The 56,977-nt window shown below is 68.7% G+C and carries 55 protein-coding genes (2 of these 55 running past the window's edge); 31 read left to right on the top strand and 24 right to left on the bottom strand.

The genetic code is table 11. The annotated features are described in order from the left end of the window. The 4 genes from HDA45_RS41780 to HDA45_RS41765 all read left to right on the top strand — a co-directional run. Positions 1–822: the 3' portion of a histidine kinase gene (locus HDA45_RS41780; RefSeq protein ID WP_184905054.1), read on the top strand. 318 nt of this gene lie to the left of the window's left edge; 822 of the gene's 1,140 nt are visible here — the last part of the coding sequence; its start codon lies off the left edge, out of view; its stop codon occupies positions 820–822. Further along, positions 819–1,475 carry a response regulator gene (locus tag HDA45_RS41775; protein ID WP_184905052.1) on the top strand — a complete coding sequence of 219 codons (657 nt, stop codon included), beginning with the start codon at positions 819–821 and terminating at the stop codon, positions 1,473–1,475. Before HDA45_RS41780 ends, HDA45_RS41775 begins: the two co-directional genes overlap by 4 nt. A gap of 171 nt (positions 1,476–1,646) precedes the next feature. Next, on the top strand, positions 1,647–2,231 hold the full coding sequence (locus HDA45_RS41770) for a DUF2716 domain-containing protein (RefSeq protein ID WP_184905050.1): 585 nt from the start codon (positions 1,647–1,649) through the stop codon (positions 2,229–2,231). Between the two features lie 244 nt (positions 2,232–2,475). Then, positions 2,476–4,116, top strand: a complete 1,641-nt coding sequence (locus HDA45_RS41765; protein ID WP_343072281.1) for an ArnT family glycosyltransferase — start codon at positions 2,476–2,478, stop codon at positions 4,114–4,116. Positions 4,117–4,174: 58 nt separating this feature from the next. Here the strand turns inward: HDA45_RS41765 and HDA45_RS41760 are convergent, their stop codons facing one another. Then, positions 4,175–5,398, bottom strand: a complete 1,224-nt coding sequence (locus HDA45_RS41760; protein ID WP_184905048.1) for a hypothetical protein — start codon at positions 5,396–5,398, stop codon at positions 4,175–4,177. Between the two features lie 208 nt (positions 5,399–5,606). On the opposite strand from HDA45_RS41760, the gene HDA45_RS41755 reads away from it, so the two are divergent. The 4 genes from HDA45_RS41755 (at position 5,607) to HDA45_RS41740 (ending at position 8,865) form a co-directional block, all read left to right on the top strand. Then, entirely contained in the window at positions 5,607–5,903 is a 297-nt protein-coding gene (locus HDA45_RS41755) for a YkvA family protein (protein WP_184905046.1), read from the top strand. 117 nt (positions 5,904–6,020) lie between these two features. Then, a complete protein-coding gene (locus HDA45_RS41750; RefSeq protein ID WP_184905044.1) occupies positions 6,021–6,911 on the top strand; it encodes a hypothetical protein in 891 nt (296 codons plus the stop codon). A 94-nt stretch (positions 6,912–7,005) separates the two neighbouring features. After that, positions 7,006–7,221 carry a hypothetical protein gene (locus tag HDA45_RS41745; protein ID WP_184905042.1) on the top strand — a complete coding sequence of 72 codons (216 nt, stop codon included), beginning with the start codon at positions 7,006–7,008 and terminating at the stop codon, positions 7,219–7,221. A 507-nt stretch (positions 7,222–7,728) separates the two neighbouring features. Further along, entirely contained in the window at positions 7,729–8,865 is a 1,137-nt protein-coding gene (locus HDA45_RS41740) for a hypothetical protein (RefSeq protein WP_184905040.1), read from the top strand. Positions 8,866–9,127: 262 nt separating this feature from the next. Here HDA45_RS41740 and HDA45_RS41735 read toward each other — a convergent pair whose 3' ends face one another. Continuing rightward, a complete protein-coding gene (locus tag HDA45_RS41735; protein WP_184905038.1) occupies positions 9,128–9,295 on the bottom strand; it encodes a DUF664 domain-containing protein in 168 nt (55 codons plus the stop codon). Between HDA45_RS41735 and HDA45_RS41730 the strand changes: the two genes are divergently transcribed. The 3 genes from HDA45_RS41730 to HDA45_RS41720 all read left to right on the top strand — a co-directional run bounded on the left by HDA45_RS41730 (position 9,273) and on the right by HDA45_RS41720 (position 15,791). Continuing rightward, the gene (locus HDA45_RS41730) at positions 9,273–9,665 is read left to right on the top strand and encodes an ATP-dependent DNA ligase (protein ID WP_343072280.1); all 393 of its coding nucleotides are present in this window, start codon (positions 9,273–9,275) and stop codon (positions 9,663–9,665) included. The two genes, HDA45_RS41735 and HDA45_RS41730, sit on opposite strands and share 23 nt — an antisense overlap. Positions 9,666–9,964: 299 nt before the next feature. Further along, positions 9,965–10,924 (top strand): aldo/keto reductase, encoded by a 960-nt coding sequence (locus HDA45_RS41725; protein WP_184905036.1) that lies wholly within the window; start codon positions 9,965–9,967, stop codon positions 10,922–10,924. 271 nt (positions 10,925–11,195) lie between these two features. Beyond that, a complete protein-coding gene (locus tag HDA45_RS41720; RefSeq protein WP_343072279.1) occupies positions 11,196–15,791 on the top strand; it encodes an RHS repeat-associated core domain-containing protein in 4,596 nt (1,531 codons plus the stop codon). 249 nt (positions 15,792–16,040) lie between these two features. Here HDA45_RS41720 and HDA45_RS41715 read toward each other — a convergent pair whose 3' ends face one another. Then, positions 16,041–17,003 carry a NucA/NucB deoxyribonuclease domain-containing protein gene (locus HDA45_RS41715; RefSeq protein WP_221471395.1) on the bottom strand — a complete coding sequence of 321 codons (963 nt, stop codon included), beginning with the start codon at positions 17,001–17,003 and terminating at the stop codon, positions 16,041–16,043. Between the two features lie 29 nt (positions 17,004–17,032). On the opposite strand from HDA45_RS41715, the gene HDA45_RS41710 reads away from it, so the two are divergent. Further along, positions 17,033–17,368, top strand: coding sequence for an ArsR/SmtB family transcription factor (locus tag HDA45_RS41710; RefSeq protein ID WP_184905034.1), 336 nt, complete (start codon positions 17,033–17,035; stop codon positions 17,366–17,368). Continuing rightward, the gene (locus HDA45_RS41705) at positions 17,347–18,228 is read left to right on the top strand and encodes an SRPBCC domain-containing protein (protein WP_343072278.1); all 882 of its coding nucleotides are present in this window, start codon (positions 17,347–17,349) and stop codon (positions 18,226–18,228) included. Before HDA45_RS41710 ends, HDA45_RS41705 begins: the two co-directional genes overlap by 22 nt. 570 nt (positions 18,229–18,798) lie before the next feature. Here HDA45_RS41705 and HDA45_RS41700 read toward each other — a convergent pair. Then, the gene (locus tag HDA45_RS41700) at positions 18,799–20,205 is read right to left on the bottom strand and encodes a lysine 2,3-aminomutase (protein WP_184905032.1); all 1,407 of its coding nucleotides are present in this window, start codon (positions 20,203–20,205) and stop codon (positions 18,799–18,801) included. Positions 20,206–20,289: 84 nt separating this feature from the next. Further along, positions 20,290–21,591, bottom strand: coding sequence for a hypothetical protein (locus HDA45_RS41695; protein WP_246480957.1), 1,302 nt, complete (start codon positions 21,589–21,591; stop codon positions 20,290–20,292). 119 nt (positions 21,592–21,710) lie between these two features. Between HDA45_RS41695 and HDA45_RS41690 the strand changes: the two genes are divergently transcribed. Genes HDA45_RS41690 through HDA45_RS41680 form a run of 3 tightly spaced genes read left to right on the top strand, consistent with a single transcriptional unit; the run spans position 21,711 to position 25,717 of the window. Next, a complete protein-coding gene (locus HDA45_RS41690; protein WP_184905030.1) occupies positions 21,711–23,321 on the top strand; it encodes an amidohydrolase family protein in 1,611 nt (536 codons plus the stop codon). 9 nt (positions 23,322–23,330) lie between these two features. After that, positions 23,331–24,923: an apolipoprotein N-acyltransferase gene (gene lnt / locus HDA45_RS41685; protein WP_184905028.1), complete on the top strand. Its 1,593-nt coding sequence runs from the start codon at positions 23,331–23,333 to the stop codon at positions 24,921–24,923. A 26-nt stretch (positions 24,924–24,949) separates the two neighbouring features. Beyond that, positions 24,950–25,717 (top strand): polyprenol monophosphomannose synthase, encoded by a 768-nt coding sequence (locus tag HDA45_RS41680; protein ID WP_184905026.1) that lies wholly within the window; start codon positions 24,950–24,952, stop codon positions 25,715–25,717. On the opposite strand, the gene HDA45_RS41675 is transcribed toward HDA45_RS41680, so the two are convergent. After that, positions 25,704–26,468 (bottom strand): DeoR/GlpR family DNA-binding transcription regulator, encoded by a 765-nt coding sequence (locus HDA45_RS41675; protein ID WP_184906562.1) that lies wholly within the window; start codon positions 26,466–26,468, stop codon positions 25,704–25,706. The genes HDA45_RS41680 and HDA45_RS41675 overlap by 14 nt on opposite strands. A gap of 51 nt (positions 26,469–26,519) precedes the next feature. Here HDA45_RS41675 and HDA45_RS41670 point away from each other — a divergent pair, with 51 nt between their 5' ends. Beyond that, positions 26,520–26,894: a DUF4406 domain-containing protein gene (locus tag HDA45_RS41670; RefSeq protein WP_246480956.1), complete on the top strand. Its 375-nt coding sequence runs from the start codon at positions 26,520–26,522 to the stop codon at positions 26,892–26,894. A gap of 157 nt (positions 26,895–27,051) precedes the next feature. Here the strand turns inward: HDA45_RS41670 and HDA45_RS41665 are convergent, their stop codons facing one another. After that, positions 27,052–27,936, bottom strand: a complete 885-nt coding sequence (locus tag HDA45_RS41665) for a LysR family transcriptional regulator (protein WP_184905023.1) — start codon at positions 27,934–27,936, stop codon at positions 27,052–27,054. Between the two features lie 73 nt (positions 27,937–28,009). On the opposite strand from HDA45_RS41665, the gene dapA reads away from it, so the two are divergent. Next, entirely contained in the window at positions 28,010–28,960 is a 951-nt protein-coding gene (gene dapA / locus HDA45_RS41660) for a 4-hydroxy-tetrahydrodipicolinate synthase (RefSeq protein WP_246480955.1), read from the top strand. A gap of 151 nt (positions 28,961–29,111) precedes the next feature. Continuing rightward, positions 29,112–30,617, top strand: coding sequence for an FAD-dependent oxidoreductase (locus HDA45_RS41655; protein ID WP_343072277.1), 1,506 nt, complete (start codon positions 29,112–29,114; stop codon positions 30,615–30,617). Positions 30,618–30,708: 91 nt separating this feature from the next. On the opposite strand, the gene HDA45_RS41650 is transcribed toward HDA45_RS41655, so the two are convergent. From HDA45_RS41650 to HDA45_RS41640, 3 genes are all read right to left on the bottom strand, one after another. Beyond that, the gene (locus HDA45_RS41650) at positions 30,709–31,056 is read right to left on the bottom strand and encodes an RNA polymerase-binding protein RbpA (protein WP_005151365.1); all 348 of its coding nucleotides are present in this window, start codon (positions 31,054–31,056) and stop codon (positions 30,709–30,711) included. A gap of 226 nt (positions 31,057–31,282) precedes the next feature. Then, positions 31,283–32,041: a thymidine kinase gene (locus tag HDA45_RS41645; protein WP_184905021.1), complete on the bottom strand. Its 759-nt coding sequence runs from the start codon at positions 32,039–32,041 to the stop codon at positions 31,283–31,285. A 30-nt stretch (positions 32,042–32,071) separates the two neighbouring features. Further along, positions 32,072–33,472: an MFS transporter gene (locus HDA45_RS41640; RefSeq protein ID WP_184905019.1), complete on the bottom strand. Its 1,401-nt coding sequence runs from the start codon at positions 33,470–33,472 to the stop codon at positions 32,072–32,074. Positions 33,473–33,742: 270 nt separating this feature from the next. Between HDA45_RS41640 and HDA45_RS41635 the strand changes: the two genes are divergently transcribed. Continuing rightward, positions 33,743–34,417, top strand: a complete 675-nt coding sequence (locus HDA45_RS41635) for a transglycosylase family protein (protein ID WP_184905017.1) — start codon at positions 33,743–33,745, stop codon at positions 34,415–34,417. Between the two features lie 57 nt (positions 34,418–34,474). Here HDA45_RS41635 and HDA45_RS41630 read toward each other — a convergent pair whose 3' ends face one another. Further along, a complete protein-coding gene (locus HDA45_RS41630) occupies positions 34,475–35,254 on the bottom strand; it encodes a glycerophosphodiester phosphodiesterase family protein (protein ID WP_184905015.1) in 780 nt (259 codons plus the stop codon). A 66-nt stretch (positions 35,255–35,320) separates the two neighbouring features. Between HDA45_RS41630 and HDA45_RS41625 the strand changes: the two genes are divergently transcribed. Next, entirely contained in the window at positions 35,321–35,704 is a 384-nt protein-coding gene (locus HDA45_RS41625) for a hypothetical protein (protein WP_184905013.1), read from the top strand. A gap of 1 nt (position 35,705) precedes the next feature. Here HDA45_RS41625 and HDA45_RS41620 read toward each other — a convergent pair whose 3' ends face one another. Beyond that, positions 35,706–36,686 carry a tyrosine-type recombinase/integrase gene (locus HDA45_RS41620; RefSeq protein ID WP_184905011.1) on the bottom strand — a complete coding sequence of 327 codons (981 nt, stop codon included), beginning with the start codon at positions 36,684–36,686 and terminating at the stop codon, positions 35,706–35,708. Positions 36,687–37,291: 605 nt separating this feature from the next. Between HDA45_RS41620 and HDA45_RS41615 the strand changes: the two genes are divergently transcribed. Beyond that, positions 37,292–38,131, top strand: a complete 840-nt coding sequence (locus HDA45_RS41615) for a class I SAM-dependent methyltransferase (RefSeq protein WP_184905009.1) — start codon at positions 37,292–37,294, stop codon at positions 38,129–38,131. A 1-nt stretch (position 38,132) separates the two neighbouring features. Here HDA45_RS41615 and HDA45_RS41610 read toward each other — a convergent pair whose 3' ends face one another. The 4 genes from HDA45_RS41610 to HDA45_RS41595 are packed head-to-tail and all read right to left on the bottom strand — an operon-like array spanning position 38,133 to position 40,846. Next, entirely contained in the window at positions 38,133–38,774 is a 642-nt protein-coding gene (locus tag HDA45_RS41610; RefSeq protein WP_184905007.1) for a methyltransferase domain-containing protein, read from the bottom strand. A 10-nt stretch (positions 38,775–38,784) separates the two neighbouring features. Beyond that, positions 38,785–39,543 carry a putative protein N(5)-glutamine methyltransferase gene (locus HDA45_RS41605; protein ID WP_184905005.1) on the bottom strand — a complete coding sequence of 253 codons (759 nt, stop codon included), beginning with the start codon at positions 39,541–39,543 and terminating at the stop codon, positions 38,785–38,787. Then, on the bottom strand, positions 39,540–40,307 hold the full coding sequence (locus tag HDA45_RS41600; protein WP_184905003.1) for an NAD(P)-binding domain-containing protein: 768 nt from the start codon (positions 40,305–40,307) through the stop codon (positions 39,540–39,542). Before HDA45_RS41600 ends, HDA45_RS41605 begins: the two co-directional genes overlap by 4 nt. A gap of 11 nt (positions 40,308–40,318) precedes the next feature. Next, positions 40,319–40,846, bottom strand: coding sequence for a DinB family protein (locus HDA45_RS41595; RefSeq protein WP_221471392.1), 528 nt, complete (start codon positions 40,844–40,846; stop codon positions 40,319–40,321). A 140-nt stretch (positions 40,847–40,986) separates the two neighbouring features. Between HDA45_RS41595 and HDA45_RS41590 the strand changes: the two genes are divergently transcribed. The 5 genes from HDA45_RS41590 (at position 40,987) to HDA45_RS41570 (ending at position 44,823) form a co-directional block, all read left to right on the top strand. Then, complete coding sequence (locus HDA45_RS41590; RefSeq protein ID WP_184904998.1) at positions 40,987–41,514, top strand: sigma-70 family RNA polymerase sigma factor; 528 nt, start codon at positions 40,987–40,989, stop codon at positions 41,512–41,514. A 41-nt stretch (positions 41,515–41,555) separates the two neighbouring features. Continuing rightward, positions 41,556–42,005: a peroxiredoxin family protein gene (locus HDA45_RS41585; protein ID WP_184904995.1), complete on the top strand. Its 450-nt coding sequence runs from the start codon at positions 41,556–41,558 to the stop codon at positions 42,003–42,005. Between the two features lie 32 nt (positions 42,006–42,037). Then, positions 42,038–42,643, top strand: coding sequence for a TetR family transcriptional regulator (locus HDA45_RS41580; protein WP_184904993.1), 606 nt, complete (start codon positions 42,038–42,040; stop codon positions 42,641–42,643). Then, positions 42,627–44,249 carry an acyl-CoA dehydrogenase family protein gene (locus HDA45_RS41575; RefSeq protein ID WP_184904991.1) on the top strand — a complete coding sequence of 541 codons (1,623 nt, stop codon included), beginning with the start codon at positions 42,627–42,629 and terminating at the stop codon, positions 44,247–44,249. The genes HDA45_RS41580 and HDA45_RS41575 overlap by 17 nt, the downstream gene beginning before the upstream one ends. A gap of 142 nt (positions 44,250–44,391) precedes the next feature. Beyond that, positions 44,392–44,823, top strand: coding sequence for a hypothetical protein (locus tag HDA45_RS41570; RefSeq protein WP_184904989.1), 432 nt, complete (start codon positions 44,392–44,394; stop codon positions 44,821–44,823). Between the two features lie 4 nt (positions 44,824–44,827). Here HDA45_RS41570 and HDA45_RS41565 read toward each other — a convergent pair whose 3' ends face one another. Further along, positions 44,828–45,988, bottom strand: a complete 1,161-nt coding sequence (locus HDA45_RS41565) for a 4-hydroxybenzoate 3-monooxygenase (protein WP_184904987.1) — start codon at positions 45,986–45,988, stop codon at positions 44,828–44,830. A 53-nt stretch (positions 45,989–46,041) separates the two neighbouring features. On the opposite strand from HDA45_RS41565, the gene HDA45_RS41560 reads away from it, so the two are divergent. Together HDA45_RS41560 and HDA45_RS41555 are read left to right on the top strand one after the other, a co-directional pair. Further along, positions 46,042–46,800 carry an AraC family transcriptional regulator gene (locus HDA45_RS41560; RefSeq protein WP_184904985.1) on the top strand — a complete coding sequence of 253 codons (759 nt, stop codon included), beginning with the start codon at positions 46,042–46,044 and terminating at the stop codon, positions 46,798–46,800. A gap of 25 nt (positions 46,801–46,825) precedes the next feature. Continuing rightward, positions 46,826–47,473, top strand: a complete 648-nt coding sequence (locus HDA45_RS41555; RefSeq protein ID WP_184904983.1) for a DUF4865 family protein — start codon at positions 46,826–46,828, stop codon at positions 47,471–47,473. Here HDA45_RS41555 and HDA45_RS41550 read toward each other — a convergent pair. Together HDA45_RS41550 and HDA45_RS41545 are read right to left on the bottom strand one after the other, a co-directional pair. Continuing rightward, complete coding sequence (locus HDA45_RS41550; RefSeq protein WP_184904981.1) at positions 47,410–48,570, bottom strand: SWIM zinc finger family protein; 1,161 nt, start codon at positions 48,568–48,570, stop codon at positions 47,410–47,412. The two genes, HDA45_RS41555 and HDA45_RS41550, sit on opposite strands and share 64 nt — an antisense overlap. Next, entirely contained in the window at positions 48,567–51,284 is a 2,718-nt protein-coding gene (locus tag HDA45_RS41545; RefSeq protein WP_184904979.1) for an SNF2-related protein, read from the bottom strand. Before HDA45_RS41545 ends, HDA45_RS41550 begins: the two co-directional genes overlap by 4 nt. A gap of 68 nt (positions 51,285–51,352) precedes the next feature. Between HDA45_RS41545 and HDA45_RS41540 the strand changes: the two genes are divergently transcribed. Beyond that, positions 51,353–52,147 carry a TetR/AcrR family transcriptional regulator gene (locus HDA45_RS41540; protein ID WP_184904977.1) on the top strand — a complete coding sequence of 265 codons (795 nt, stop codon included), beginning with the start codon at positions 51,353–51,355 and terminating at the stop codon, positions 52,145–52,147. A 199-nt stretch (positions 52,148–52,346) separates the two neighbouring features. Here HDA45_RS41540 and HDA45_RS41535 read toward each other — a convergent pair whose 3' ends face one another. From HDA45_RS41535 to HDA45_RS41515, 5 genes are read right to left on the bottom strand one after another with little or no spacing between them, the layout of a single operon-like run. Continuing rightward, a complete protein-coding gene (locus tag HDA45_RS41535) occupies positions 52,347–52,592 on the bottom strand; it encodes a hypothetical protein (protein WP_184904975.1) in 246 nt (81 codons plus the stop codon). Positions 52,593–52,615: 23 nt separating this feature from the next. After that, positions 52,616–53,173, bottom strand: coding sequence for a hypothetical protein (locus HDA45_RS41530; protein ID WP_184904973.1), 558 nt, complete (start codon positions 53,171–53,173; stop codon positions 52,616–52,618). Beyond that, positions 53,157–54,557: a hypothetical protein gene (locus tag HDA45_RS41525; protein WP_184904972.1), complete on the bottom strand. Its 1,401-nt coding sequence runs from the start codon at positions 54,555–54,557 to the stop codon at positions 53,157–53,159. Before HDA45_RS41525 ends, HDA45_RS41530 begins: the two co-directional genes overlap by 17 nt. Then, the gene (locus HDA45_RS41520; protein WP_184904971.1) at positions 54,554–54,841 is read right to left on the bottom strand and encodes a hypothetical protein; all 288 of its coding nucleotides are present in this window, start codon (positions 54,839–54,841) and stop codon (positions 54,554–54,556) included. The genes HDA45_RS41525 and HDA45_RS41520 overlap by 4 nt, the downstream gene beginning before the upstream one ends. A 38-nt stretch (positions 54,842–54,879) precedes the next feature. Then, positions 54,880–55,917, bottom strand: a complete 1,038-nt coding sequence (locus tag HDA45_RS41515) for a coiled-coil domain-containing protein (protein ID WP_184904970.1) — start codon at positions 55,915–55,917, stop codon at positions 54,880–54,882. An 84-nt stretch (positions 55,918–56,001) separates the two neighbouring features. Here HDA45_RS41515 and HDA45_RS41510 point away from each other — a divergent pair, with 84 nt between their 5' ends. After that, positions 56,002–56,977 carry the 5' portion of a glycosyltransferase gene (locus HDA45_RS41510; protein WP_184904969.1) on the top strand. The gene runs 158 nt beyond the window's last position, so only the first 976 of its 1,134 coding nucleotides appear in the window; the start codon lies at positions 56,002–56,004; its stop codon lies off the right edge, out of view.

The raw sequence follows: 56,977 nt of genomic DNA, 5'->3' as shown, positions 1-56,977 counted from the left end.
CTCGTCTACGCGCTGGCCCGTTGGGGCTCAGGGCGCGAGATCGTGATCGGGCTGGTGGTGGCGGCGGTCGCTGTGGGAATCGGTACGGTCGCCGACTACACCGGACCGGCCGACGTCGTCGGTGTGCTCGCTGTACTGGCGGCTGCGGCGGGCGGAGCGGCGTTCCGCTACCGTGCCGAGAGCTGGCGCCGGGCGTTGGATCAGAGCCGCAGCCAGGAGCGGGTCGGCCTCGCACGCGAGCTGCACGACATCGTCGCCCACCACGTCTCGGCGATAGCTGTGCAGGCGCAGGCGGGCCGGGCGATGGCCGGGCAGCGACCTGAAGCGGCGCTCGAGGCGCTGGTGGTCATCGAAGGGGAAGCCTCGCGGACGCTCGCGGAGATGCGGGCGATGGTCCGGGTGCTGCGCGATGGAGCGCCGGCGGAGTACGCCCCTCAGCCCGGCGTCGCCGACCTGGTGTCCCTCGCCCGACGTGCCCCGGTCCCGGTCGTCGACGTAGAGCTGCCAGATGGCCTGGTCGACCTTCCGCCCCAGGTCGACGCCGCGGTCTACCGGCTGGCGCAGGAGGCGCTGACCAACGCCCTGCGGCACGCCCGCAACGCTTCGCGTGTGGAGATCCGGGTGGTGGAGGGCGCGGGAAGGCTGCGGCTACGTGTGACCGACGACGGACAGATCGACCGGGCACGGTCGGTGAACCATGGCTTCGGGCTGCTGGGGATGACCGAGCGCGTGCAGCTGCTCGGCGGCACGCTGGGTGCCGGTCCGGCGCCCGAGGGCGGGTGGACGGTCGACGCCGAACTGCCGACGAAGGTACGCCGATGACGGTGCGCGTACTGGTGGCTGACGACCAAGATCTGGTGCGCACCGGTCTGTCGATGATCCTTGAGGCGCAGCCCGACATCGAGGTCGTCGGCCAGGCCGCCGACGGCCACGTCGCCGTCGAGCTGGCGCATCGGCTCCGCCCCGACGTGTGCCTGGTCGACATCCAGATGCCCGGACTCGACGGCATCGAGGTGACCAAGCTCCTCGCGGGGCGGGGCGTCCCGGACCCGATCGCGGTAGTGGTGATCACGACATTCGACCTCGACGAGTACATCCAGGGCGCGCTCCGGGCCGGCGCCCGAGGCTTTCTGCTCAAGGACGCCGGGACGGAGCTGCTCGTTCAGGCCGTCCATGCCGCCGCCGTCGGCGATGCCCTGATCGCGCCGAACGTCACCCGGCGACTGCTGGCCACCCTCGCGGCCAGAGAACCGTCGAGCCGGCGAACCCAACCGATCGAGCCGCTCACCGAACGCGAGGAGGAGGTGCTGATGCTGGTCGCCCGGGGCCGCACGAACGCCGAGATCGCCGCCGAGCTGTTCATCGGCTTGACGACCGCCAAGACCCACGTCGCCAGCCTGCTGGCCAAAATCGGCGCCCGAAACAGGGTCGAGATCGCGATGTGGGCGTACGACACCGGCCGGGTGGGGGACTGAACCGAACCTGGCGTGCATGCACGACGACTGGTTCCCGGCCGCACAAGGTTCCGGCGACTTGAAGGTCACCCGACACGGTCCTCGTCGCACCTCGGAAAACCAGCGCTCAAGCGGTCCGCCGCGCTAGCACCCGGACCCGGAAAACTGGCGAGCACGGTATCGTTTACGGCCGTGGAGGAGTTCGCGTTCGTTGAATTGTCGCGTGAAACCGGTGACTGCTTGTGGGAGGAGTTCGTGTCAGGATATTCCTTCACGCGTTCCCGGCGGCCGGCCATTCGCGAGCCTGCCCCGTCGGTGACCTGGGCGTTGCCGCCTTGCGGCGGTCCGGGCCGCCCTTTCCTCGACGCCGCCCTCCCGGTCGCTCAACTGGTTTGCGACGTGCTGCGAGAATGTGTCGAATACTGGGATTCGGTATTCCACCACGACGGTGTGCACTTCTCGACCCAGTATCGCCCTCATCGGGTCGTCGACGTACGTGACGTGGAAAAGTGGGAGTACCTTTTCTACCCCAACGGCGATTTCTCGATCTTCGTCGCAAAAGACCTGTCTTTCGGCGTGGTCGGGAATCCGTTCGAGGAATCCTTTTGCGTCTTCGGGGAATCTGCTGTCGCCGCGGCCGAACGTCACAACGCGGGCTTGCTGACCGAAGTCCTCCGCCGTGACGGCATCGCGGTCTCCCAGAACGCGGCCACAGCTACACCCATGACTCAAGAGGAATCAGGGTTCCCAAGGTCCGGAAGCTGCTGGAAGCGCTGACGGTTTCCGGCTACGCCGATCCTGTCGCCGAAAGCTGAGCGCCTGGCGTGCCCCGCCCGAATGGGCTCTGCGTATCCGCATGTCCGGCGGCGTGCGAATCCAATCGGCGGTATGGGTGGCGACCATTCGTGGATAACGTCGGGGTCTATGATAGCTCCGGCCGTAGCGCGCTGGGGCGAATTCGCGCACTGGGGAATGCACCGAAACGACTCGTCCGGTTTGCCTGCGCCTGGAGGTTCTCGGAGTGTCCGGAACACTTACCCGTCTTCCGTTGTCGCAGGACGTCGTGTCCGAAAGCACGTCTCCTCGCTGGGCGGTATGGCGTTCTCCGGCCGGTCAGCCGCGCTGGGCCCGGCCGCTGTTGCTGGGCATCGCGGCGGTGGCAGCGGTGCTGTACGCGTGGAATCTGCCGGCGGTGGACTTCGCGCCGCTGTATTCGGACGCCGTGAAGAGCATGTCCGGGAGCTGGAAGGCGTTCCTGTTCGGGGCCGTGGACGCGACGTCCACTTTGGACAAGCTGGCCGGTTCGTTCGTGCCGCAGGTGGTCTCGGCGAAGATCTTCGGCTTCCATGCCTGGTCACTGGCGTTGCCGCAGGTGATCGAGGGCGTGATCTCGGTGCTGGTGATGTACCGGGTGGTGCGGCGCTGGGCCGGTGTGGTGCCCGGTCTGCTGGCGGCCGGGATCTTCGCGTTGACTCCGGTTGCCGCGTCGATGTTCGGGCACAGCATGGAGGACGGCGCGCTGGTGATGTGCCTGGTGCTGGCTGTCGACGCCTATCAGCGGGCGGTGCTGGAGGGGCGGTTGCGGTCGCTGGTGTGGGCCGGGGTCTGGGTGGGGCTGGGCTTCCAGGCGAAGATGCTGCAGGCGTGGATGGTCTTGCCTGCGCTGGCGATCGGTTATCTGCTGAGTGCGCCGACCGGGTTGCGTCGCCGGGTGAAGCATGTGGTGGTCGCCGGTGTGGTGACGTTGGCGGTGTCGCTGTCGTGGATCGCGCTGTACACCGTCACCCCGGCCAGTGCCCGGCCCTACGTCGACGGCAGCACGAACAACAGCGCCTTCGCCATGGTGTTCGGCTACAACGGCCTCGGGCACCTGGGCATCCAGCTGCCCGGCGCCAGGAAGTTCGACAACGACGGCGGCGTGATCGACCCGCAGCAGGCGGCCGGGCAGCGTGACATCCTCCCCGCCAAGCGGGGAAATCCCGACGAGGACCCGACGAAGGCGACGAGCAGGCCGGTCCAGAAGGGCTGGGCCAAGCTGTTCGACGGCCACCTCGCCGTCGCGGTCGGCTGGCTGTACCCGCTCGCGCTGCTGGCCCTGCTGTGTGGACTGTGGCGGCGGCGCGGGGCCGAGCGCGCCGATCCGGTGCGCGGCGGGCTGGTGATGTGGGGGGTGTGGCTGCTGACCTTCGGTCTGGTCTTCAGCGTCGCCGATGTCCCGCACACCGCGTACGTGGCTTCGCTCGCGCCGGCGGTCACTGCGCTCTCCGCCCTGGGCATCGTGCTGTTCTGGCGGGCGTACCGGGACGGCGGCAAGCAGGCTTGGCTGTTGCCGCTCGCGGTGGCGGCCGAGGTGGTTTGGGCCGCGTGGCTGTGGTCGCACTACCCGAATTTCCTGCCGTGGGCGAAGTGGGGTGCGCTCGCGCTGGGCGTGGCCGCCGTCGTCGCGCTGGTCCTGGTGCGCGTGGTCAAGACCGCCTCGCCCCGTCTGGTCACCGCCGGGCTCGTCGTCGGGGTCGCGGCCGTGGTGGCCGCGCCCGCCACATACGCGATCTCCGTGCTGGACCCCGATTACTCCGGCATGTCCTTCGACGCCAATGCCGGCCCGGAGTCGGGCCGGATTCCCGCCGCGCCGCCCACCCCGGCCAACGGGTCGGGCGGGTGAGGCCGTTGTGCGGAGACGGGTGCGTCCCCGTCGCGCTGGCGTGAGTTCGACCGTTTGCTCAGGTCGCTGAGTACCGGACGAAAGTGATCGGGCCGACGCGGATCGAGCCGGGATCCAGCAGGCGGCCGCGGTTGTCGGACGCGACGGCGACGATGTCCGAGACTTCAGCCGAACGAGAGCCCGCCGGGATCTCATACCCTGCCTCGGATGAGGCGAAAGGTCGCTTTCCCGCGACCTGTAACGCCCGGGACCTTCCGGGTTGCGTGATCGGCATGGTGCGGGGGATCGGCGGGTCGGCTCGCACCGTGATCTTTTCCTTGACATTGATCGTCAGGCCGTCGTGGTCTGGCAGCGGCTGCAGATGCGGGGCATCAGTCACGGTCTGTGCCTGGGTTTTGAACCGCGTCCAATTCACCTCGAGCGAGCCGAACCGCACGGGTCCCGGAACGGTGGGTTCGACGAGCCAGCGGGTTTCGTACCAGCCCTCGTCGATCCAGCGGTACGCCGGAACAGCGCCTCCGGGCGAGAACACGAGCAGCGACCGGCCGCGCCCGATCCGGCACGTGATCCTCGGTGACCGAGGTTCGCCGAGGATCATGCCCAGCGCGGCCGCTTCGTCGAGCAGCCGTCCGACTATTGCGACCACGTCGGCGGCGTCCGCGCGCACGCGCTGATCCTCGGCGGCGGCGCGCTTTTCGTAGCGACGGCCCCGGAAGTCACCCTGTCCGGCGTATTTGACTCCCCGGTCTTCACCGCGCTCGGCCAGCCGTCGCCTGGCGGTCTTGTAGGACCTGCGGACCGCCTCGCCGAGGTCGATCGCGGCGACGGTCAGCGAGGCGTTGAGCTGACCCCAGGCTGTCCGCGCCGCGTCATGGTGGCCGAGCCCGAGTGCGCAGAGCATGACGTACCGCTCCGCGACGGCGGTCTGGAGCGGGGAACGCGCGGCGGCGGCGGCTTCTTCGAAGCGTTCGCGCGCGCCGTCGAGCTCGGCGGCCCGCAGGTACGGATCCTTGGTGACGCCCACCGTAAGCAGCTTCCGCAAGCCTGCGTCGAGGCCACGTTGATAGGGCTGCTCGAGTACCTCGTCCAGGCGTTGCTCCACGCCGGCGAGCCTGCTTTCCACATCGGTGAGCCGGTCACTGAGCCTGCGTTCGCTCGCAGCCAGAGCACCGAACAGCTCGCCGGCCAGCGCACCGGACTCCTGATGTCCCGTCAAGGCGCCGACCAGCTCTTGCACCCCATATCGGGCGACGAGCAGGGCGATGGCCGTCAACGCGTCCATCGGTTCATTCAAAAGTCGCGGCGAAGGCTCCACAAGCACCGGACGACTGAAACACCGCGCCGCCGCGCAACCTCCAGACCCAGTGCGCGACGTGTACCGCCGACTGTGACCCAGCTGAGGTCCTGAAGCTGGTGGCGGTGGCACGGCAAGATTCGTATCGTGGTCGTGCCGCGACGGTGACGGCGTTGTGGTGATGAGAGAGGGTCAAATGGAATCTCTGTGGACGACACTCGGCGTCGTGGCCGTGGTTGTGGTTGTCGTCCTCGTTCTGGTCGCGCTGTTCCTTGTGGTCAAACTGGTGCGGAAGCACCGCCAGGTCCATCAGCCGGGCACGCCGGTACCGACCAAGGCCGCCTACTGGGTTTCCTTGGCCTACACGGTGTTTCCGTTCGACCTGTTGCCTGACCCGGTGTACTTCGATGACATCGTGGTCCTGACCAGTGGGCTGGTCTATGTCAGCAGGTCGCTTTCCAAGAAGGCGCGCGAGGACCGCCAGTTGGATTGAAGCGATCGACACTCCTGCGGGCCGGTGTTTCGTACCGGACGAGTCGGGAGGCAACCCGAACGACCTCGGGAGCGTGCTCCAGGTGAGGCCGCCGGCTGGTGCTGCCCGCAGCGGGCGGTGTCGTCTGATGCAGATCTGCCCCTGCCCGCCGGGGAGACCAGAGGACACGTCTCCACCGCCGCGAACGGCGGCTGGGTCGCGGGCAGCGGTTCCTCCGGCGGCGTGATCCGCTGGCACAACGGGGCAGCCGAAAACCTTGGCCGGGCGAACGGCCAGCAAACCGAACTGACCGACATCAACTCCTCGGGCACCGCGGTCGGAATGACCTACGCCAACAGCCGCGAAGACGACGCGGTCGTCTACCGGAACGGCCAGTTCACCACTCTTCCGATACCACCCGGCCGCCGGACGGCCCGAGCCCTCGCCGTCAACGATGCCGGTGACGTCGTCGGGACCGCGCTCGGCATCGGTGACTCCTTCGATCTGACGATCTGGCCGGCCGCCTCGCCCGGCACAGTGCTGACGATCAACCCCGATCCCGCTGTCTACGGCTACGTCAGCCCGGTCGAGATCGACGAGCAGGGCCGCATCCTGGTCCGCGCGAGCAGCTCGGAGACCGACTTCTTCGTGCGCTACCTGGACGGGACGATGACCAAGCTCGCCTTGGGCACCGATTACGTCACCGCATTCCGCAACGGCCGTATTGCGGGCGAGAAGTACGAGAACGACAGATTCGTGACCCCCGAATGGGACCTCACCGGCACGATCGTCCGTCAGCTGGATGTCTGGGCGACCGAACCCGTCGTAGATTCCGGCACCCGCACCGCCGGAATCTACCGGACCGCCGACGACGGTTACGCGCTCGGAGTCTGGGAGAGCGGAGTGCTCACACACACCCTCATCACCAGTCCGGACGGCGGCTTCGGCAGGCCGGTGATCACCGACGACGGCGTCATCGCGACCATCGGCGATACGCGGGCGACCTTCCACCACCGCTGTCCCGCATAGCGCGGACTCCCCACGCCGCTCGAAAGCCCGCTCCGGACAGACGAATGTGGCACGAAGCTCGAGCCGGGCGAGGTTGAGGGGCAGGTTCGAGCATGTGGCGGACTTGCAGAGCGGTGAGCGGCGGGTCCGCGACGCAGTAGAGGTCGATGTGTCGCCAGCACAGGTCGCGGGCAAGGTCGACAAGGCCGGAGTCGCTCGCGATCAGTGCCGCCTTGTTCAGGACGTTCGCGCCGGCGGCCAAGCCGCTGCCGTCGGTGTGTCCGGCGGTGCGGGCGATGTCGGCGATCTCCTGAATCCGCTCGGGCAGTGACGGGCAGGAAGGGCCGGGGACGGCCCAGCAACGGAAAGCGGCGGACGACAGCGGCCAGCGTGGCAGGGTTCATCATTAGGTCCGGGGCAGCAGGGCCGCGGTCGCCGCGCGAGCCAGGATGCCCTGGCTGGTGGCTGAGAGACCGAGCCGATTCCAATGGAAGATCACCACGTGCGTGAGGATCGCCCGGAGTCCTCGTACGACCGCGCGGTCCGCAACCGGCGGCACTGCGATCGGCGACAATGGCGCAATCCGAGCCCTTGGCTCGTCTGAAACGACCTATGGTGGTCGGTGGCTCTTCCTCGCGAACTGATCAACGGACTCGAAGATCAAACTATTCCAAGATCAATATTGTGGGAAGGGTAATACCCTGCCCGGTGTCGGAAGTGTGTGCTACACACAATAGGTAGCGATCCCCTTTGGACTTACGGCGGAGGAATTCTCTCGGACCCGCGTCCCGGATTCTCGAAACGGGTTCCGGCCGCGCCGACTGGAAGGAAAAGCCTGGTGACCGGTGCCCAATCGTCCTGGAAGAGCTTCGTCGAGGCGAAGAGCGAGGAAGCCCGCCCCACACCCAAGCAACTGGCGGAACTGCGCGTCGCGGCCCTGCAGCGGCTTGGCGGCACGGGCGAGACCTGGCAGGACCGCCTGGCGCAGATCGACCAGTGGTGGACGCAGATGAAGAAGGACGAGCAGAACGTCACCTGGGAGAGCGCCTTTCAGGCCAACCGGATGACGATCCGCGGGATCAACATCACCAGAACGGCCCGTTACGGCCGCTTCGAGATCGGCGAACAGGCCAACGCCGAGACGAACAAGAAGTACGCTTTCCTGTCCCGGGACCCGGAGTCGATCGCTGAACGGCTGAACCCGGACAACTTCCAGCACCAGCCCGGCAAGAAGAGCAAGAAGGACATCCTGGGCCTGCACGCGCTGAGCGCCAGCCTGCTGCACGGCGACTACTCGATCAACGAACAGACCAAGGGCTACAGCGACTCGATCGTGCTGTTCTTCCCGGCGCCCTCCCCGGAGGACATGCAGATCTTCGACGCGATCTCCCACCTTCCCGGCGCGCCCCCGGACCGCCTCATCGACATGCGGGCGAAGATGACCCGCCTCGAGGGTGCCTGGCACGGGGACATGCACACCACGATGACCTACACCAACGGCCAGCCCCGCGCGGACAAGAAAGTCGTCAGCAAGGTCTCCCACCTCTACCAGGAGATCACGGACGAGAAGCTCGACCGCGCCATCTCCGTCCGCTACGGCCTCGCGGGCACGTGGAAAGACGAGACGGGCGCCCTGTACAAAGCCACGGAAAAGGAGCTGGCCGAGCGCTACCTGTATGCGCTGCAGCACCCCATGATCCTGAACAACCCCTCGGAAACGGTCAACGAGGTCGTCATGTCCTACCGGCAGCACGACAGCCCGGTCTTCCCTCTGTACGCACGATTCGACAACGAGAAGTTCCTGATATGCAAGGTCACGCCGACGGCGCAGTACCGAAAAGTGATCTCTGAGCTCCGACGCGCGTGGCAAAGCGAAGGCAAAGGGGCGACCGATCAAAAGCCCAACCCCAGCCACACCTGGGAGGCGACCGGCGATCACATCACTGCCCACGGTGAGTACGTGAAGGCCAAGTAGGCGCCGCGGCCGGATCTCCCTCGGTGCGGCACTGGCGGCAAGGACGTCCAGTGGTGCGTCGCCGTCCGCACCGATCCGGCAGGTGGGAGCCCCCGCCGGTGTCGTCCTTGGCGCCAGTGGGGGCTCCCGGCACCGACCTTCAGCGCGTCACCGCGCGGAGGCGGGCCTCTCCGCGGTCGGCCGCCGGCGTGGACGTGCGGATCGAGCTGGTTGAGGGTCGGTACATCAGGCTCCCGGTCCCAGCCGGCAGCTCGCGAAGGTCCTACCCGGCCAGGAGCACGTCTCGGGTGATCTCCAGTTGGCCGTGGTGCTGCGCGACCTCTTCGAGCACGTGCAGCATCACTCCTTGTTGCGTCAGGGGGGTGTAGTGCCCGAGGTCGCGGCGGAACCGCTCGATCGTCTGGTGCGTGCGCCGGTCCAGATCGGTCACGGTGCCCGAGGCGGTGAACTCCCGGTCGCGGTCCCGCTCGATCTGGCGGCCCGCGATGCAGGTCGCACAGGACGGAACCACCTGGCTGACCAGCCGTAACGGCAACGACTTCACCGCCCGCTTCCCGGTGCTGGACGGCGAGATCGTCGCCCTCGACGCCTACGGGCGCCCGGATTTCGGGCTTCTGCAGAACCACGCCGGCGGCGAGGTGGCCGTGGCGTACTTCGTGTTCGACGTCGTCCTGCTCGGCGACGACGACCTCTCCGGCGAGCCGTACGAGCAGCGGCGGGCGGTCTTGGAGGAGATCGAACCACCGGATCGCGTCCCTGCGCCGACGAGACCACTTCTCCTGGCGTGCCGCATGACCTGACCGGAACGATGGACGCCGTTCACGTCAGCGTCCCACTCCGTGGATCTCCTCGGGTGACCACAGATGGTCCGAGACATCCACCGTCCCCGAGGTAAGCCAGGTCTGGTCGTCGGTTGGCTCGACGGGCGTCCACAACGGAAGGGATATGGGTATTACCGGAGGCCTGGTGGGGAAGGTCGGGTCGATTCAGGAGAGTCCGTGCCGGCGGCACGCTGCCCTCAGCGCCACTGTGCGTTGCCCGTCCGGTCAGAGATCGCCCGCGCTGAAACCATCCCGGGCGGGACGTTCGTTGAGCCGACGTGACTGACCTTCGCCGGCTCGGCTCGTCCGACCTTCTCGTCTCGTCTCTCTGCCTGGGCGGAAATGTCTTCGGCTGGACCGCCGACCAGACCCAGTCCTTCGCGGTGCTGGACGCCTATCTCGCCGGGGGCGGCAACTTCGTCGACACCTCCGACTCGTACATGAACTACTTCCCGGAACAGGGCAACGAACCCGGCCAGTCCGAGACCATCATCGGCGACTGGCTCGCCGGCCGCGGCAACCGCGACGACGTGGTCGTGGCGACCAAGGTGGGCGATCACCCGAGCCACCTCGGTCTCGCGCCCGCCACCATCAAGGCCGCCGCCGAGGAGTCGCTGCGGCGGCTGCGCACCGACCACATCGATCTCTACTACACCCACTTCGACCGGGATGAGTCCATTCCGGTCGAGGACATCATCGGCGCACTGGACGAACTCGTGCAGGCGGGCAAGGTGCGCGCCATCGGCGCCTCCAACATCAGCCCTGAGCGGCTCGCCGCGTCACTGGCCTTCGCCGACCGCGCAGGCACGGCCCGCTACGTGGCGCTCCAGCCGCAGTACAACCTCGTTTCGCGTGACACCTATGAAGGCGCGCGACGCGAGATCGTGCAGCGCGAGGGGCTGGCGTGCGTGCCGTACTTCGCGCTCGCCTCGGGTTTCCTCACTGGCAAGTACCGTCCGGGCCAGACCGTCGAGAACGTGCGCAACGTGCCCGGATTGGCAGGCGGCTACGCGGATACCGAACGCGGCGCGCGGGTGCTCGACGCCGTGACCCAGGTCGCCACCGCTCGTGGGGTGGAGATGGCCACCGTGGCGCTGGCCTGGCTCGGGCAGCAGCCGACGGTGACCGCGCCGATCGCCTCCGCGCGCACTGTCGAGCAGTTGCCCGCGCTGCTCGCAGCCAAGGACCTTTGCCTCTCGGACGACGAGTTGCACACGCTCACCTCCGCCTCCTCCTGACCGGTGCCTGCGGCCAGGAGGAGGCGGAGGTTTCGGCCGTACAGAGACGGCGGTTCCAATCTGTTGCCCTTTCGGGTCGAGTTCCCCCGGCGACCGAGGTCGGCGGATGTCGCCTTATGCCGGGAATGGCCCGGTCAGGAGCGACTGTGCGGTGGGTGGTGTGCCGGTGTGCTGAGCTGGGAGCGTGAAGCGGGAGGGATTCACGGTGACGTTGTCGCGCCGCCGCTGATCGGGCTGTAGACGATATCGACTGGGAAGTGAGCAGGATCTCGTGAGTAATCCGTTGGTCGCGCCGGTGCAGGACTCGACGACGGCGGTGTCCGGTATTCCGTTGCTGGAGGGCGCGACGGAGCTGAAGACGGCGATCGAAAGCAAGGACTGGGCCGGTGTGGCGATGGGCGCGGTGGGGACCGCCCTGGACGCCCTGACAATGGCGATGGACCCGGTCGGCGCTGTATTCGCCGCCGGGGTCGGCTGGTTGATCGAGCATGTCGGCCCGCTGAAGGAGGCGCTGAACGCGCTGACGGGCAACGCGGACGAGATCGCAGCACAGTCGGAAACCTGGACCAACATCGCCAAGGAGCTGGGGAGCGTCTCCGCGGAGCTGGTGGATCTGGTCGAGAAGGACCTGCAGAGCTGGCATGGTGACGCGGCGGACGCGTACCGCAAGCAGGCCGAGAACACCGCGACCCTGATCGCCAGCGCGCAGAAGGGTTCCGAGGGCGCGGCCAGCGGGGTGAAGACCGCGGGCGAGGTGGTGGCCGCGGTCCGCACGCTGGTCCGCGACATCATCGCCGAACTGGTCGGACATCTGATCTCGTGGGCGTTGCAGGTGGTGTTCACGCTCGGGATCGGAATGACGTGGGTGGTCCCGCAGGTAGTGGCCGCGGTGGCGAAGACGGCGTCGAAGATCGCGAGCGTCACCACGAAACTGGTGAAGGCGCTCAAGGCGTTGGCGCCGTTGCTGAAAAAGGCCGGGACGCTCTTCGACGACGCCGGGAAGGCGTTGAAGGGCATCAGGGGCGGCAAGCCCAAGGCTCCACCCAAACCGAAGGACATCGACTCCTCGAAGGGATCGCCGGGCAAGGACGGCAACTCGTCCGGGGACTCGACCACGACCTCCAGTGCCGATCCGGGATCGACGAACACTGCCGGGACCGGTGGGAACAGCGGCGGTTCGCGGCCGCACGGCGAGACGGACCAGGGCGGCAAAGAAGGGCCGGGCGGGGCGCCGCCACCGGGTCGTGACCCTTCCGGCGGGAACAACTCGACCTCCGCTTCGGGCGCGGGGCCGGGTGTCCGGGGGAACAGCCGCGGTCCGCGGCAGGACGGGGTACCGGACAAGAACAAGAACACCTGCGGTGACCCGATCGATGTGGCCGGCGGTGACGTGGTGCTCGCGCAGACCGACGTCGAACTGGCCGCGGCGCTGTCGCTGGTGCTGCGCCGCGTGCACCTGTCCTCCTACCGGGCGGGCTGGTCGTTCGGCCCGAACTGGGCGTCCACTGTGGACCAACGGCTGGAGATCGACGGGGAAGGGGTGTCGTTCGCCTGCGATGACGGCACGCTCCTGTTCTACCCGCACCCGATGCCGCAATCCCTGCCACAGGCAGGGCCGCGGCGGCCGCTCGCGTTGACCGGCGAGGGCTACACGGTCACCCTGCCGGAAGAGGGCCGGACGCTGCATTTCGGCGGCGGCACCGGGGTGCTGCCCTTGCACGCCATCACCGACCGCAACGGGCACCGCATCGACTTCGTCCGCGACGATGCCGGGGTGCCGACCGAGATCCGGCACAGCGGGGGCTACCGCATCCGGGTCGAGTCGGCGGGCGGGATGATCCGCGCCCTGCACCTGTGTGGCGCCGACGACGGTGCAGACCTGTTGTTACTGCGGTACGGCTACGAGCACGGCAGGCTCACCGAGGTCACCAACGCCTCCGGGACGCCGCTGCGGTTCAGCTACGACGGCGCCGGCCGGATGACCGGCTGGACCGACCGCAACGGTGCCTGGTACCGCTACGGCTACGACTCCGAGGGGCGGGTGGTGCGGGCCGAAGGTTCCGGCGGGTTCCTCAGCGGCACCATGGCGTACGAGGGCACAGTGCGGCGATGGACCAACTCGCTGGGACAGCAGACCGTCTACCACCTCAACGAACTGGGCCAGACCGTGCGTGAGATCGACCCGGCCGGGCATGAGGTCCGTTCGGAATGGGACGCCTTCGACAGGCTGCTCTCCCGTACCGATCCGCTGGGCCGGACAGTGCGGTACGAGCACGACGAGTTCGGGAACGTGGTGGCGGTGACCCGGCCGGATGGCTCGCAGACCCGGTTGGAGCACAACGGTCTCGGGCTGCCGGTGACGATGATCGCGGCGGACGGGACGGTTTCACGGCGGGAATACGACGAGCGCGGCAACCTCACCCGCGTGATCGACGCGGCGGGCCGCGCGAGCGGCTATGGCTACGACGAGCAGGGAAACCTCTCCACGATCACGGATCCTCTCGGCGGAGTGCGCACCATCCTGAGCAACGACGCCGGACTGCCGGTGTCGGTCACCGATCCCTCGGGCGCGGTCACCCGGTACGAGCGGGACGGATTCGGGCGGGTCTGCGCCGTAGTGGATCCGGCCGGGGCCACCACGCGGTTCGGCTGGACCGTGGACGGCCTGCCTGCCTGGGAGACTTCGCCGGAAGGGACCACACAACGGTGGATCTACGACGGCGAAGGGAATCTGCGTACCTATGTCGACGCCCTCGGCCAGATCCATCACACCGAGGTCACCCATGCCGACCTGCCCTCCGCCGAGACTCGTCCCGACGGCACCCGCATGGAGTACGGCTACGACACCGAACTCCGGTTGACCAGCGTCACCAACCAGCAAGGCCTCGTGTGGCGCTACGAGTACGACGCGGCGGGCGATCTGGTGCGGGAGACCGACTTCAACGGTCGGGTGCTGACCTACCGGCACGACGCGGCCGGGCAGCTGGTCGAACGCGTCAACGGCGTGGGGGAGACCGCGCAGTTCCGCTACGACGTCCTCGGGCGCGTCGTCGAACGCCGCAACGGCGCGGCGGTCACCACGTTCGCCTACGACGCGGCGGGCCGCGTGATCGAAGCGACGAACCCGGACGCGCGCGTCACCTTCACCCGGGACCTGGACGGACGGGTGCTCACCGAGACCGTCAACGGCCGCACCGTCGCCTCGGCCTACGATCCGCTCGGCAGGCTGGTCCGCCGCCGCACGCCGTCCGGAGCGGAGAGCGTGTGGGACTACGACGCGGGTCCCCGGCCGGTGTCGCTGCACACCGCCGGGCGCACGCTGCGCTTCGCCTACGACAGCGCCGGCAACGAAACCCGGCGGGAATGGGGCAGCCAGGCGGTACTCGCCCAGTCGTGGGACGCCGCCCACCGGCTGCGCTCACAGTCACTCACCGATGCCGCGGGAACCGAGACACAGCGACGTTCCTACCGGTACCGCGAGGACGGTTTCCTGACCGCGATGGACGATCGACTCACCGGTCCGCGCCGGTTCGACCTCGATCGCGTGGGCAGGGTCGTGGCCGTCAGCGGCTCGGGCTGGAGCGAGCGGTATGCCTACGACGCCGCGGGAAACGTCGCGCACGCGTCGTGGCCCACCTCTCCCGAGCCGACCGCCGAGGAACTCGGCGCGCGGGAATACCGTGGCACGCTGATCCGCCGGGCCGGCAACGTCCGCTATGAGCACGACGCGCAGGGCCGGGTGGTGCTGCGGCAACGGAAGCGGTTGTCCCGTCGCCCCGACACCTGGCGGTACTTCTGGAACTCCGACGACTGCCTTTCCGAGGTGCTCACCCCGGATGGCACCCGCTGGCGTTACCGCTACGACGCGCTCGGCCGCCGGATCGCCAAGCAGCGGCTCACCCTCGACGGTTCCGGGGTGCTCGAGCAGATCGAATTCGCCTGGGATGGGCTCGTGCTGGCCGAACAGGCGCACACGGTCGGCGTGCCGAACGGCACCGGTCCGGGGGACGCCCGTGTCACGGTGTGGAACTGCGAACCGGGCACCGGCCGCCCACTGACCCAGACCGAGCGATCGCCGCTGCGCCACGCACCGCAGCAATGGATCGACGAACGGTTCTATTCGATCATCACCGATCTGGTGGGCACTCCGACCGAGCTGGTGGACGATCGAGGGGACGTGGCCTGGTTCCACCGCACGACCCTCTGGGGTGCCACGGCGTTGAGCCGGGGCGGCGCGGGAACCGGCACCCCGCTGCGGTTCCCCGGCCAGTACCACGACCCGGAAACCGGCTTCAACTACAACGTCCTGCGCCACTACGATCCCGATTCCGCCCGATACGGCAGCGCCGACCCGATCGGCCTGCGAGGGGGAGCCAACCCTCATCAGTACGTGCCCAACCCGCACACCTGGCTGGACCCGCTCGGGCTCACCCCGTGCCAGGAACAGCTCGCCGCTGATCTCGGCGACCGGGCCTCCTATTACCACCGCATGCTCAACCCGCGGACCGGGGAATACAACACGGTGTCCGTGATCAGGGTGCGCGACAGTCACGGCAACGAATTCAATGTCGTCACGCAGAATGGCGGAGACGACTTCACCAGAGCGCAGCGAGGAGCCGCCCAGCCCGGCGATCTGCTGGTTCGCGTACCCGGTGGAGTCGATCGGCATGCCGAGATGAACGGGATGGCCGTCATCCGGAACCAGGGATGGACGCCGATAGCCGGCGGCGCGAGCAGGCCCGTGTGTACGCCCTGTGGCACGACATTGTGGAACCAGCATGGTGCTCAGGTGGTCGGGCCCGAATTCCTGGGCGAGGGGACCGGGCAGACCGGATTCATCTTCCCCCTTCCCGCAAATCCGACATGACGAACGAGAGGCCGATCGGGAGCTCGGATGCCGACGGGACTCAGTCGCCGGCGAGCACGCTCGGCCCGGTCGTCCGTACCGGGCGGCGATGGTGCGGACGGCCTCGTCAACCACCTGGACGACGCGTTCGGCGCTCACTTCTCAGTACGGCACCAGGAGCGCCGGTCAGAAGACGTAGTTGGAGATCATCCCCAGGAACTGAGTGCTGCGAGGTCCGCGTCCTCGATCCGCACCGTTCCTGCCTCGTGCTCAGGCAGGGGGTAGCCGCGTACGAAGGCCTACGTGGCGCGGGCCGCTGACCCGCGTGGGTTGTCCAGCCTTCACCCGGAACTGGTCCAGCGGCGGCTTCGTGGCGTTGTCCCAGTAGAGAATCCTGTCCCAGCTGTAGTAACCGGGCAGCTTTCCACCTGCCCTGCGGTTGTGGCCTTCGTCCAGATACTCGACGGAGAAATTGCCGTCTCCGAACCCGGCTCCCTGTTTGGTCGACGCGATGGGGTATTCATCGCAGTCCTGCCCCTTCTGCGGGGGCGGCAGGGTGGCGCAGGCGGTGTTCTTGGCACCGCGATTCTTCCGCCAGGTGGAGCCCTCGTATTCCACGCGGTACAGGCCGGAATCCAGATCGGTGGGCGGATATTTGCCGGGAATCACCTTGCCGGGCTTCGGCGGATGGGTGACATCGGGGTTGTTCTGCGCCCTGCGGATGTGATCCACCACCTCGTCGTAGTTGTCGCCGTACACGTAGTTCAGGCGAGGGATGACATCGGTGAACACGCAGGCGGGTGTGGCGAAGTAACCGGCGGAGTCGCAGCGGAAGTTGGGTTGGCTCTTGCCATCGAGTTCGACGTAAATTCCGGCATCGTCGTAGGCGTAGCCGACGAGTCCGAAGTTGTTCCGCAGAACCTTCTCGGGAGCCTGTGGCGAGGCCGCCTCGTCGGAGTGCATGTTCCAGTCGACCCAGCCCTGATCCGGCCAGTCCCCGAGTTCGTGGGTGATCTCGCCGATGTCGGTCGTGCAGCCGACATCCAGGTCGCGGCACCGGACCTGGATGGTCAGCGGGCTGGATGAGGTGAACTTCCCGGCCCGCTCATAGGAGTCGATTCGGATGCCGCTTTTCGCCGTATCCGTGCCGGCCGCCGACGCGTGTCGCGAACCCGGGGAAGTGTCGGCGGCAGAATCGCCGCGTCGAGCCCGCGTGACGGGCGCACCGGGCACTCATATACCCTTTCAGCTATATTGCTGTCATGGCATCTACCTTCGCCGTGCTGGCGGATCCGAGTCGCCGGGAGATCCTCGACCTGCTGCGTGAACGCGAGCAGCCGGTCGGCTACCTCGTCGACCGGCTGACGCTGACCCAGCCGACCGTGTCGAAGCACCTCAAGGTGCTGCGCGAGGCCGGCCTGGTCGAGGTGCGCACGGACGCCCAACGCCGCTGGTACCGCGTCAACCCGCGCCCGCTGGCGGAGGTCGAGGCCTGGCTCGCGCCCTACCGCGCGATGTGGGAGAAGAGCCTGGACGCGCTCGAACGCCGACTCGACGAGATCGAAGGGACTGACCCGTGGACGCGGAACTGCAGATGATCGAGGGCAAGCACGTACTGCGCTTCGAGCGCCGGCTGCGGCACTCGCCGGAGAAGGTCTGGCAGGTGGTCACCGAACCGGCCGAGATGAAGCACTGGTTCCCGGCCGAGGTCACGATCGACGGCCGCACCCTGCGCTTCACCTTCCCGGACGCCGCCCCGGTCGACGCCGACGGCGGCGAGGGCGAACTGCTCGAGTCCGACCCGCCGAAGGTCTTCGCCTTCCGCTGGGCGAACGACGTGCTGCGCTTCGAGATCCTCCCGCAGGCCGACGGCTGCCTGCTGGTGTTCACCGCCGCGGTCTCGTCGAAGCTCTCCGCCGGCCGCGACGCCCCCGGCTGGATCACCTGCCTGGATGCCCTGGTCGCCCACGCCGACGGCACCGAGTTCGAGCCACCCGCCGAATGGCTCTCGCGCATCGAGCACTACATCGCGAGGTTCGGCCTCGATGAGGGCGCCGACAACCCCGACGGCATTCACTTCGCCCGCGACCTCGTCTGGACCCCGCTCGATGACGCCTGGGCCCTCCTCACCGAAGGCACCACCGACACCGTTCCCACCCGCGCCGCCCACCCCGGCATTACTCCGGGCAGGCTCACCCGCTCCAAAGCACCCCACCTGCTGGAGTACGAGTGGCTCCAGGACGGCATCCCACAGGGCGTCGTGCGCTGGGAGTTCCAACACGAACGCCTGCAAGGCACCACCGTGACCCTCTTTCAAGAGAACGCACACGGCCCCGAAGCCCTCGCCGCCTGGCACGTGCACATGGAACTCTTCTTCGCCGCCACCCAAGGCGACATCCGTTGCCCCTGGCCCACCGCCCGAGAGGAGGAGCTCGCCAAGCGCTACGCCGACCAGTGATCACCCGGCCCGCCGAACCATCGCAAGCAGATCCACGCCGACACCGCTGATCAGCGATCAGTCGCCACCGGAAGGGCCAGTGGTTCCCGCGTGGTGTCGGGCCGGTACCCGGGGTAGGCCTCGGTGTCTCGGAACGCGAGGACCTGGACACGTCTCCAGAATGCCATCACCGCAGCCGGAACGAGCCCAGCAATCCCTATTTCACAAGTGGCGGGCGCGCCGCTGCGGACGCCTACGTCTGGGGCAGCGGCGCCGTCCGGGCTCGAACTTTCTCGTAGAGAAAGTAATTCGTAGCGCCGAATCGAAGGGACTTTAGAGTGCCTCCTTCTGGTCTCGCGTGAAGAATGCGACAAGAAAGGCCCGGGACGCGGCTCAATGATTTGCGTTAGAGGGTCTCACTCCGGTTAGCTTCCGAGTGGCCTGACTGTCCATTGTGGATTTTCTGGGCCGTTTCTGGGCCGGTCGCAACCGGTAGCAACCGGTCCTGACCAGAACAAACAGCCTGTACGGCGGAGGGGGCGTTCAAAGCTCCCACATGAGCCTGAACGCCCCCTCGGGGGAGCCGTCCGGTCAGGCCATCGGGGGCTGGTCGCGCCACCAGCGCTGGCCGGCCTCAGGCAGGGTGGAGATCGGGTCGTAGTAGGGGTAGCGCTGCTGCAGGGCCTCGTCGGCGTTGGCGACGTTTTCCCTGTCTACGCTGGTCAGGTAGTTCTTCGTCCAGTAGGAGATGCCGAGCTCGCGGTCGTAGTCGGCGAGCTGGTGCACCCAACGCTTCCCGACGTAGGGCACGTCGCACACGATCCGCGGTGTGGCGTAGCCCGGCAGATACCCCATGATCGCGTGCTGCAGTTCCTGCGCCTCGTGCACGGAAACGCGCCAGTGCTCGGCGTTCGGGATCATGTCACACATATAGAAGTAGTACGGCAGGATGCTCGCTTCGCCCTGCAGCGCGAAGCACAGGTCCAGCAGCTCGGCCGGGGTCGCGTTGACGCCCTTCATCAGCACGCCCTGGTTGCGGACGTCGCGGACGCCGACGTCGAGCGCGGTCCGGGCGGCTTCCGCGACGAGCGGCGTGACCGACTGCGCGTGGTTGACGTGGGTGTGGATCGCCAGGTTGACGCCGCGGCGCTGGGCGGTGCCGGCGACACGCTCGAGGCCTTCGACGACCTTCGGCTGAATCCAGTGCTGCGGCAGGGCGGCGAGCGCCTTGGTGGCGAGCCGGATGTCTCGGACGGTGTCGATGTCCATCAGCCGCATGAGGAACGACTCGAGCTGCGGCCACGGCACGTTGGCGACGTCGCCGCCGGAGACCACCACGTCACGTACACCGGGGGTCTTCTTCAGGTACTCGATCATCGCGTCCTGGCGGTCGACCGGCTTGAGCGAGAGCTTGTGCTTCTCGACCTGCTCGGTCGAGTTGCCGACCAGGTCCATCCGCGTGCAGTGCCCGCAGTACTGGGGGCAGGTGGAGATCATCTCGGCGAGGACCTTGGTGGGGTAGCGGTGCGTCAGCCCCTCCACGACCCACATCTCCGCCTCGTGCAGCGAGTCCCGTTCGGAGTGCGGGTGACTCGGCCATTCGGTGTCGCGGTCGCTGCGCACCGGGAGCATGTAGCGGCGAATGGGGTCGGCGTACCAGGCCTCGGTCACCTTCACCGGGTCCGTGCCCGCGTTGGGCGCCATCGTGTTGATCATCTGCGGCGGCAGCAGCATCGACATCGTGGCCATCTCGCGCTGGTCGGCGAGCATGTCCTCGTAGAAGCGCTCCTCGAGCTGGTCGCCCATCAGGGCGCGCAGTTGCTTGGCGTTGCGGATGCAGTGCACTCGCTGCCACTGCGCGTCGCGCCACTGTGCCTCGGTCACGTCGTGCCAGCCGGGGAAGCGGCGCCAGTCGGGTTCGGTCAGCTCGACTCGGGTGTAGTCGTAGGGCTGATCGTAGGCGGCCACCGGCGAGGTCGGTTCCTGGATTGCAGTCACTTGTACTCCTCGTCGTCGGAAACGCGTGAAAATATCCTGTCACATCGTTCGGACGACGTAAATATTCCTGTCGTGCTCGGTGTGTCAGGCGGACACTGCCTCCGGCTTCGAGCGGGTGCGAAGGTGTTCGAAGGCACCGGTTCCGGCGATCAGCGCGGCGGCGAGGAGCAGCAGACCGGCCGAGTAGCCGAGGTGATGAACCGGTTCAAGTCGGGTCGGTGACGCGTTCTGGACGCCGACCGCGGTCATCGCCCCGGCGCCGCCGAACACCAGCACCGAGGCCAGCGGACCGAGCACGGGTACGACGACACCGTCCTCGGCGAGACGAGGCCCGGTCGTGACGATCACCGCGACGACGGCCGCGCACAGCAGCGCCAGCAGCAGAGCTCCCGGGATGACCGCGTCGTGGTCGATCAGCTTCTCCGGCACCCCGCCGGTCCCAAGATCCACGATGAACAGCACGAGCGCGGACACCACGGCCCCGCCGACGGCGAACTGCACCCTCCAGCGCGATGCCCCCACCAGGCATCCGGCGGCGACACCCACCGCGGCCGCCAGCCAGCTCAGCACCGGCTGGAACGCCACGGAGTACACCGCGAGCAGCAGCGGTGCCATCGCGCCCACCTGCACACTCGCCGACGTCGCCGCGGCGAAGAACGCTCGCGATCCGGCGATCGCGCAGGCGATGACCCCGCCGACGAGCACGATCAGCCCGCCGATGGCCACGACGACCTCCGCGTGCCTGCTGATCGACTCGACCGGCAACTCGAGGATCTCGCTGACCTTCATCACATCCACCGCGCCCGCGGCCATCGGAAGCAGCGCGGCCAGGATCGCGGCGACGGCGAACCGGGCCGGTAGCGGACGCGGTGCGGGCCATTCCGGATCCCGGGCGCGGGCACCGCGCGTGGAGACGGCCAGCGCGGCTCCGGCGATGCTCAACACGGTCAGGATCAGGTGCCAGACCAGGCCTCCGGTCGCGAGCATGAGCCACGACGCGCCCGCCAGGCTCGCGGCGAACAACTGTGTGCCCACGGTGAGCCCGAGGAGCACGAGCCCGGCGGTCCGGGCGCCTCGGCGCAGGAGTTTCTGCGCGGCGGCGAGCACCGCCAGCAGCACCACCGGCGGTCCGGCCAGCGCGATGATCGTCAGCGACGGATGCCCGCCCAGATCCGGGTTCAGGTGCACGAGAGCGGTCGGCAGGGACAGGACGACCCCCGCCACCAGCAGCCACGGCCACCATCGCGTCAGGAACACGGCGGCGAGCACCGCGACCAGCGGCAACAGAGAGACCGCCACCAGATCGGACGGCCACCCCGACGGCGCCGCCAGCGCGATCAAGGGCCGCAGGATCGAGGTGTCGCGGACCGCGGTGAAAACGACCACCGCCCCGAGCCCCAAACGCCGCCGACAAAGTGGTCCCGGCGACCGTTCGATCAGCTCCCCGGCTCATTTCACCGACCCTAACCACGTCGTGATCATCCGCACGCTGCAAACTCGGAAGCGTGACGAACGCGCGAACCACGCTCCTGCTCGGCGGGCGCATCTACAGCCCCTCCGCCCCCGACGCCACCGCCATGGCGATCACGGACGGCACCGTCGTCTGGGTGGGGCAGGACGGTCCGGCCAAGGCACTGCATCCCGACGCCGAGCTCGTCGACCTCGACGGCGCCTTCGTCGCCCCCGCTTTCGTCGACGCGCACGTTCACGCCACCGCGACCGGCCTGCACCTGACCGGGCTCGACCTCGCGAACATCCGCGGCGCCGGCGAACTGCTGGCCGCGGTCCGCGACGCCGTCCGGCCGGGCCAGGTGCTGGTCGCGCACGGCTGGGACGAGTCCCGCTGGACGGACGGCAGGCTGCCCAGCCGCGCGGAGATCGACGAAGCCTCCAGCGGAACCCCGGTGTACCTGAGCCGCGTCGATGTCCACTCCGCGCTCGTTTCCAGCGCACTCGTCGCCTTGGCGCACGGTGTGCACGACGCGGCGGGCTGGTCGGCCGACGGGCCGCTGACCCGCGACGCACACCACCGCGTCCGTGCCGCGATGCGCGAGGCGATCACCCCGCAGCAGCGCCGCGAGGCTCAGCGCGCGTTCCTCGCCGAGGCCGCCGCACGAGGGGTCGTCAGCGTCCACGAGTGCGCCGGCCCGGACATCTCCGGCGCCGACGACCTCACTGATCTGCTCGCGCTCGCCGCGGAACCGGGACTGCCGGAGGTCATCGGCTACTGGGGGGAACGCGGCGGAGTGGACACCGCTCGTGCGCTGGGTGCCAGAGGAGTGGCGGGCGACCTGTTCGTCGACGGCGCGCTCGGCTCCCGCACCGCCGCGCTGCACAAGCCGTACGCCGACGCCCACGGCACCTCCGGGACGCTCTACCTCGACGCCCCCGCCATCGCCGAGCACGTCAGCGCCTGCACCGAGGCCGGACTACAGGCCGGTTTCCACGTCATCGGCGACGCCGCCGTCGCCGAGGTCGTCGCAGGCTTCCGGCTCGCGGAGAAGACCGCCGGACGGCGTGGGCTGGCCGCTTGTCATCACCGGCTCGAACACGTCGAGATGATCGACGTCGAGCAGGCACGGGCACTCGCGGGCTGGGGTGTGGTCGCGTCCGTCCAGCCTCAGTTCGACGCGGAATGGGGTGGCACGCAAGGCATGTACAACGATCGCCTCGGCGCCGAGCGTGCGCCGAAACTCAATCCTTTCGCCGCCATGGCCGCCGAAGGGCTCCTGCTCGCCTTCGGCTCCGACGCCCCGGTCACACCGGTCGACCCGTGGGCCACCGTCCGCGCCGGGACCTACCACGGCACCCCGGGGTCGGGACTGTCCGCTCGCGCCTCCTTCACCGCCCACACCCGAGCGGGACACCGCGCCGCCGGGGTCAACGACGGCGTCACCGGCAGCCTGGTCCCGGGCGCTCCCGCGCACTACGCGGTGTGGGACGCCACGGACCTCGTCGTCGCGACACCGGATTCGCGGGTGCAGCGCTGGTCGACCGATCCGCGGGCGGGTGTACCCCCGTTGCCGAACCTGGAAGAGGGAGCGACCCTGCCCCGCTGTCTGCGCACGGTCCGCGACGGGCAGGTCATCCACGACGTGTTCACCCGGACGGCCTAGGGTTCAGAGGTGTCCTCGACCGTGACGAACCCGGCTCCCGAAGCGGACAGGCGAAAGCGGTTCTCCCGCGCCTGGCTCCTGCGTTTCCTCGTCGCCGCGGCGTCGGGTTTCACGCTGTACCTGAGTTTCGCGCCACGGCCACTGTGGTGGCTCGCACCGCTGGCGTTCACCGGTTTCGCGCTGGTGGTGCACGGACGCCGGTTCCGCGGCGCGTTCGGCTACGGGTTCGTGTTCGGGATGGCGTTCTTCCTGCCGCTGCTGACCTGGCTGCTGGACTTCCTCGGACCGGACTTCGGACCGTGGCCGTGGCTCGGGCTGGCGATGGCGCTGTCGGTGTATCTCGGCTTCGGCGGCGCGTTCGCCACCGTGGTGTGGAGGCTGCCGCTCGGACCGCTGTGGGCGGCGCTGGTGATCATCGGGATGGAGACACCGCGCACCTGGTTCCCCTTCGGCGGGTTCCCGTGGGGCCGCGTGGCGTTCAGCCAGCCCGAGGGTGCTTTCGTCTCGCTGGCCTCGATCGGTGGCGCTCCGCTGGTCGGTCTCGCGGTCGTGCTGACCGGTTTCGGACTCGCGGCACTGTGCCTGCGGCTCAAGGGAGCCGATCCCGCTCGCTCGCTGGTCGCCACGTCGGCGTTGACGCTCGTACCGGTGGTCGCGGGCCTCGCGGTGTGGCCGACGATCGGCACCGAGGCCCAGGACGGTGAACTCACCGTCGCCACGGTGCAGGGCAACGCGCCCGACATCGGGCTGGCGCTGGAAGGCCGCCGCGACGAGCTCCGGAACAACCACCTCGCCGAGAGTGCCCGGCTGCTCGAGAAACTCAAGGCGGACAACACGAAGGTCGACCTGCTGGTCTGGCCCGAGACCGCGATGGCCATGCGCACCGGTGACCCCGGCGTCGACCAGATGGTCCGCGACTTCGGCAAGCAGGCCATCATCGGCGCGCTGGTCCGGCTGCCGGACGGTTCGGCGCAGAACTCCGCGCTCGTCTGGGATCCGGTCACCGGCCCCGGCCAGCGCTACGCCAAACAGCAGCTCGTCCCGTTCGGCGAGTACGTCCCCGCCCGCGAGCTCGCGAAGCTGGTGACCCCGTTCGTCGACAGCGTCGCGAACATGACACCGGGTGACGGCGCCAACTCGGCGCTGTCGGTCGCGGGAACCAAGGTCGGGGTCTTCATCTGCTACGAGACCGCGTTCGACTACCCGGCCCGGGAGTCGGTCGACAACGGCGCCGAACTGCTCGTCGTGCCGACCAACAACGCCTGGTACGGACCGGGGGAGATGAGCTACCAGCAGTTGGCGATGTCACGGCTGCGGGCGGTCGAACACGGCCGCGCTGTGATCGTCTCCGCTACCAGTGGGGTGAGCGCTATCGTCGCGCCCGACGGTTCGATCACGGCCTCTACCAGCCTGTTCACCGCAGATTCCCTGGTGGGGCGCGTGCCGCTGAGGCAGCAGACTACGCTGTCGGATCTACTCGGTGTGACGACGGAGTACGGGCTGCTGGCCCTGGCGATCGCCGGGGTTACCGGCGGGTACGTGCTTCGTGTCCGCACCCGGCGCGCGAGCGCCGCCAAGGCAACGAGGGAAGCGGCGGGCTGACCCGCCGGAACACGGAGGAAAAGCGGATGGCGCAGGCGCCACGGGGGGCCCAGGGGATCGACCCGGTGCTGGTGGTGGTCCCGACGTACAACGAGCGGGAGAACATCGGCCCGATCCTGGAACGTCTGCTCAAGGCACTCCCGGACGTGAACGCCCTCGTCGTCGACGACGGCAGCCCTGACGGGACCGGCGACGTCGCCGACGAGCTCGCGAAGGCCGACGAGCGGATCCAGGTCATGCACCGGACCGAGAAGGCCGGTCTGGGCGCCGCGTACGTCGCCGGGTTCCGTTGGGGACTCGCCCGTGACTACGCCACCATCGTCGAGATGGACGCCGACGGTTCGCACGCGCCGGAGGATCTGCCCCGGGTGCTGGCGGCGCTCGAGGACGCGGACCTGTCGATCGGCTCCCGCTACGTTCCCGGCGGCAGCACGGTGAACTGGCCGTTCCAGCGCAAGGCGCTGTCCTGGGTCGCGAACTTCTACGCGAGGGTCGCGCTCGGCACCAAGATCAACGACATCACCGCCGGCTTCCGCGCGTACCGCCGCACGGTGCTGGAGAAGCTCCCGCTCGACGAGATCGCCTCGCGCGGCTACTGCTTCCAGATCGACCTGGCTTTCCGCACCGCGCTCGCCGGGTTCGAGGTGGTCGAAGTGCCGATCACCTTCACCGAACGTGAGGTCGGTCAGTCGAAGATGAGCGGTTCGGTCGTGCGCGAGGCGATCGTCCTGGTCGGCATGTGGGGGATCAAGCGTCGCTGGCAGCAGCTTCGCGGGCTGGTCAAGAAGGGCTGACCCCCAGCACGCTCACGCCGAGCTTCCCCAGTTCCTTCACCGTCGGTTCGTCCGGCGCCGCGTCGGTGATCACACCCGCGACGTCGGACAGGGGGAGCACGGTGAACGGCGAGGCCGCGCCGATCTTCTCGGAGCTGGCCAGCACGTAGGTGTCGGCGGCGCGTTTGGCGAGCGTGCGTTTCATGGCGGCCTCGTCGGAGTCGCCGGTGGTGAGCCCGGTTTCGGGGTGCACACCGGTGACGCCGAGGAAGAACAGATCGGCGTTGACGCCCATCGCCGCCTCCGCCGCGGTCGCGCCGCACGTGACGGCGGAGTGTTTGAAGAGCCGCCCCCCGATCAGGAACACCTCGACCTTCGGATGGGTCACGAGGGCCGACGCGACGGTGGGGCTGTGCGTGACGATCGTCGCTTCGAGGTCGACCGGAAGTGCCTTCGCCAGCGCGAGCGCGGTCGTCCCGCCGTCGAGGATGACGGTCGACCCCAGCCGGATCAACGCTGCTGCACGTTTCGCGATGCGTTCCTTGCCCGCGATACTGACCGCCATCCGCGTCGCGTAGTCCGCGGTGGCCGGGGAGACCGGCAAGGCTCCGCCGTATACCCGCTGACAGAGCCCGGCTTCCGCGAGTTCTCGCAGGTCACGGCGAATACTGTCCTCTGATATGCCGAGTTCGGCGGCGAGGTCCTTGGCCACGATCCGGCCTTCGGTCTTCAACCGTTCCAGCAACAGGTCTCGACGTTGCGCAGCGAGCATGTGCACGATCCTCCTTGTTCGTGCCGATTGTTGCACATTAGGCTCCGGTTCATGACCAAACCTCTGATGATCCTCATCGCCGGCCCGTTCCGCTCCGGCACCGGCGACGACCCCGAACTCCTCGCCCGCAACCTCGCCCGGCTCGAAGAGGCCGCCTGGCCGATCTTCCGCAGCGGGCACGTGCCGATGATCGGCGAGTGGGTCGCGCTCCCGGTGCTGCGCGGCGCGGGTGGGAAGACCGTGGCCGACCCGGTCGCCAAAGAGGTCATGTACCCGACGGCCGACAGGCTGCTGCACCACTGTGACGCCGTCCTGCGCCTGCCGGGGGAGTCCACCGGAGCCGACCAAGACGTCGCGATCGCGCTGTCCCGCGGCCTGGCGGTGTACCACCGCGTCGAGGACATTCCCGGGTACCAAGCCGCTTAGTTCCTGGCTGAAGCGGCTTGACTGTCCACAGAGGACTCCGCGGACATTGGTGTTGTGAAAGCCACTTTCACAACCTTCAACGTTGCGGAAGTGGCTTTCACAACACCGTCTGGCGAGACCAGGCTGCCCGTTCTGTCGAACCCCCGCTCAGCACGTCTTAGAGCTCCGCGAGCACCGCCTGGATCGCCGGACTGGCTTCGGCGCTGCGGCGCCACGCCGCGTGCACCTCGCGCGTCGGCGGGCGCCGCAGCGGCCTGGCGACGAGTCCTTCGCTCAGGGGCGGGCGTGCCAGTCGCGGGATCAGCGCCAGGACCTCACCCGAGGCGACCAGCGACAGCTGCGTGGAGAAGTCGTCCACCAGATGCCGCACGTCGGGCTCCTCGGGCAGGCCGGCGAACAGGCGCCGGAACCACTGATGACAGACCGTCCCCGGCGGGCTGGTCACCCACGCGTGCCCGGCAAGGTCCGCCCCGTCCAGCGGAGACTCGGCGCGCGCCAGCGGATGGGTTCCGGCCATGACGACGTCGCCGAGGTCGGTGTGCACCAGGCGCCGGGTCAAGGCGGGCGACAGCGGGACGAGCAGGCCGTCGGCGTCGTGGAGGAGCGCGAGATCGGCGGTCCCGGCCTCGACACTGTGCAGGGCCTGACCGGGATCCTGCTCGGAGATGTGCAGGCGAAGATCGGGGTAGCGCGTCAGCAGCCGTGGATGGACAGGCGCGAGCAAACCGCGGATGGCGGTCGAGAACGCGGCCACCCGCAGGACACCGCGCGGCGCGCCCTCCGCGACCGACTGGGCGGCCTCGGCGCAGCGCTCGAGCGCCTGGAACACCTCCAGCGAGGAATCGACGACGGCCTGACCGGCGGGAGTGAGCACGACTCCACGACCCGCCGGGGCGAGGACGGGCGTCCCGATCTGCCGCTCCAGCCGCTTGAGCTGCTGCGACACCGCGGACGCCGTGAACCCCAGCTCGTCCGCCGCCCGCGCGAGCGTCCCGAGAGCGGCCACCGACCGCAGCGCCCGTAAAGCCCCGACCTCGATCATGAAGCCAGGCTACGCAATACCGACCAAAAAGCATCGCTGGACCGCAGGTATCGGCGCCGAAAGGATCGAGTACATGACCGAATCGCTCTTCGGAGCCAACCTCGTCGCCATGGTCACCCCGATGGAACCCGGCGGCACCCTCAGCGAACCCGGCCTCACCCGCCTGGTCGACCATCTGCTGACCACCGGATGCGACGGCATCGTCGTCGGCGGGACCACCGGCGAGTCACCCACCCTGACCGATACCGAAGCCGCCCTGCTCGTCCGCACCGTGGCGAACCAAGCCGGGGGCCGGGCGCGCGTGATCGCCGGCGTCGGTACCTACGACACCACCACCTGTATCCGGCGGGCCCACGAAGCCCAAGCGGCCGGGGCGGACGCGCTCCTGCTCGTCTGTCCTTATTACTCCAAGCCGACGCAAGCCGGGATCGTCGCGCACTGCCTGACGGTGGCCGACGCCACCGAACTGCCCGTGATGCTCTACGACGTTCCAGCGCGCACCGGGACGGCCATGGAAGAGGCCACCCTGCTCGAACTCGCCCGCCACCCCAGGATCCTGGCGGTGAAAGACGCCAAGGGCGACCTGTTCGAAGCGATGTCCGTCATGGCCCGCTCGCAGCTGGCCTACTACTGCGGCATCGACGAACTCAACCTGCCCTACCTCGCCGCCGGCGCCACGGGCCTCGTGAGCGTCGTGGGCAACGCCTTCGCCGACCGCAACGCCGAGCTCATCCGTGCCGTGCGCGGGGGAGACCTCGACACCGCACGAGCACTCAACGCCGCGCTGCACCCGCTGGCGGACGCGATCATGCGGACTTCGCAGGGGGCGATCATGGCCAAGGCCGCGCTCGCCGAACTCGGCGTCATCCCGCACGCGACGGTCCGGCTTCCGCTGCTCGAATCACCACCCGAGCACCTGCGGCGGCTTCGCGACGCCTTGGAGGATGGAAGAACGAGTGCGGCGGTCAACGTCGTCGGCGCTATGGGTGGTGCTCCTTCGATGCTCACTATCGCGACGACATAACCGTTGGTGACGACGCTACGAACACCGCCTGGGCGTGTCGTCGGTTCGCGGCAGGAGACGCGGTGGAGATTTCCCAGGCGGGTATCCACCCCGATCTCCACCTCCAGCACCAGGACTCCCTGCCAGGAAACCGGCTAGCGTCACCGCGTCAGTGACCGCACGGAACCAGGGAGGGTGTGATGGCGAACATGTATGCCGCATCGTCGACCGAGCCGGTGAGCACTTCCCCGGTTCGCGAGGCAAGGGGCTCACCGCACGCACCCAGGAGGTGCTGGACGACCTCGGTGTCGTCGACGAGGTGCTGCACTTCGGGTTCCGGCACCTGCCACACCGGCGGTACCTCGACGGCGACCAGGTCGCCGAGGCCGACCCGCACGCCCAGCGGACACCCACACCGGATCGGCCGTACGACGGCGGGCTGCTGATCCCGCAGTGGCGGATCGAGCGGATCCTGCGCACGCGGCTCGCCGAGCACGGCGTGCGGGTGGAACTGGCCGCAGGCCTCGCCGAGTTCAGCCAGTCCGCGAACGGTGTGCATGCGGTGCTGGATACCGGCGAGCGGGTGGCCGCGCGCTACATGGTCGGCTGCGACGGCGGCCGCAGCACCGTGCGCAAGGCACTCGGCGTGCGCTTCGAGGGCGAGACCAAGGAACAGGCCATGCTGCTCGGGGATGTCGAGCTCAGCGGGCTCGAACCGGACGCCTGGTACCAGTGGACCGTCCGCGGGCGCGGGTTCCTGGCCCTGTGTCCGTTCCGCCACGAGCGGTCCTGGCAACTGCAAGCCGTACCGTTCAGCGACCTCGGCGCCGAGGGCAGCTTCCCCGAACCCTCGCTGCCGTACTTCCGGCGGATCGTGGACGATCTCGCCGGCGGCAACGGCATCCGGCTCTCGAAGGCAAGCTGGCTGTCCACGTACCGGGTGAACGTGCGGATGGCCGACCGGTTCAGGGTGGGCCGGGTGTTGCTGGCCGGCGACGCGGCGCACGTGCATCCGCCGGCAGGCGGCCTCGGCATGAACACCGGTATCCAGGACGCGTACAACCTCGGCTGGAAGCTCGCCATGGTGTGTTCCGGCGCGCGGCAGTCGCTGTTGGACAGCTATCAGGAGGAGCGGCTCCCGGTTGCCGCGTGGACGCTCGGCGTGAGTGCCGAGGGGCTGCCCAGGGTCGCGGAGCGGTTCGTCAACGGTGGCAGCACGGACATCGCGGACGGCGCGCCCTCGGACGGCCAGCAGCTCGAGCTCGGCTACCCGGCCAGCTCGCTGTCCGTCGGCGGCGACGCCGAGAGTGGACCGCGCGCCGGTGATCGCGCGCCCGACGCGCCCTGCGTGGACAGCTCCGGCACACTACGGCGGCTGTTCGACGCCTTCCGCGGCCCGCATTTCACCCTGCTCGGCTTCGGCGAGTCCTGCGCCGGTCCACTGCGGGACGTCGGCACCGCCCAGCGTGGACTCGTCAAGCCGGTGTGGGTCGGCGCGCCGGGCAGCGGTGCCGATCTGGTGGACGTGGAGGGGCACGCGCGGACGGCGTACGGCGTCACCGGGGACACCCTCGTCCTGGTGCGGCCTGACGGCTACCTCGCGCTGCGCGCACCCGGCGCGAGCAGGACTGCCGTGCGGGACTACCTGGACCGGGTCGGCGTCAGCCGGAGCGCTTGACCGCCTCCCGAAGACAGAGCGAAGCCCCCGCGGAGGGAGGTCGCGGGGGCTTCGCTCTGTTCGTGGTGGGGCTAGCTACTTGTGCCGTGCGTCAGGCGGACCGGGTGGTCCTACGTCCCTTCAGCTCGGCGAGACGTTCGTTGAGCAGATCTTCGAGCTCCGGAATCGAACGGCGCTCCAGGAGCATGTCCCAGTGCGTCCTCGGGGGCTTGACCTTCTTCTGCTCCGGCTGTCCGCCGTCCACGATCTCGGACTCGCTGCCGTGCAGCCTGCACTCCCACACCGAGGGGATCTCGGCGTCGTCGGAGAAGGGCACCTCGAACTCGTGGTTCTTGGGGCAGGCGTAGCGCACGGTGCGCCGAGGGGCGAGGTCGTGGTTGCGGTCGGTCTCGTAGCTGACCGCTCCCAGCCGGCTTCCACGGAGAACACGGTCGGCCATGATGGGGGTCCTTTCAGTCAGCTCCGGGTGGAGCCAGGGTGATGCTCACCCTATGCAACGACGGGGAGGGCCAGAGGATTCCCTGGACACCATGTCCTTGCTCACGATGAGCTGTGTCACCCGGTGGCAACAGCTTCTCCTAGTAGGAGTGGTTTCGCGCTCTGGCGTGACGTCAATACGGCCATCTTGGTGCGGATATCCCCCAGATGGGCTAGTAGTACGCCTGTCACGTCAACCGTAACTGACCGTGTTGGGCCGAGGTCGGCCCCAGGTCGCCCAGTCGAAAGTGCCGACGGCACAATACCTGATAACGGACAGTGTTCAATTCACCCTCAGAACGTGATGTCAATGAAGTTTCAACTAGCACTTGCTCGGTATCCGCCACCACGACGGTGTCCCCGGCACGCAACACCTCGCCGTCCGACACCCTCGCGTTGAACCGTCCCGTCTGTCCACACCAGCACAACACCTCGACCTGAACCGGCTGCAGCTCGTCCGCCAACTCGAACAACCGCGCCGCACCCGGGAACAACATGCTCCGAAAATCCGTCGCGATCCCGAAGCAGTACACGTCGATCTGGACGTCATCGGCCAGTTCAGCCAGCTGATCCACCTGAACAGGTGACAAAAACTGAGCTTCGTCGACGATCAAGTAGTCCACATGCCGCCCCGCAGCCCACTGCTCACGCACCAGCAACCGCAGATCGGTCTCGTTCCCGACCTCGGTCGCCTTCCTCGTCAACCCGATCCGGCTGGTGATCTGCGGCTCACCGGAGCGGTCGTGCCGCACCAGCACCATCCCGCGACGACCCTGCCGCGCGTGGTTGTGGTCGATCTGCAACGCCAGCGTCGACTTCCCACAGTCCATCGGCCCGTAACAGAACTTCAACTTCCCGACGACCGGCACACCCCGCCGTGAACCCGCCACCGGCACCGACGACAACGCGTCCGTGGGGTCCGGGCCACTCTCCTTCAGTACGGTCACGACGCTCGACCCTATCGGCACGCTCCCGCCTCACAGCACCGCCGGTGGTCGGTTGCCCGCCGCCTCGATCGCCCGGCGCACCGGGACCAGCCACACGAACACGAAACCGAGCACGAAGAAGATCACCAACGCGATGATCGCGTACCGGAACGACCCGGTGATCTGCCCGACCGCGGCGAACAGCAGGGGACCGAGCCACGACGTCCCGCGCTCACCGACCACGTAGAGCGAGAAGTACTGCGCATCCTTCCCCTCGGGGATCATCTGCCCGAACAACGACCGCGACAACGCGTTCGTTCCACCGAGCACCAACCCGATCCCGACAGCCACCGCGTAGAACTGCAACGGCTGCCCCGCCTGGATGAAGAACGCGAAGCACAGCACCACGACCCAGGCCACCAGACTGCCCAAGATCGTCTTCTTCGCCCCGATCCGAGCCGCGATCGCCCCGTGGATCATCGCGCCGGCGTACGCCAGGAACTGGATCACCAGGATCGTCACGATCAGCACCGTGGTGCTGTACTTCAACTCGTCCTTGCCGTACTGAGCCGACACGGCCACCACCGTCGTGATCCCGTCGGTGAAGACCAGGTAGCTCCCGAGGAACGCCAGCGTCAGGGGATAGGCTCGCGCCTCCTTGATCGTCCGCTTCAGCTCCTTGAAACCCGCCGTCAGCACCGACAGGCCACGCTCGGCCGACTTCGGCACATGAGTCTGGGGGAGCGCCCGCACCGCCGGAAGCGTGAACACCGCCCACCAGATCCCCGACGTCAGGAAACAGATCTGGACCGCCCGATGCTCGCTCACCCCGAAGGCCTCATGGCCCAGGAAGAACCCCAGCTGCAGCGCCAGCGCCAAGCCACCACCGAGATACCCGAATGCCCAGCCCTTCGACGACACCGCGTCCCGCTCGTCCGGCTCCGCGATGTCCACCAGGAACGAGTAGTAGACGACCAGCGCCCCGCCGTACCCGATGTTGGCGAGGATGAACGTCCAGACGCCGACCTCCCAGTTCGTCCCCGCGACGAAGAACATCAGGGCCGACGCCACCGCGCCCAGGAACGCGAACCCGCCGAGGATCCGCCGCTTGTGCCTGCTCCGGTCCGCGATCGCCCCGGCGATCGGCAGCACCAGCACCTGCGTCACCGTCGCGATCGACAGCAGGTACCCCCAGAGCGACCCCGCCGGGAAATGCAGCCCGAACAACGAGACGTCACAGTTCTGAAGCGTGCTCGAAGCCCCACTCGAATCGGTGCACGCCCTGTCCCCGTTAAGGGTGAAATTCGCCCTGGCATCCGCGGACGCGATATCGCTCAAATAGAGCGCTCCGAACACCGTGATGACCGACGAATAGAACGGCGAATTGGCCCAGTCGTAGAGGTACCAAGCCCGCCACACCCGCTTGCGTTCACGGGTCACGGCCACCGTCATGCACTGCTCCTGAAGTCGAGAATGTCGAGGTCAGCGGGAGACTACTGGTGATCGCGCCCACCTGTCCGGCACGAGTCCGGACCGTGTTCGTTTCGACGCGAGACGAACCCTTCCCGGCCACCTTCCCGACCATCGTCGGCGTGTCGCTGCCATGATCGACGTGTGTTTCGTGTGAGGCTTGTGGTTGTGCTGTGACTCTTGTGAAGCAAGTGTCCGGTATTTACTGTTCCGCTCATGAGGACCCATCGCCTTCGCACAGCACACCGCGTAGTGGCGAGAACGCTCCTGCTCGCCCTCGCCGTGACGGGCCTGCAGATCGCCACCACCGGATCCGCCGCCGCGGATCCCCACGGCTCACACTGGGCCAAGCTCCGCGTGTGTGAATCGAGCGGGCGCTACAACATCAACACCGGCAACGGCTACTACGGCGCCTACCAGTTCGACCTGCCCACCTGGCGCAGCGTCGGCGGCCAGGGACGACCCGACCAGGCCAGCCCCCGCGAACAGGACTACCGGGCCCTCTACCTCTACCGCATGCGCGGCTGGCAACCCTGGGAATGCGCCGGCAAACTCGGCTTCCGCAACGACGGCGACGGCCGCAGCAAACGCGTCCCGTCCTACGACGACTCCGCCTACATCGGCGGGGGAGGACAGCCCGCCCCGCCGCCCCCGCCCAAACCGAAGCCCACCCCGCCCGCACCGCCCGGCGGCCCCAAACCGGCCTGGCCCGGCGTCGTCTACGCCTACGGCGACTGCGCGGCACCGCTCAAGCAGTTCCAACTACGCATGAACGCCTACGGCTACGGCTTCACCGGCACCGGCTGCTACTACGACAAGACCCGCGAAGCCGTCCTCGCCCTCCAACGAGCCAACGGCATCAACGACTCAGGCCGCCTCGGCCCCAAGACCTGGGACGCGGCCTGGAGCGGCAAACCGCCCCGGTAACCCTCGCGTTTAGTCCTCTGAATGCTTCGTATGAGCATTCAGAGGACTGAACGCAAGTCACGAAGGCCAGGACCCCCGCTCCCGGAGCACCTCACGCAGCAGATCCGGCCGATCCGTCACGATCCCGTGCACCCCCAGATCCAGCAGCAACCGCATCTCCGCCGGATCGTCCACCGTCCACGTGTGCACCTCGAAACCCGCTCGCGTCGCCAACCGCAGGAAAGCCCGGTCCACCACCTTCAACCGGCCCTGCCGCACCGGCACCTGCGCCATCGCACCCCGAGACAACGCCCGCAGCGAAACCAGCGGAACAAACCCGTTCGCCCACATCACCGCCACCGAACGCGGCCCCATCGCCGTCACCAGCTTCGGCCCCGCCAGCTTCCGGATCCGCGCCAGCCGCCCATCGGAGAACGACGCCGCCGCGACCCGGTCATGCGCCCCGGTCCGCTCGATCGCCCGCACGAAGGGCGCCACCGCCTGGTTCGACTTCACATCGATGTTGAACCGCGCCTCCGGCAACTCTTCGAGAACGTCCTCCAGCCGCGACAACGGCACACGGCCACCGATCTTGACGTCCCGCAGCTGCGCCCACGTCTGCCGGGAGATCAACCCCGCACCGTCGGTCGTCCGGTCCAGCGACTCGTCGTGATGCACGACCACCACGCCGTCCGAAGTCGCGTGCACATCCGTCTCCAGATAGCGATAACCCTCCGTCACCGCCTGCCGGAAGGCGGGCAGGGAGTTCTCCAGCCCTTCCAGATCACCGAGGTGCCAGCCCCGATGAGCGAAAGCACGCGGGAGCGGGTCTGCGAGGTACGGAAACAGTGTCGGCACCCCACTAGTGTGCACTTCGGTCGTGGCCCCGGCATGATCGTCGGATGGCCAGCTAGGGTCTGAGCCGTGAGGGAAGTGGCCGAACACCCGAAGACGTCCGCCGAAGAGGTCTCCGAGCTACGCCGCGCGGGCGCACCCAAGCACTGCGGATGGTGCGGCCGCCGACTCGAACAAGGCGGCAACGTCGGCAGGCGCCGCCGCTACTGTGGGCAATCCTGCCGCCAACGGGCCTACGAACGCCGGACCGCCCTCCAGCGCAGCGGCCTCCCCGAAGACGCGGTCGTCCTCTCCGACACCGAGATCGCCGCCCTGCAGGACAGGCTCTTCCAACTCCGCTGCGCCGCCGAAGACGTCGTCACCGCGGCCGACGACGGAGCATCCCTGGCCGAACTTCGCGGTCTCGCCGACGAAATCGCTCAGGCGGCCAAGGACCTCGAACAGCTCCGCTGACCTACACGATCCCGTCCAGCGCCCGATACGTCCGGTTGCTCGCGGCCGCGGCCCGCTGCTCCCGTCCTGTCGCCTCGATGTAGTTCTGGCTGGTCGCCAGGCTCGCGTGCCCCAGCAGCGCCATGATCTCCGACGCCGTCGCCCCGTCCTCGGCCAGCCGCGTCGCGAAGGTGTGCCGCAACGCGTGGAGGTTCGCCCCGACCGGTACGCGGTCGTGCAGACCCGCCCACCGGTAGCAGGACTTCACCAGGTACTCGAGCGCGCCGCGGCCGATCGGCTCGCCGGCACGATCCCGGAGGAGGGGAGTGGAGGGCCCGAACCGCTGCTGCGCGAAGCGACGACGGCACGAGGCCAGGTACTCCTCGATGATCTTCTCCATGATCGGCTGCACCGGGATCGACCGGTCACGGCTTCCCTTGCCGTGGACGTGCAGCCGCATCTCACCCTGACGGCCGACCAGCGACCGCGTGGTCAGGGCTCGCATCTCCGCAGCACGCAGTCCGGCGACCAGTCCGAGAGCGATCACCAGGACGTCCCGCTCCGGCCACGGATCCCTCGTCCGGCGTGATCCGTCGGCGGCGGCCGCGAGCAACTGCTCCGGGGTTTCCTCGCCTCGCAACGGTTTCGGCGTCAACGGTGGCGCCTTCGGCCGGGCGACCGCGCCCATCGGGTTGCCCGCGAGCAGCCCGTCGGACACGCAGAAGGTGAGGAACTGGTTCCAGGTCGACCACGCGCGCAGGACCGAACTTTTGGCGTGCGTGTCCGCGAAGGCGCCAAAAGCGTTCCGGAGCGCCTGGGCGGTGAGCATCTCGACAGTGAGGTCGTCAGGGGAGCGGTCCAGCTCGCGGAGCAGGAGACCGGTGATGCCGGCGAGGTCGCGGCGGTAGGCGTCGGTGGTGTGAGGAGAATCCTTACGGGGACGACGTGCGGCGAAAAAGGCTTGCTGTGCCTCGGAGACCCTCATGAGGATCTTGTACCGCATGACACCGACAGTCTTACACTGGGTTATATTCCGTTTCATGCATAATCACTATTATGCATGAAACGGAGTGATGGGTCCGGAAACCCCTCGCGGGGGATCTCGGTCCGCTCGTCGTCTCCCGGAGCGTCTCCGAGGGTCTGCCCTGACGTTTTGCCTTGGAGGCTCCTTCGTTGCGCGTGGGGCCACCCAGGAGAGGCTCCACAGATCCGACTGGCTAGATCGGCGAGCTTGATCGACACTGATGCCTCTGTTGGCCACTTGGTGACCGGAGACGCTTGGATTGATTCGTCACAGTGACGTAATGAGGTCGGGTGATTGGTCATCCGTTTCGTGTCCTTGGGGGTGTCCTGACCGGTTCTGGGCGCCAAGGGGTGGCTGAGTCCAGGGAGAGGTGAAGGGAACCGTGCCCGCGACTGATGCGGTGAAGGGAGCTTTCGCTGCGTAACACGCGACGAAAGGCCCCTTCAGCTCACGTCGGAGGCCCCTCTCGAGCCTCGTTATCCAGGTCGTCCAAAGTGCCGATAATGTATATTATGTCAAGTAGTCGTTCTGAGGGGCTGCGCTAGGGTCTTCCCCGGAGATGATCCAACTTGGGGGTAGGCGAAATGTCCGAGAACACCGCTGTGCGCGTCGATCCGTCCAACGAGCGGATGCTGAAGGCGTGGGACGGCAACGACGGCGCGCTCTGGGCGAAGCGCGCACAGCGCTTCAATGACGGCGTCGCCGCGTACCGTGACACCTTCTTCTCCGCAGCTGGCATCCAGCTGACAGACAACGTCCTCGACGTCGGCTGCGGCGCCGGCCAGACGACACGGGACGCCGCACGGCAAGCCGCTGACGGTTCCGCGCTCGGTGTCGACCTCTCCAGTGACATGCTCGGCCTCGCCCGGCGGCTCGCTGAAGAGGAACGTGTTCCCAACGTCTCCTTCGACCAGGCGGACGCTCAGGTCCATCCGTTCCCTGAGGCGGGCTTCGATGTGGTGATCAGCAGGCATGGATCGATGTTCTTCGGTACTCCCCTGGCCGCGTTCGCCAACCTGGCCCGTGCGACGCGCCCTGGTGGGCGCCTGGTCCTGCTGACGTGGCAACCGTTGCGGCTCAACGAATGGATCACTACGTTCCGGACGATCTTCGCCGCCGGTCGCGAGGTACCGAACTCGGATCTCGCACTCAGCGACCCGCTCGAGACCGAACGGCTGCTGACCTCCGCCGGGTACACCGACGTCCTGTCGACCGCGGTGGACAAGCCGATGTACTTCGGTCAGGACGTCGATGACGCGGCGGAGTTCGTCGTCGAGCAGCACGGCGGGCGGTTGAGCGACTTGGACGACGCCACTCGTGCGGAGGCCATCGAGACCTTGCGTGCCGATCTCGCCGAGCACCAGACCGGCCGAGGCGTCTTCTATCGCTCGGCGGCCTGGCTCATCGAGGCTCGACGTCCTTGATCTACTGCTTGCGGGCGATCAGATAGGCCTGCGGGGTGCTCTCGAATTCTCCGGACGGCTCGCGGACGAGCTGGGAGATCACGCTGAACCCCGCCTCCCCCAGCTGCTCGGCGATCTTCTCCGGAACCAGCCTGTACGCCTCGCAGGAGATGTCGTGCCCGTACGCGTGCTCGATGTGGCGCACTTCGTCGCCTACCTGGAACGCCACCAGCAGATGTCCTCCTGGGGCGAGGACGCGGTGGAAGTCGGCGAAGATCTCCGGCAGCCGCTCTCGTGGCGTGTGGATGATCGAGTACCACGCGACGACGCCGGCCAGTGCACCGTCCTCAATGGATAAACCGGGCATCTCCCCGATTTCGAAGTCCAGGTGTGGGTACCACTTCCGGGCGACGGCGATCATCTCGGGTGAGAGGTCGACTCCGCGGATGTCGAGCCCCAGCCCGTGGAGGTAGTCGGTGATGCGGCCGGGGCCGCAGCCGATTTCGGCGACGCGGCCGCCACCGGCGGCCTGGACGAGTTCCGCGTACGCGCCGAGCATGGCTCGATCCCAGGTGGAACCCGCGAGGTGGTGGCGGAGGACTTCGGCGTAGTCGGCCGCGACCGTGTCGTAGGCGGTGCGTGTCGTTTGGAGGTAGTCGGTCACGGCGGGGACCTTATCCCCCGGCACCGACAACAATCGTCGCGTACAGCTCGTCGTCGGTGATCACTTCGGGCGTCAATCCGTTGCGTGCCATGGCTTCCGCGGTGCTCGCGGCCTGGCTCTCCCCTGTTTCGATCAGCAGGTGCCCGCCTGGGGCGAGCCACTGTGGAGCTTCGGCGGCGACGCGCCGGTGGACGTCGACGCCGTCTTGGCCGCCGTCGAGTGCGACGCGGGGTTCGTGGTCGCGGGCTTCGGGCGGCATCATCGCGATCGCGTCGGTCGGGACGTAGGGGGCGTTGACGACGAGGAGGTCGACACGGCCTCGCAGCGACGGTGGAAGGGGCGCGTAGAGGTCGCCTTCGAAGACCTCTCCCCCGGCGTCGGCGACGTTGAGGCGGGCGCAGCGGACGGCGGCGGGTTCGATGTCGGCCGCGTAGAGCCGGATTTCGCCGAGTTCCGCGGCGATGGCGGCGCCGAGTGCGCCGGTGCCGCAGCAGAGGTCGACGACGACCGCTCCGGGCCGGGCGAGGGTGAGGGCGTGACGGACGAGGAGTTCGGACCGTTGACGTGGCACGAAGACGCCTGGTTCGACGGCGATGCGGAGCCCGTGGAATTCCGCCCAGCCGAGGATGACTTCGAGGGGTTCTCCCTCGACGCGGCGTTGGACCATGGTGTCGAGTTCGGCGGGTGTGCGGGCTTCGGTGCTGAGGAGCCGGGCTTCGTCTTCGGCGAAGACGCATCCGGCTGCCCGGAGTCTGGCGACGATGGTCACTTCTCGCGCAGCCTGGTGAGGATCCCGTCGAGCGCGTGGCGGACGGTGTCGGGGACGCCGTTGGTGCGGAGGTCGGTGAGGAAGTGTTCGTTGAACCCGCCGGGGGTCATGTGTTTGCCGACGAGGGTTTCGAGGGAGCCGCTTTGCTGGAGCAGGGCTTGGCCGAGCTGTCCGAAGATGTGGCTGGTGAAGGCGGTCGCCGTGGTGTCTTCGATGCCTTGGTCGGTCATCCAGGCGGCGATGGTGCCGAGGTAGTCGAGGTGGGCGGCGAAGGTGGCCGTGGCGGCGCTGAAGACTTCGAGGTCTTTCTCGGCGTCGGGGACGATGCTGCCGCCGATGCTGTCGAAGAGGGCTCGGGCTTCGGCGTTGTCGGGGTACATGGCGGTGAGGCTTTGGCGGCGGGCGGCCGGGGGCAGCGGGATGCTCCGGACGGTTTCGCCCGCGGGGGTGGCCCACTCCTGGAGTTGGGCGAGGGGGACGCCGGCGAGGGCGCTGATCAGGGTGTGGTGGGGCTGGAAGGTGAGGTCTCGGAGGACTTCTTCGGCGATCGGCGGGCGGACGGCGAGGATGATCGTCGTGGCGCTGTCGACGACGGCTTGGTTGTTGTCGCGGACTTCGACGTTGGCGAAGCGTGCCGAGAGTTCTTGTCCGACGCTGCGGCTTCGGGGTGAGAGGTGGATCTTGGGTGGGTCGGTGACGTCTTTGCTGAGGCCTTCGACGATGGCGGCGGTGATTTCTCCCGCGCCGATGAATCCGTAGTCCATGGTCACTCCTCTCAGGCGCCGGTGTCGCCGTCGATGCGTTCGCGGATGAGGTCGGCGTGGCCGTTGTGGCGGGCGTATTCGCCGATCATGTGGACGTAGAGCATGCGGAGTGAGAAGGGGTCGCCGCCGAGGTCGAAGGTGTCGTCGAGGGATCCTTCGGCGGCGGCTTCGTCGGCCAGGCGGATTTCTTCGAGGAGGGTGTTGTAGGCCTCTTCGGCTTTGGTGGCGTCGAGGACTTCGAAGTCGTGGTCCTTGCCGAGTTCGGGGTCGTAGAGGGGGCCGATGTCCTGTGCGGTGTAGCGCAGGCGGAACCAGATGCGTTCGACCTTGGCCAGGTGGCGGATGAGGCCGAGGAGGGTGAGGTTGGAGGGCGGGACCGACGCCTGGGCGAGTTGTTCTCCGGTGAGGCCGGCACATTTGCCGAGGAAGGTGCTGCGGTGCCAGGCCAGCAGGGTAGGCAGGAGAATGCGTTCGTCGGCGGCGGTGTCGCCGGACGGACGGGTCACCTCGGGGGCGGTCCATGTCATAGCGGCGATCATGCCACCGGGTGACAACTGGTTTGTGGTGAGCCGTGGGAGCGGGGCGTGAGCGGCGTCACTGGGGTCCGGCTGAATCCTTTTGCCGGGGTGTCGGCTCTTGTAGGGGCCGGGACGAGCTCGGCGTGGGAGGAGGGGTTGTCGTGGGGGCCGATTGGCCGAGGGAGTCTTTGATCGTGGCCGCGCAGGGTGGGGACGAGTCCGCCATCGCCGCTCTGGTCTCGGGTTCTCATCCGCATGTGCAGCGGTTCGCGCGTTCGTTGTGCGCTTCGCCGGAGGATGCGGAGGATTCCGCGCAGGAGGCCTTGATCGTCCTGTACCGCAAGATCGGCACCTTGCGGGCTTCCGGTGCGTTGGCGTCGTGGATGTTCCGGATCGTGCGGAACGAGTGCCTTCGCCGGGCTCGGCGGGCGTTTCGTGGTGACGATCTGGTGGGTGCCGAGGCGGTGGTCTCGGCGGAGGACGACGTCTTGCAGCGGTTGGAGGCACAGCGGGTGGCTTCGGCGATCGCCGAGTTGCCTGCTGAGCAGCGTCGCGTGTTGATCATGCGTGACGTGCAGGGGTATTCGGGCCGGGCGGTCGCCGACGCGCTGGGTCTGAGCATGCCTGCGATGAAGTCCCGTCTGCATCGGGCGCGGGCGACGGTCCGTGAGCTGTTGCTCTCTCGATAACCCCTTTTTCCTTTTCGGTTCTTTTCTTTTGAGGAGTCTTCATGCTCGAAATCGGTTCCGTGGCCCCTGATCTCGCTCTGGAGGACACCGCGGGGCGGGTTGTCCGGCTCTCGGATTACCGCGGTGCGGACGACGTGCTGCTGTATTTCATGCGTTCGGTGACCTGCCCTGTGTGCAACGGTCATGTGAAGGACCTCGCGAAGCTCGGCGATGTGCGTGTCGTGGTGGCCGTTCCCGAGGGGCGGGCCGAAGCCGAGGCTTGGCGGGCGAAGCGTGGGTTGTCGCTTCAGGTGGTCACCGGCCGGAGTGGTACGCCGCATGAGGCCGTCGGGCTGGTGAAGAAGGTGTTCGGTGCGCTGCAGCAGTCCGGCAGTGTGCTGATCGACCGGGCGGGGGTGGTCCGCCATGCCCACGCCGCGACCCTGCCCACCGCCGCGTACGACAAGAAGGGCATCGCGAGGGCGATCGACGAGTTGGTTCGGACGCGTTGACTGAAGGTGTGAATCGGTGCTTCACTTCTTGAGTGCCGTATCGCCGTACACCGAAGGTCCAGGAGCGTCTCGACGCCCAGCGCGGCGCCGTCCTCGCCGCCGCGCTGGAGCAGTTGGCCGAGCGCGGCTACGCGGGTTGTTCGGTGTCGGCGGTCGCGGAGCGGGCCGGGGTGGCTGTCGGGAGCGTGTATCGCCACTTCCCCACCAAGGCCGCGCTGGTCGTGGAGTTGTTCCGGCAGGTCGTCTCGCGTGAGGTCGAGGCGGTGCGCGCGGTGTCGGAGCGGCCCGGCACGCCTGCGGAGCGGGTCGTGGCTGTCTTCGACACCTTCGCGAGCCGTGCGCTGAAGGCTCCGCGGATGGCGTACGCGCTGCTGGCCGAGCCCGTCGACGCGCCGATCGAGGCCGAGCGCCTGGTGTTCCGGCGCGCTTTCCGCGATGTGGTGGCCCAGCACGTGGCCGATGGCGTCCGTTCCGGGGAGTTCCCCGCCCAGGACGCGGAGGTCACCGCGGCGGCGCTCGTGGGGGCGGCGGCCGAGGTGCTGATCGGCCCGTTGACCACCGGCAGTGCGGACGAGGTGTCCGGGCTGCGCACTTTTGTCCTGCGTTCTTTGGGAGGTTCGGATGCCGGTCACTCATGAGGTCACCAATCAGGTGCCGCCGCTGGCGGAGTACGACGTCGCCGCGGATCCCGCGTTGCTGGAGGGGCTCGAGCGGGCGGACGCGGGCTGGGCGGTGGCGGAGGTCCACGCACTGGGCAGGCTGGCCGGGAGTGAGCAGGCCCAGGAGTGGGGCAGGCTGGTCAACGAGAACGAGCCGGTGCTGCGGACGCACGACCGGGTCGGGAACCGGATCGACGAGGTCGAGTTCCATCCGTACTGGCACGAACTGATGGACGTCGCGGTGTCCCATGGGCTGCACGCGACGCCGTGGCGGGATTCGCGGCCGGGTGCGCACGCGGCGCGGGCGGCGAAGATGTACGTCTGGGGTCAGGTCGACGCGGGGCATACGTGCCCGATCTCGATGACGTACGCGGCGGTTCCGGCGTTGCGGTTCAACCCTGAGCTTTCCGAGCGGTACGAGCCGTTGCTGGCGTCGACGGAGTACGACTTCGGGCTGCGTGAGCCGGGTTCGAAGCGCGGTTTGATCGCCGGGATGTCGATGACGGAGAAGCAGGGCGGTTCCGACGTCCGGGAGAACACGACCACGGCGCGGCCGCTCGGTGACGGCAGCTATGTGATCGTCGGGCACAAGTGGTTCACGTCGGCGCCGATGTCGGACATGTTCCTGACGCTGGCCCAGGCGCCGGGTGGGTTGTCGTGTTTCCTTCTCCCCCGTGTCTTGCCGGACGGCTCGCGCAACGGGATCCGGTTGCAGCGGCTGAAGGACAAGCTGGGCAACCGGTCCAACGCGTCGTCGGAGATCGAGTACGACGACGCGATCGGCTGGCTGGTCGGCGAGGAGGGCCGCGGGGTGCGCACCATCATCGAGATGGTGAACAACACCCGGCTGGACTGTGCGGTCGGGAGCGCGTCGGGGATGCGGTACGGCGCTGTGCGGGCGGTCCACCACGCGCGGCATCGGCGTGCGTTCGGGGCGAACCTGGTCGATCAGCCGTTGATGGGCAACGTGCTGGCGGATCTCGTGGTGGAGTCCGAGGCGGCGACGACGGTCGGGATGCGGCTGGCGGCGGCCACCGACCGGCCCGGTGACGAGCAGGAGCAGGCGTTCCGGCGGCTGGGGTTGGCGGTGACGAAGTACTGGGTGTGCAAGCGTGGTCCGTCGCATGCGGTGGAGGCGCTGGAGTGTCTGGGCGGCAACGGGTACGTCGAGGAGTCGGGGATGCCGCGGCTCTATCGTGAGGCTCCGCTGATGTCGATCTGGGAGGGTTCGGGCAACGTCGCGGCGCTGGACGCGTTGCGGGCGATGGCGAAGCAGCCGGAGTCGGTGGCGGCGTACTTCGCGGAGGTCGAGCAGGCGGCCGGTGCCGACGCGCGGCTGGACGACGCGGTGGGCAGGCTGCGCAAGGAGCTGTCCGATCTGTCGGACATCGAGTACCGGGCGCGGCGGCTGGTCGAGTCGATGGCGCTGGTGTTGCAGGGCTCGTTGCTGGTGCGGCACGGGACGCCGGCGGTGGCCGACGCGTTCTGCGCGTCGCGGCTGGGTGGCGATTGGGGTGTCGCGTTCGGGACGCTTCCGTCCGGTGTGGACACCCGGGCGATCATCGCCCGTGCCGAGGTCGGATAGACGCTCGGTATCCGCGTGACCACGTGGTGCGCCGGTCCGGCCGGTTAGCCCGGCCGGACCGGCTCCGAGCACTGCGAACAGCCGCAGGATTGCGGAATTCGGGTGCATGCAAAGGCTCGCGCGTCGGCTACGTTCGTCGGTCATGGTCGATCGCCGAAGATGCCTGGTCCTGGTTCCGCTCGCACTGCTCGCCGCCGGTTGCGGGTCAGCCGAACCGACGCCGATCTTCGCCGCCGCGAGTTCGAGGCCTTCGACCGGGAGCGTGCCGATGATGGAGGCGGCGGCCCCGTCCGGCTCGCCGTTCGTCGCGGCGGACGGACGGGACTTGAGGGCCTGTGCCGACGGCGAGTGCGAGGTGCTGGTGCGGACTGGTGACCAGATCCCCAACGACGGCGGAGCCGGGCCGCTCTCGGTGGCGGTCCAGTCCGGGAAGGTGGGTCTGGCGCCCGCTTCCGGCGGGATGGGCGGGGCGGTGTCCGGTCCGCCGGGGATGGTCCATCAGATCAACCGGCAGGTGATCGCCGTCGTCGCGGTGCAGAGCGGTGAGGGGATCGTCCGGCTCAGCAAGAAGTAGTGGATCAGTTCAGGCCAGCCATGAACTCGCTGAGCAGCCGGTTCGCCGTGCCGGAGGTGTACAGGCGCTCGAAGTCGGCGCGTGCCACCCGATGGCGGAACTCCCCTCGGTAGGTCGCGTCTCCGGCGTCGTGGACGGTGTCGGTGAGCCAGGTCGCGAAAGCCTGGTAGTTCCACACGTCGCGCAGGCGGGCGTCGGAGTAGGCGTCGAGGAGGCTCGGATCGTCGTTCTTGTAGTGGCGGACCAGGGCGTCGGCGAAGACGTCGGCGTCGTGGAGGGCGAGGTTCATGCCTTTGGCGCTCATCGGCGGGACGATGTGCGCGGCGTCGCCGAGCAGGTGGAGCTTGCCGTGGCTCATCGGGCTGATCATCTCTCCGCGCAGTGGCAGTAGTTGTTTCTCGACGATCGCGCCCTTCGTGGCGAGCGGTTCGCCGAAGCGTGTTTCGAGTTCGCTCCAGATGCGTTCGTCCGGCCAGTCTTCGGTGGTGTCGTCGAGCGGGCACTGGAGGTAGAACCGGCTCGCCCGTGGTCCGCGCCCGAACTGGGCCGCGAATCCGCGCCGGTGGATCGCCATCAAGGTCTGCTGGTGAGCGGGCACCTCGGCGAGGATGACCAGCCACGCGTAGCCGTATTCGTGGGTGTGGAGGGTGATCCGCTCCTCGGGAAGGGCGTTCCGGGACGCGCCGTGGTTGCCGTCGCATCCGGCGATGAAGTCGCCTTCGATGATCGACCCGTCGCCGAGCCGGACGCGAGGACGTTCGTGGTCCTCCACGGTCACCTCGGTGTCGAACCGCAGGTCGCCTCCGTCCTGTTCGAACACGCTGATGAGGTTCTGGACCAGGACCTGCTGCGGGCAGAACCGGCCTTCCCGGTGTTCTTCGACGGAGAGTCGCAAGGGCCGGGACTGTCCGTCGACGCGGAAGCCGAGGTTCGGTTCGGCGGGGGCACCGCCGCCCACGCGGTCTTCGAGGCCTCGTTTCCGGAAGGCGCGGGCCGCTCTGGTGTCGATGACTCCGGCGCGCTGCCGGTGCTGGACGTACTCGCGGCTGCGCCGTTCGAAGACGACGCAGCCGATTCCCTCGCGGAGCAGGAAGTTGCCGAGCGCGAGGCCGGACACGCCTGCTCCGATGATCAGGACGGGCTTGGTCTCTTTCACTGTGGACATGATTCGAGTTTTGCCGAGGTCGGGGCTTCCTAGTACCGGTATCCTGACGATCTATGCTGGAATTCCGCCGAGGCCTCCCGCCGGGTGACACCGGCCGGGGATCGTTGGCCCACGGGCAGATGGTCGTTCCGCACACCCATGTCCGGGGCCAGTTGCTCTACCCGTCCACGGGCGCGCTCGCGACCACCACCGAGCGGGGGACCTGGGTCGCGCCGGCGAACCGGATCACCTGGACCCCGCCCGGATTCGAGCATTCCCATCGGGCCTACGGCGAGACCGAGGTCCGGCGTATCGACCTGCCCGTCCGGCTGGGCCGTTTCCTGCCCGCCCTGCCCTCGGTCTTCGCCGTGACACCGCTGCTGCGCGAGGCGCTCCTGGCGCTCAGCGACGGTCGTCCTCGCGGTCCGGGGCCCCGGCACCGGCTCCGCGGGCTGATCATCGACGAGCTCACCGACGCTCCGCAGCAGGAGCTGTACCTGCCCGAGCCCTCCGACGACAGGCTGCGTTCGGTGACCTCACTGCTCCACGCCGATCCGGCGAGTTCCGCGACGCTGCGCGAACTCGGGCGGAGCACCGGCGCCAGCGAGCGTGTGCTCAGCCGCCTGTTCCAGGAAGAGCTCGGCGTGAGCTTCCGGCAGTGGCGGAGCATGCTCCGCGTCCAGCACGCCCTGGTCCTGCTCGGCGACGGGCAAGCGGTCACCACCGTGTCGGCCCGGCTGGGCTGGGCGAACCCCACCAGCTTCATCGAGGCGTTCGTGGCCGTCGTCGGGGAAACGCCGGGTCGCTACCAGATCGGACTACGGCGCACGTAGTCCTGTACCTACTAGTATGTACGGCATGCATGCGATGCAGTACGAGATCACCCTCCCCGCCGACTACGACATGGGCATCATCCGCGAGCGCGTCGCCACTCGCGGGCATCTGCTCGACGACTTCGGCGGCCTGGGGCTGAAGGTGTACGGGATCCGCGAGCGCGGCGTCGACGGCTCGACGCTGAACCAGTACTCGCCCTTCTACCTGTGGCACGACGAAGCGGGGATGAACGCCTTCCTGTTCGGCGGCCCGTTCAACGGCATCGTCGAGTCGTTCGGGCGTCCCGCCGTGCAGCACTGGACCGTGCTCGGGTTCGAAGAGGGGCCCGCGTTCGGCACTCCCCCTGTGGCGGCGGGAAAGCACGTCGTCTCGATCCCGGCTGAGGCCGACCCTGTCGCGTTCCTGGGCGAGGCTCTCGACGGGCTTCGCGAACACCTGCAGCAGGACGGCGCGCATTCGGGGGCGCTGGCCGTCGATCCGCGGACCTGGCAGGTGGTGCGCTACAGCCTGTGGCGTGACGAGGCACCGGAGTCGGACGAGGTCCGGTATCGGATCCTCCACCTGTCCTCGCCGCATCTGGAGGAGCTGCGGCGAGGACGGCAGTGGGATCAGCCGAGCAGTGCGGCGAACAGCGTGCCGGGATCGGCCTCGGGCGAACCGGCGGGCCACTGATCCCGGTACGGGTACCAGAGCCCGTCCTTGCCCAGCCGCACCTGCACCCCTGTTCCGTGCACGGTGCACCGGTTGCGTTCGACCTCCAGGCCCTGGCCGGGATCGTCGACCACCTCGGCGAAAGCCGCCCTGGCGCGGCCCATCGCCTGTGGCGGCGGTGTCCACGCGGTCTCCAGGACCTCGAGACCGGCCCGGCCACCGTGCCGCCAGGCGAGCACCGCGCGGTCGAAGTCCTCACCGCTCGCGGCGGGGCGCAGCCTGTCGGCGATCTCGGCATGGCCGGCGGCGAGGCGGACCGCGTCCTGTTTGCGGGTGAGCTTCGGCTGCGACGTCAGCAGCGCGCCCGCCATCTCGCTCGCGTTGGCGGCCAGCAGCGCGAAGGTCTCCTCCGGGATGCCGGGTGCGCCGGGCACTGTCGGACCTCCGGAGGGTGTGAAGCCTGCCAGGTCCGGCAACGGGCCCGGCTCGTCGGCGTAGGCACGCTCGGGCGGGGAATCGTCGTCCCCGGTACGCACGAACCGAGGCGCGTTGCGCCGCTGCAGCTCGTCGAGGAGTTCCCGCTCGCCCTTGCCGCGCATCAGCAGCAGCACGAAGGGATCCGCGTCGAGCAGCCACGAGGCCTGGAACGACAGCGCCGCGGCGTGGCGGCACGGCAGTTCCCAGCCGGGACAGTCGCAGTCCGGATCGAGGTCGCCGATACCGGGCAGGAGGTGCACCCCGGCGTCGTCGGCGGCCTCGACGAGGTCGTGCGGCATGTCCCGGTCCAGCAGCGCCGCGAGATGCCCGGCACGGGAGGCGACCCTGTCGAGGAAGCGGTCCCATTCGTCGCCGGTCAGTTCGGCGAGGCGGACCTCGGTGCGGTACTGGCCCTCCTGGTCGTCGACCACGGCGGCGATCCGCCCCGGGCTGACCGTGATCGTGCCGACCCGGCCCGCCGCGGCGTACTTGCGGCCCTGTTTGAGCTGCCGCAGGTCCAGCGCGGTGTCCTCCATCGCGTTGATCCAGGCGCGGCCCCACCACGAGCGGGCGAACTGGCCGTGCCCGCCCTGGGGCCCGAAGGCGGGGAAGCCGCGGACGCGATCGTCGGGCGTACTCATCGGCGACTCCTCAACTCGACCAGATCGGCCAGTTCCGCGTCGGTCAGTTCGGTCAGGGCGGCCTCGCCACCGGCGAGTACCGCGTCGGCGAGCGCGCGTTTCTCGTGCAGCATCGCCGCGATCCGGTCCTCGACCGTGCCCTCGGCGATGAGCCGGTGCACCTGCACCGGCCTGGTCTGCCCGATCCGGTACGCGCGGTCGGTCGCCTGGTCCTCCACCGCGGGGTTCCACCAGCGGTCGTAGTGCACGACGTGGTCGGCGTGGGTGAGGTTGAGCCCGGTCCCGGCAGCCTTGAGCGACAACAGGAACACCGGGACCTCACCGGCCTGGAACCGCCGCACGAGCTCCTCGCGTTTGGGCACCGGCGTGCCGCCGTGCAGCAGCTGGGTGGCGATGCCGCACTGCGCGAGATGGCGTTCCAGCAGCCGCGCCATGGCGACGTACTGCGTGAACACCAGCACCGCGCCGTCCTCGGCGAGGATGGTGCCCAGGAGTTCGTCGAGCAGCTCGAGCTTGCCGGACCGGCCGTCCAGCGCCGCGTCCGACGATTCCTTGAGGTACTGCGCGGGGTGGTTGCAGATCTGTTTGAGCCCGGTGAGCAGCTTGACGATCCGGCCACGCCGCGCGATGCCCTCGCTGCCGGCGATCTCGGCCATCAGCTCGCGCACCGTCGCCTCGTACAGGGCGGCCTGCTCGGCCGTGAGCGTCACGGGCCGGTCGGTTTCGGTCTTGGCGGGCAGCTCCGGCGCGATCCCCGGATCGGATTTACGGCGGCGCAGCAGGAAGGGGCGGACCAGCCTCGAGAGACGCTCCGCGGCGTCCGGGTCCTTTCCGGACTCGACCGGTTTCGCCCACACCCGGCGGAAATCGGCCATGGTGCCGAGCAGTCCGGGGGTGGTCCAGTCGAGGATCGCCCACAGCTCGGCGAGATTGTTCTCCACCGGGGTGCCCGTCAACGCCACCCGCGCCGACGACGTCAGCGTCCGCAACGCCTTCGCCGTGCCGGAGCGGTGATTCTTGACGTGCTGGGCCTCGTCGGCGACCAGCAGTCCCCAGTGGACGTTCGCCAGGGGTGCCGGGTCGACGCGCAGGGTGCCGTAGGTCGTGAGCACGAAGCCGTCGCCCAGTTCCTCGAGCGAGCGTTCGGTGCCGTGGAACCGGCGCACCGGGACGCCGGGAGCGAACCGGGTGATCTCGCGTTCCCAGTTGCCCAGCAGCGACGCCGGGCAGACGACCAGGGTGGGGCCCTGCGCGCGGTGGAGGTGGAGCGAGATCAGCGTGATCGTCTTGCCGAGGCCCATGTCGTCGGCGAGGCAGCCGCCGAGCCCGATCGACGTCATGGCGGTGAGCCACTGCAGGCCGCGCAGCTGGTAATCGCGCAGGGTCGCGGCCAGACCCCGCGGCGGGGACTGCGGTTCCGGCGGCGCGAGCAGCCGCTCTCGTAGCGCGGCGAGCCACCCGTCGGTGAGGACGTCGACGCGTTCGCCGTCGACCTCGGCCGTCCCGCTCAAAGCGGCGCCGAGCGCGTCGATCGGGGTCAGCGGTTTCAAGGCGCGATCCCGTGCCTTCGCCGCCAGTGCCGGATCGACGAGGACCCACTGATCACGCAACCGCACGACGGGCCGGTGGGCCTCGGCCAGCGCGTCCATCTCGGCCGCGGTGAGCGGTGCGCCACCGAGGGCAAGCTGCCAGTCGAACTGCAGGAGAGTGCCGCCCGCGAAGAAGGACGGAAGGTCGCCCGGCGGTGCGTCACCCCCGCCGACGACGGCCTTCGCGCTCAAGTCCCGGACGAGATCGGCGGGCCAGTGGACGTCGATGCCCGCCGTGGCCAGCAGGGGCGCGGCGGTGGTGAGCAGCTCGGTGACATCGGTGTCGCCGAGCCCGACCTCGTCGGGAACCGCCGCGCCGAGCAGCGGTTCCAGCGGTGGCCACAGCTGGGCGGCGCGGCGGAGGGCCAGCATCACGTCGATGCGGGCCCTCGGGCCGAAACGGTCGTCGCCCGACCAGAGCGCGGCGGCGTCGATCAGGACGCCGGGGTCGGCGAGACTGTGCACCTGGACGACCCCGCTGAACCGGCCCGTCGTGAAGTCGTCGCCGGGTGCCTCGATCCGCACCGAGACCCGGACCCCGGAGTCCAGCCCGGCCGCGACCTCGGCCGCCCAGTCCCGCAGCTGCGGCACACGGTGTGCGGGCGGAGCGGCGAAGGCCTTGACGCCTGCGGCCTGTGCGGCCGCGGGCGTCCGGGGAAGGGTGTCGGCCACGGCGTCGAGGAACGCACGCAGCAGTGGATACCGCGCGGGCAGCAGGTTTCCGTCACCCGGGATCGCCCGCGCCCGCGCCGGCATCGCCTCGGACAGTTCGCGCAGCCAGGCGGCGTCGGCGGGTTCCAAGGGGCCCGCGCGCCAAGCATCCACATCGGACTCCGTGACACCGGGAAGCAGCCGGCCCGCCTCCGCGAGCTTCAACGCGGCGGTGGCGGCCGTGCTCCAGAAGCGCGCGGAGGGGTCGGCGCTTTCACGAAGCCGCAGCAACGCGGGGAGCGCCTCGGCCATCGGGAGCCGCACGCAGGGCACGCTGGCGATCTCGGGGAGAGCGACCGTCACCTCCCCGGTCCCCGGTGTGTCACCCTCGGCGTTCCAGAAGACGAATCCGCTGGCCCGGGCCGGATTCTTCGGTTCGAACGCGACGCTGTCGAAACCGTCGTGAGACGTCACTCAACCCCAATCTCTGTACGGTGTACAGTTCAGGATAACACAACTCTGTACACCGTAGAGAGAAGCGGATGACGGACGCGGACCACACCGGCACGGGCGATCCACGACGCACCATCGAACTGCTCTGGGGCGTGCGGGAGAAACCCCGTCGCGGCCCGAAACCGAAGCTCACGGTCGAGGAGATCATCACCGCCGCGATCGAACTCGCCGACGCCGAGGGCATCACCGCGCTGTCGGTGCGCCGGGGCGCGGAACGGCTCGGCGTCTCCCCCATGTCCATCTACACCTACATCCCCAGCCGCGCGGAACTGCTCGACCTGATGATGGACCGGGTGCACGGCGAGCTGACCGACCCGCCGCCGAGCCACGACTGGCGGGCCACCGTGACGATCCTCGCCGAGGACGCCTGGGCGATGTACCACCGCCATCCGTGGATGCTCCAGCTCACCACCAGCCGTCTCCCCCTCGGCCCGCACACCTTCGCCAAACACGAACGCGAACTGGGCGCCGTCGACGCGATCGGGCTCACCGACCTGGAGATGGACGCCGTGGTCGCGATGGTCAACGGTTTCGTCCAGGGCATCGCGCGCGGTTCGGTCGAGTCGGCGAGCCTCGTGCGGCGGTCCGGGCTGACGGACATGGAGTGGTGGACGGCCAGCGCCCCGGTGCTCGCGGAGATCCCGGAGGCCGACGCGGGACTGTTCCCGCTGGCGGCACGGATCGGTCAGGCGGCCGGGGAGGCGCACGGTGCGGCGAGCGCGCCACTGCACACGTTCCGGTTCGGGCTGGCGCGGATCCTCGACGGCGTCGAACAACTGGTGACCGGGGAGGCCCAGGGCTCGGAGCGGGAACTGCCCTCGTGAGAGGTCTCCTAGCTCTCCTGGGTACCTGCTGGCTTCTGGATGCGGATCGCCACGTCCGCCCCACGCGCACCAGCAGTCACACCATTGGATGGACGACTCGCGGTGAGATCCGGCCGCGCGGCGTGTCGTCCGTCCAATCACGCGAGTCGTCCGTCTGAGCACACGCGCCGTCCACCCAGTCACGCGAAGCGACCCCGCATTAGGTGCGATCGCCGCGTCGCAGCGAGCGGTACAGCAGCCACAGCGCCAGCGCGACCGGTGTCAGGACCGCCACGAACAGGATTCCCGCGAACATTCCGTAGCCGTGGGGATCGGAGGACACACCGACGGCGCTGAGCACCGCCATGCCCACCAGCAGCACGATCACCGCGGCGACACAGGCGAACGCCACGAGCACGACGCGCCGGAGCACTGTCCGCCGGGCGCTCTCTTTCGGCTCGTCCATGTTCGGCTCCACGGGTCGCAACGTCACTCCGGGTCGGGAGTGCAGACGGTCAGGAACGACTTCCGGTTCTCGCGTTGGACCTCCGCGACGTCCATCCAGCCGCGCTGGCCGAACAGGTAGCTCCCGGACGGGTGCTGGGCCGACTCGCGCAGCACCTGGGCGACGTCGGCCTTGGCGCCATTGGCTTTCGGGCCGTCGACGGTGACGGCGATCGAGCTCGCCTTGGTCCAGTTGTAGCCAGCGGGCAGCGGCGTCTGGACCTGGAGAGGCCCACCGCCGTCCGGCGACGATCCCCCGCCGGTTCTCAGCAGGTCCATGCGCTCGACCTGCACCCCCGGCCGCGGCGCGGTCCACACCTGCTCCGTGCTCTGCTGGGTGCCGGAGTCGAAGGTCAGCCTCAGCCGGACGACGCCCTCGCACGGGGTGCCGGTCCACAGCTTCAGGACGCCGTCGTCGACGCGGAACCCGGCCGCGGGCGGCAAGGACGGCGCGAACTGCGCCTTGGTGTCGCACGCCCCGCTCACCGCCGCCACGAGCAGGGCGGCGCAGGCGACGCGCGGCCACTTAATGGTATCCGCCATCGGAAAGTCCAGCGTCTTCCTCGGTCTCGTTGCCGCCGGTGACCTGCTCCCACGCGTAGGAGGCGAGGAAGCCCGCGTAACCTTCGCGCCCCCACTGCTGGGAGTGGCGCTCTTCGTGGTGCAGCAGCCGGTCCATGTCGAGCGAACCCTGGGACGCGCCGTTGTCGTCCTCGTACCAGGCGTGTCCCGACTTCGCGACCTCTCGGAGCTGTTGCGCCGGATCCTTCGGGTCGTCGATGTTCAGCATGAACGTGTCGCCCCAGGTCGTCCCGCCGCGTTGGCTGAACTGGTCCTGGATGAGGTTCCCGCCCAGCCCCATCATCATGCCGTTCGGAGTGGTCACCAGCCGCCCGCCGTTGTCGTGCACGAAGCCGACATCGTCGTCGTAGCTCCAGGAGTTCTCCCGTTGCCGCTCGGTGATCCGCCGCAGTTCCTCGGATCCGTACGGTGTCGGCGCGAAGTCGGTCTTCTCGCCTTCGGTGCCGTAGTCGGTTCCCGCGTTCAGGAGGTAAGTCATCCGCACCGCCTTGGCGGCGTCGTCCCCGCTGACGTCGGTCGGCATCAGGAAGTACGACTTGAAGGTCCCGTCGCCGTCCTCGTCCTCGCGGATCTCTTCCATCCCGTCGAGGATCTCGAAGTCCTCCGGCGTGATGTCGTGTTCGGCGGCGATCTTCTTGATCGTGTCGATCGACACGCCCCGGAGCACGGCGTTCTCGAGCCATTGCCGGTAGTGGCCGGACGCGGGTGGCCCGCTCAGCAGCCCGGCGTCGCGCAGCGCCTGCTCCATCTCGACCACTCCGGCATCGATCTCCCCGCCCTTCTTGGCACCGGCCAAGGTGGTCGCTCCGTGGTCGCTGATCTCGCCGTCCTGCGCGAGCCGCATCACCCGGGCGAGGGCGGCGTCGATGCCGTTCGCCGTGGTGAGGATCGCTTTGGTTTCCTGCTCCAGCTGCTTCCTGATGGTTTCGCGGTGCCGCGCGGTCTCGGCGCGGTCCTCGGCCTCGAATCGCGACTTCGGCGGAGGGTCGGCGGGCTTGTTGTCCACGATCGCGCCGTCGGCGGCGATGCGGAACTGGTAGGTGTCGGCGAGGGAGTCGTTGTTGGCGACCCGGGTCTTCAGGGCGGACACGTCGTCCGACGCGTTCTGCAGGCCGCGTTCGACGGCGGACAGCTCAGCGATCAGGATCTCGGCCTTGTTCCGCGTGTCTCCCAGCGAACCGCGGGCGCGCTCGCCGGCGGGGCCGTGCCAATCGGGCAGCTTCCTGGCGTCGTCGAGCTCGTCCTGCAGCCCGATGAGTTTGTCCCGCCGCCCACTCAGGTTGGTGGACGACGCGTTGAGCGCCTCAGCGTCCCATTTGCGGACGTCGTCGTAGCCGACCGTCATTCCCCGAAGGCCTCTTCCGCGGAGCGCTCGTTTTCGGAGTACGCCTTCGCGGCCGCCGTGATCGATTCGCTCCACTGGTCGATCTCGTCGGCCCGCCCCTTCGCACGCTCGTTGAACGTCGAGGCCAGTGTGGGCGCGTTCTTCGCCGCGTCCCCACCCGGCAACGCCGTCGCGATCGCGTCCAAGCCGGTACCGGGTTCCACGCCCCTGGCCTGGTCCGCGGCGGATCCCGCGGCCTTGGCCGCGTTCCGCAGCTGACCGATCTCGACCTCGTACCCGCTCACAGCCCGCGACCCCCGACCCTGGATTGGTCAGCGGGACTCTACTCGAGCTCGGGAGCCTCCACACTCGATTCGGACGAGAGCGCGGGCGCCTCCTCCACCACCGGCGGGCGGGCGAGTTCGGCCAGCTGCCGCACGACGTCGTCGTACCGCGCCTGATCCGCGACCGCGCGGGCCTGTGCGCGCTCCAGTTCCTCTCCGAGGGCCGTCGCCCGCGCCTCGGCGAGGCTCCTGGCCGTGTGTTCTTCCGCGAGCGACGCACGCACCCGGTCCAGCTCTCCCCGGAGGCCCGTGGATTCCTGCCGCGCGGCGGCGCAGTCCTTTTCGGACACCGTCACCCGGGCCTTCGCCTCGTCGAGACGGTCCAGCAAGGCTTCGAGTTCGGCCACCGCCCGCGCGAGCGCCGTGTCCCGCTCACCCAGATCCGCTGTCAGCCGGGTCTTTTCCTCCCGGACGGCCGCGAAGTCCTCGCGCAGCGTCCGGAGATCGGCGACCAGCGCGTCGCGGGAGCGTTCGGCCGCCACTGTCGCGGCTTCGGCGGCACCTCGGGCTCGTTCGTGGGCGGCGATCTCGGTCCACGCCCGCTGGCGGGTCTCCTCGGCGTCCTTCAAGGCCTGTTCGGCGGTGCGTTCCGCCTTGGCCTTGGCCATTTTGTCGTCCCGGGACGCGGCCAGCGCGGTCGCACGCGCCGTGTCGGCCTTCGCCGCCGCCTGCTGGGAGTCCTCGGCCTCGCGCCGGGCCGTGGCCATCTCGGTCTCGGCTTCGGTGACCCGGCCGAGCGCGGCCCCGGCGGCGTCGTCGAACCGCGAGCGCATCGCGTCCAGCAGTTCCACGAGCGACGCCGCCGTCGGAGTGAACTCGTCGGCGATCCGCCGGACCTCGAGCAACGGGTCGGCCACGCTCGCCACCGCCGCGGCCCGCCGGGCCCGCGACGCGGCGTCGGCGTGCGTCTTACTGCAGTAGGCCGATGGCCGACCGCCCTTGCGTTTTCCCTCGGCGTCCACCGCGGGCGGGGGCAAGGGATTCTCGCAGCCTTCCAGCGCGCACAGCCGGACCTCGTCGGCGTCCGTATCGATCACCGCAGCAGGGTAGCGCTGCCCCGTGGGGCGGGAGGCGGGGCAACGCCGAGAAAACCGTTGGTCCCGCCGAATAGGGTCGGCCCCATGCGTGTCCTGTTCACTTTCGCCGGCGGCAACGGCCATTTCCGGCCGCTCGTCCCGATCGCCCGCGCGCTCGCCGCGGCGGGTCACACGATCGCGTTCACCGGCGAGCCATTGATGGTCCCGATCGTCGAGGCGGCCGGTTTCACCGCGTTCCCCTCGGGCCCGAACCTCGGCAGCGACGGCAAGCGCCGCCCGTTGCTCGCCGTCGACAGGGACCGCGAGGACGCCGACTTCCGCGACGGTTTCGTCCGCCGCACCGCGCCTCGGCGCGCCCAGGACGTCTCGGCACTGTGCGAAGCCTGGGACCCGGATCTCCTCGTGTGCGACGAAGCCGATCACGGCTCGATGATCGTCGCCGAGAAGCGCGGTCTCCCCCACGCGACCGTCCTGGTCACCGCCGCCGGCGTCCTCATCCGCCCCGAACTGGTCGACGACGCTCTCAACGAGGTCCGCGCCGCCCACGGTCTTCCCCCGCAACGGAACCTGGAGGCGGCCTATCGCCATCTGGTGCTGTCCCCGTTCCCCGCGAGCTTTCGCGATCCCCGGTTCCCGCTGCCGACGACCGCGCGGTCCTTCCACATCCCCGTTCCCGGACGCGGTCCGGTGCCGGAATGGCACGTCGAAGGCCGCCCGACGCTCTACTTCACCCTCGGCACCATTTTCAACACCGAATCCGGAGATCTGTTCGCCCGGGCGCTGGCCGGCCTGCGGGAGATCGACGCGACCTGCGTGGTGACCGTCGGGAACCTCCTCGACCCCGCGGAGTTCGGCGGGCAGCCGGAGCACATCCACCTCGCGAAGTACCTGCCGCAGGACGACGTCCTCCCGTACTGCGACGCGGTTCTCAGTCACGGCGGCTCGGGCAGCCTGCTGGGCGCGATCGCGTACGGACTGCCGATGGTCCTGCTGCCGATGGGCGCCGACCAGCCCCACAACGGCGACCGTGTCACCGGACTCGGGCTCGGCAAGGTCCTCG

Source organism: Amycolatopsis umgeniensis (assembly GCF_014205155.1).
In the GTDB taxonomy this organism is placed as follows: domain Bacteria; phylum Actinomycetota; class Actinomycetes; order Mycobacteriales; family Pseudonocardiaceae; genus Amycolatopsis; species Amycolatopsis umgeniensis.
Note: the sequence above shows the minus strand (reverse complement) of the source record. Positions and strands in the feature narration are given on the sequence as shown.

Excerpts from the sequence above, each read along its gene's own strand:
- HDA45_RS41775 (WP_184905052.1), top strand. The coding sequence starts at position 819 with ATGACGGTGCGCGTACTGGTGGCTGACGACCAAGATCTGGTGCGCACC.
- HDA45_RS41760 (WP_184905048.1), bottom strand. The coding sequence starts at position 5,398 with ATGGACGCGTTGACGGCCATCGCCCTGCTCGTCGCCCGATATGGGGTG.
- HDA45_RS41755 (WP_184905046.1), top strand. The coding sequence starts at position 5,607 with ATGGAATCTCTGTGGACGACACTCGGCGTCGTGGCCGTGGTTGTGGTT.
- HDA45_RS41710 (WP_184905034.1), top strand. The coding sequence starts at position 17,033 with ATGGCATCTACCTTCGCCGTGCTGGCGGATCCGAGTCGCCGGGAGATC.
- HDA45_RS41680 (WP_184905026.1), top strand. The coding sequence starts at position 24,950 with ATGGCGCAGGCGCCACGGGGGGCCCAGGGGATCGACCCGGTGCTGGTG.
- HDA45_RS41675 (WP_184906562.1), bottom strand. The coding sequence starts at position 26,468 with ATGCTCGCTGCGCAACGTCGAGACCTGTTGCTGGAACGGTTGAAGACC.
- HDA45_RS41670 (WP_246480956.1), top strand. The coding sequence starts at position 26,520 with ATGACCAAACCTCTGATGATCCTCATCGCCGGCCCGTTCCGCTCCGGC.
- HDA45_RS41665 (WP_184905023.1), bottom strand. The coding sequence starts at position 27,936 with ATGATCGAGGTCGGGGCTTTACGGGCGCTGCGGTCGGTGGCCGCTCTC.
- dapA (WP_246480955.1), top strand. The coding sequence starts at position 28,010 with ATGACCGAATCGCTCTTCGGAGCCAACCTCGTCGCCATGGTCACCCCG.
- HDA45_RS41650 (WP_005151365.1), bottom strand. The coding sequence starts at position 31,056 with ATGGCCGACCGTGTTCTCCGTGGAAGCCGGCTGGGAGCGGTCAGCTAC.
- HDA45_RS41640 (WP_184905019.1), bottom strand. The coding sequence starts at position 33,472 with ATGACGGTGGCCGTGACCCGTGAACGCAAGCGGGTGTGGCGGGCTTGG.
- HDA45_RS41620 (WP_184905011.1), bottom strand. The coding sequence starts at position 36,686 with ATGCGGTACAAGATCCTCATGAGGGTCTCCGAGGCACAGCAAGCCTTT.
- HDA45_RS41615 (WP_184905009.1), top strand. The coding sequence starts at position 37,292 with ATGTCCGAGAACACCGCTGTGCGCGTCGATCCGTCCAACGAGCGGATG.
- HDA45_RS41600 (WP_184905003.1), bottom strand. The coding sequence starts at position 40,307 with ATGGACTACGGATTCATCGGCGCGGGAGAAATCACCGCCGCCATCGTC.
- HDA45_RS41595 (WP_221471392.1), bottom strand. The coding sequence starts at position 40,846 with ATGATCGCCGCTATGACATGGACCGCCCCCGAGGTGACCCGTCCGTCC.
- HDA45_RS41585 (WP_184904995.1), top strand. The coding sequence starts at position 41,556 with ATGCTCGAAATCGGTTCCGTGGCCCCTGATCTCGCTCTGGAGGACACC.
- HDA45_RS41575 (WP_184904991.1), top strand. The coding sequence starts at position 42,627 with ATGCCGGTCACTCATGAGGTCACCAATCAGGTGCCGCCGCTGGCGGAG.
- HDA45_RS41570 (WP_184904989.1), top strand. The coding sequence starts at position 44,392 with ATGGTCGATCGCCGAAGATGCCTGGTCCTGGTTCCGCTCGCACTGCTC.
- HDA45_RS41565 (WP_184904987.1), bottom strand. The coding sequence starts at position 45,988 with ATGTCCACAGTGAAAGAGACCAAGCCCGTCCTGATCATCGGAGCAGGC.
- HDA45_RS41560 (WP_184904985.1), top strand. The coding sequence starts at position 46,042 with ATGCTGGAATTCCGCCGAGGCCTCCCGCCGGGTGACACCGGCCGGGGA.
- HDA45_RS41555 (WP_184904983.1), top strand. The coding sequence starts at position 46,826 with ATGCATGCGATGCAGTACGAGATCACCCTCCCCGCCGACTACGACATG.
- HDA45_RS41550 (WP_184904981.1), bottom strand. The coding sequence starts at position 48,570 with ATGAGTACGCCCGACGATCGCGTCCGCGGCTTCCCCGCCTTCGGGCCC.
- HDA45_RS41540 (WP_184904977.1), top strand. The coding sequence starts at position 51,353 with ATGACGGACGCGGACCACACCGGCACGGGCGATCCACGACGCACCATC.
- HDA45_RS41535 (WP_184904975.1), bottom strand. The coding sequence starts at position 52,592 with ATGGACGAGCCGAAAGAGAGCGCCCGGCGGACAGTGCTCCGGCGCGTC.
- HDA45_RS41530 (WP_184904973.1), bottom strand. The coding sequence starts at position 53,173 with ATGGCGGATACCATTAAGTGGCCGCGCGTCGCCTGCGCCGCCCTGCTC.
- HDA45_RS41525 (WP_184904972.1), bottom strand. The coding sequence starts at position 54,557 with ATGACGGTCGGCTACGACGACGTCCGCAAATGGGACGCTGAGGCGCTC.